The following is a 54,952-nucleotide window of genomic DNA, read 5'->3' as shown; positions in this document are numbered from 1 at the left end:
TGAGAGCTGATCATGCCCACTTTTTTAAAGGGGTTATTGCTCATCGCCGCTAAAGCTTGAGAAAGATTGGATTGCTGCTCTGGGTTGATTTGGTATTGGTGTTGATTCGCTGTAGAATCTTTAGGCGACATAACGATGTTTGTTACATTGACCTTATTATAGGGAAGTTTAGAAATCTCTTCGCTCAAATTCTTAGCGTTGTTATAGGCGGTTACGATTTCTGTTTGATTGGATTTTAAATTATAAACATCTCTAGCCACGCTTAAAGCCGAATCAATCCGATTGCCATAATTAGCTACATTGTTTTGAACCGCATTAATTTCTTTATTCAAATTCACATTCTGTCTGTAAGGGTTAGTAGGCGTTTTACCCAAATGCGGCACTTTCAAGTAAGCGTTCTCCAAATACTTAAGTTGGTCTTTAGGAATGGAATTAAAGAGATTGAATATATTTGAAGCGTTAGAAAGGATTTGCTTTTGGTTTTGAGCTAAAGCGTAAATGTCTTTAGCAAATTCACGATTTTTTTGAGATCCCATAGCTTGAGCTTGCAAGTTAGTAGATAGGGTGTGGTTGCTCTGAGTTAGTTTGAGCGCTTGTTGCAAGATAGGTAGCATCGCCTTGATGTTGTTAAACACCGCATAGTCGGTTACAGGACCAGTGGATGTGATAGCACCAGCACCACCGGCTCTGTTTGAAACACCTGCGATGATTATATTTTTCCACACCATAGAAACCTTGGCTTGTTCGATTAAATCCATAAGCTGTTGCGCGGTTTCAAGAGCTGTAGTCATGGAAGTTTTGTTTCCACTTGATTGATTGCTAGAGCATTCTGATAAGGCACAGAGATTGCCTTGAGCTTTTTGGAGGTTTTCGGCAAGCGCTTTCATTTTATCATAAGTTTCTTTGCTCATAAAACATTGTTGTAATCCTGTGCAGTTCCCATCTTTATGGATTCTTCCAAGAGGAGCATTAGATCCATCATTCAAATGGTTCACAAAAAAACTGAGAGCGTTCCCCGCATAAAGACTCCAAAAAGCCAATACTGAAGTGATAACGGCTTGCGTGGTGTTGTAGATGGGCGATGTTTCTTTGTTTGTGTGGTTGTTACTCGCAAAGCTTTTCAAATCGCTTAAAGCATTGTTGACAGCCTGAATGTTGTTCGCCGTTTGAATGCTTCGTTTTAACGAAGCCAGTTGATTTAAATACTGGCTTAATTGTTCGTATTTGTCGTTCAAGTTTTTCAATTCACCGGTGTTTTTGACCATTTGCACCGCTTCGCCGATTTGATAGCCGGCGCTCACAAAAAAGCCGTTGTCTTCAGCGTTTAAAAGCGATGAAGCGAGAGAGAGAGAGAGTAAAAATCGTTTTTTCATAAAATGTTCCTTAAAGTAATGTTTTTATTGTAAACATGAATAGAAATGAAAATTTATTTACAATATGTTTAACTTTACCATAAATTGATTGGATTTCAAAAAAAAAAAAAAGATTTTTGGGTGTTTTTTAACTATTTATCTTTGGAGTGTTAATTTTTGTAATAATGAAACCATCTTTTGAATCTTATAAGCAATATTTAATGAGAACAGAATTTTGATAACGCTTAACAGAACGCATTTACCCCAAACGCCACAGAGCGTTTAGGATTTCTGCTTAAAGAATTTGAAGCTTTGATAGAAAAAGTGGTGTGGTTTAAGCTTTAGTGCTTATCGCTGTGATCTTCATCATGGTGGTCATGGTCTTTATCGTCATGATCTTTGTCATGTTTTTTGCCATGCTTCTTGCCATGCTTATCGTGTTTGTGCTTTTTCCCATGCTTGCATGATCTCAACCCAAAATCATCATCCATGTCTTCCATATTGCCTTTTTTAAGCGCTTCTTTAATGGCTTTTTGGCGGGCTTCAAAATCCGCCACGGTCATTTTGTCTGTGTTTTTAGTCGCATATTCATGCAATTGTTTATGGAACGCCTTTCTCTTGTCTTCAGGCATCTTTTCCATGCGCTTTTTTAACTCTTTTGTGTAATCCACAATATCTTGCGGAGCGACAACGCCAGCCATTTTAGCCAAATCTTCATCGCTTGTTTTGCTGAAATCTTTAGCGTTTAACGCCACAAATAACAACGCACCAACAGAAAGTATTTTCAACGCTTTTTTCATTTTTTATCCTTTTAAATTAAATTTTATCTCACTTAGGAGAGCAATGTTCGTCTTTTTTCTTAACAGCCCTACACCAAACTTTTCTCGTATCGCCGCTGCAAACGCTCACATTAAGCCCTTTTGCCTTAATTTCTTCAGCACTTAGACCTTTGGTTTTTTCTTCTAATTCTTTACGCACTTCTTCACGCATTTTTTTGAAATCCTCTTCACTCATTTTGGAAAGATTCTTCCTAGCGATCCGGCTGAAATTCGCGCGGAATTTCTTAGCGTCTTCAGCTTTTAAAGCTTTAAGGCGTTTAGACACTTCCATGCGATAATCAATCGCCTCATTAGAAGGCAGAGTGCCTGCTAATTCTAAAAGCTCCTTATCTTTGAGTTGCGAAAAGTCTCTAGCGCCTAAAACCTGTAATCCAAGCAAAGCTGATAGGCAAAAAGCCAAACTCCTTCTCATTCCCAATTCCTTGTTGTCTAAATTTTTGCCGCATGACGACAGCAAATTTTGGCATTCTACCATGTTAATTTTAACTTATTCTCAAACGCCACTAAGAGCGGTAAAAAATAGGGTTTTTAAATTTCGTGTGATCATTGCGTATCATCATTTAACTTTTATTTATAAAGGTCGTTTTAAACCCTAAAATTTTAAAATATCGTTTTTGAATTTTTGATGGTAGCGTTATGGTTTTAGCTTATTTTGAGTGAAAGGATTTAAGCAAGATGTTTGTGGTTTTTATAGAAGGTTTTGGTTTAGCGATTTCTTTGTGCGCGGCTGTGGGGGCGCAATCCTTGTTTATTATAGAGCGAGGCATGGCTAGGAATTATGTGTTTTTGATTTGCGCTCTGTGTTTTATGTGCGATATTGTGTTGATGAGCATGGGCGTGTTTGGCGTGGGGGCTTATTTTGCGAAAAATCTTTATTTGAGTTTGTTTTTGAATTTATTTGGGGCGCTTTTTACCGGATTTTACGCTTTTTTAGCTTTAAAAACCCTTTTTCAAACCTTTAAAAAGAAGCAAGTCCAAACCCCTAAAAAACTATCCTTAAAAAAGACCTTATTATTCACTTTAGGCGTTACTTTACTCAACCCTCAAGTGTATTTGGAAATGGTGTTTTTGATTGGCGCGAGCGCTTTGTCTTTTAATTTAGCGCAAAAATTCGTCTTTTTAGCTGGCACTTTATCGGCTGCCCTTTCTTGGCTTTTATTGTTATGCACCCTATCTTTACGCTATGGCTCTAAACTCTTAAACAACCAAAAAATCTTTATGGGCGTGAATCTCTTTGTAACCGCTATCATGGGAACGCTTAGCGTTACTTTATTCAGGGATTTTTTAGCGCTATTGAGTAAAACCTAAAAAGGGGCTAGTTTTAAGTCATTTTGCATTACAATACTCCTAAATGAGTTTTAAGGATTACAATCAATATGCAAGTTTTAGCGTTAAAATACCGCCCCAAACATTTTAGCGAGCTAGTCGGTCAAGAGAGCGTGGCTAAAACGCTTTCTTTAGCCCTAGACAACCAGCGTTTGGCTAACGCTTATTTATTCAGCGGATTAAGAGGTTCAGGCAAAACCAGCTCTTCTAGGATTTTTGCTAGGGCTTTGATGTGTGAAGAAGGGCCAAAAGCCGTGCCTTGCGATACTTGCATCCAATGCCAGAGCGCTTTAAACAACCACCACATAGATATTATAGAAATGGATGGGGCGTCTAATAGGGGGATTGATGATGTCCGTAATCTCATAGAGCAAACGCGCTACAAACCAAGCTTTGGGCGCTATAAAATCTTTATCATTGATGAAGTGCATATGTTCACCACCGAAGCGTTTAACGCGCTTTTAAAGACTTTAGAAGAACCTCCTAGCCATGTGAAATTCCTTTTAGCGACAACGGACGCCTTGAAATTGCCCGCTACCATACTCAGCCGCACCCAGCATTTCAGGTTTAAAAAAATCCCTGAAAATTCCGTTATTTCTCATTTAAAAACCATTTTAGAAAAAGAACAGGTGAGTTATGAAAGTAGCGCGTTAGAAAAACTCGCTCACAGCGGGCAAGGGAGTTTGAGGGATACGATCACTCTTTTAGAGCAAGCCATCAATTATTGCGATAACGCTATCACAGAAAGCAAGGTGGCTGCAATGTTAGGAGCGATTGACCGAAGCGTTTTAGAAGATTTTTTCCAAAGCCTAATCAACCAAGATGAAGCACGATTGCAAGAGCGTTATGCCATTTTAGAAAATTATGAAACCGAGGGTGTTTTAGAAGAAATGATGCTTTTTTTGAAAGCGAAATTATTAAGCCCTGATACTTATTCCATTCTTTTAATAGAGCGCTTTTTTAAAATCATTATGAGCAGTTTGAGCCTTTTAAAAGAAGGGGCTAATGCCAGTTTTGTGCTGTTGTTATTGAAAATGAAATTCAAAGAAGCTTTAAAACTCAAAGCCCTAGACGATGCGATTGTAGAATTAGAGCAAACCCCTTTCAATCAAAGCCCTAGCATAAGCTATAACGCCCCTAAACAAGAATCTAAAGGCACAGAAAAAATAGAACAAGCAGAAAGGATAGAGGGAACAGAAAAAAGAGAAAAACTAGAAAAAAGAGAGAACGCAGAAGCCCCACAAACTCCCATGCTTTCAGCTAAAGATCGCATTTTTCACAACCTTTTCAAGAAAGTTCAAACATTGGTTTATGAGCGCAACTACGAATTAGGGGCGGTGTTTGAAAAAAATATCTGTTTCATTGATTTTGACAGCCAGACTAAAACCTTGACTTGGGAGTCTTTAGCCGCTGATAAGGATAAAGAGCTTTTAAGAGAGCGATTTAAAATCGTGAAAAGTATCGTTGATGGGGTTTTTGGTAAGGGCGAAAGTATCAAAATCGCTTTAAAAAATCATTTGGAAAATAAAAACGCTCCAGAAGAAACTAAAGAGTTTAAATTCCCCCCCTTAAAGCCCCAACCAACCACTGAAACGACGGCTGAAACGAAAGAAAATGAAAAAGAAGCGGTTGGAAAAGAAATTAAAGAAAAAGAGGTTCAAAAAAAAGAAACTAAAGAAAACGACACTAAAGAGGTTCAAGAAATCCAACCCAAAGAAGTCCCTACAGCGTTGCAAGAATTTATGGCTAACCACTCTGAGCTGATTGAAGAGATTAAGAGTGAGTTTGAAATCAAAAGCGTGGAATTGTTATGAGAGCGCGTTTAGACGAATTAGACAAAGTGGCGGCTGCAATTTTAAAAGATGATTTTAAGGGGGTGGTGCTTTTAAAAGGCGTTGTGGGGAGCGGTAAAACGACTTTAGTTCAAGCGTGCTTGAAACACTTGGGGTTAGACATTCAAGCGACTTCGCCCACCTTTAGCTTGATGCATGCTTATAGCGAGAGCGTGTTCCATTATGATTTTTACATGCGCGATTTAGAGGCTTGCTTGGAGCTTGGCATGTTGGAGTGTTTGTTAGAAAAGGGAATCCATTTTGTGGAATGGGGCGATGAAAAATTAGAAAAAATTTTAAAAAAATACGATTTAGCTATTAAGGTTGTGGAAATCAAAACCGAATCAACCAGCCGTTTTTATACGATAAGGATCGCTTGAATGGATATTTTAAAAGCAGAGCATTTAAACAAACAGATTAAAAAAACCAAAATCGTTTCAGACGTTTCTTTAGAAGTGAAAAGCGGCGAAGTGGTGGGGCTTTTAGGGCCTAATGGGGCGGGTAAAACCACCACCTTTTACATGATATGCGGGCTTTTAGAGCCTAGTGGGGGGAGCGTTTATTTAAACGATGTGAATTTAGCTAAATACCCCTTACACAAGCGCTCTAATTTAGGCATAGGCTACTTGCCCCAAGAATCCAGTATTTTTAAAGAATTGAGCGTGGAAGAGAATCTAGCCCTAGCAGGGGAGAGCACTTTTAAAAACTCTAAAGAGAGCGAAGAAAAAATGGAAAACTTGCTAGACGCTTTTAATATCCAAGCCATAAGAGAGCGCAAGGGCATGAGCTTGAGTGGGGGAGAAAGAAGGCGCGTAGAAATCGCTAGGGCTTTAATGAAAAACCCTAAATTCGTATTATTAGATGAGCCTTTTGCGGGCGTGGATCCGATTGCGGTGATTGACATTCAAAAAATCATTGAAAGCTTGATTGGATTAAACATCGGCGTGTTGATTACTGATCACAATGTGCGAGAGACTTTGAGCGTGTGCCATAGGGCGTATGTGATTAAAAGTGGCACGCTTTTAGCGAGCGGGAACGCTAATGAAATTTATGAAAACGCTTTGGTGCGCAAGTATTATTTAGGGGAAAATTTTAAGGTATAGACATGGCGATCTTACGCGCAAACCTTAGCCCCAAAAACAAATTAAACGCTACCTTAAAAGGGTGGCTCCCCATTTTACAAAGCGAGCTTGAAGATTTAGAAGAAGTGTTGAAACAAAACGCCCTAGATAATCCCTTAATCAAAATTGAAAACAAACGCATCAAAAATTTTAGCGATCGTTTTAGCGCTAAAAAGAGCAGCGATCATTTAGAAAATTTTATAATCGCATCTAAAAGCCTTTTTGAAACCTTAGAAGCTCAAATCATTCCCCCCCTCTTTCCTACTGAAACCTCTCAAAAAATCGCTATGGATATTATCAGCGGGCTGGATAGCGAAGGGTATTTTGAAGAAAACATTGAAGAAAGGGCTAAAATTTTAGGGGTAGAGAGCGAAGTTTATGAGAAAGTGCGCAAGCGTTTTAGTTACCTTAATCCCGCTGGCATTGGCGCTAAAGACGTGAAAGAGAGCTTTTTATTCCAGTTAGAGAGTAGGGAATTAGACAATAACGAGCTTTATGAAGAAGCGCGAAAGATCATTTTAAATTTAGAAAAACACCATGAATTTTCTAAAGATTTTTATTATGAAAAGGCTTTAAAGATTTTAAAATCCTTTAAAAACCCCCCAGCCATTGAATTTTTAGAAAAAGAAATAGAAGTCATTCCTGAGCTTTTTATTTTAGAAGTGGATAATGAAATCATCGTGCGTTTGAACGATGAGAGCTACCCAACGATCAGTTTAGAAGAAAATCGCTTTAAGGATAGCGATTATTTGAAAGACAAACTAAAAGAAGCCAAAGATTTGATTGACGCGTTAAATTTGAGAAAAGCCACGATTTATAAAATCGGTCTGATGCTTTTAGAGTATCAATACGATTTTTTTAAAGGCAAGGAATTACGCCCTTTAAAATTATTGGATTTAGCCAATGAGTTTAACCACTCTGTAAGCACGATTTCAAGGGCTATTTCTAATAAATATTTGGCATGCGAAAGGGGGGTTTTCCCCATTAAGCATTTCTTTAGCATCGCCTTAGACAATAGCGAGACTTCAAACGCTGTGATTAAAGACTATCTTTTAGAATTGATTAAAAATGAAGATAAAAAAGAGCCTTTGAGCGACGCTAAGATTTTAGAACTCATTGAAGAAAAATTCCATTTGAAAATGGTAAGAAGAACGATCACCAAATACCGCCAACTGCTCAACATCGCTTCTTCAAGCGAGAGGAAAAGGCTCTATTTGATGCGCGCTTGAAAAACATGATTTTAGGGCTTATTCTTATTGAGTACCGTTTGCCCTTGTATGCGTGTGAGTTCAAACTCTTGGGATACTTTGGCGAGTTGGTATAAGCTTTCTGTATTGCGCGTGTCTAAAGCCTTAATGTAAGTCTCTTTTTGCTCTTTGGTGATCACAAATGGTATTAAGTTTTGCTCTAAAGCGCTATAAAAGATTAGCATTCTGCCCACCCTACCATTACCATCGCTAAAAGGGTGTATCCTTTCAAACAAAATGTGTTGTTCTAAAATGGCTTTTAGTTTTTCTTCTTTATCTTGTAAGGTCTTCATCTTATAATTGAGACTATCGCACCATTCTTTCATAGCTATAGGCTCTTGAAAATGGGGGATCGTTTCAAAACTAGCTCCTAAAATGGTATTATCAGTCGTTTTGAAAGTCTCCTTATTAGGGAGTAAAAAATTCATTAAAATCCCATGCAACTCTCTTATAAAAAAGCTATCCATGCTTTGTCCTTTATTCAGGTTTTCTAACAGAAAGAAGAGCATGTTTTGATAGTTTTTCACTTCAAAGAAGGCTCTTTGGGGCATTTCTCTAGGAATGTATTCGGTGGTTAAAATACTTATAGTTTCAGCAAGGCTCAAAGGATTGTTTTCAATAGCGGTGCTATGATGAGCCATGCGAATAGTCAAATCCATAGCGTAATCGTTAAATTCTAGTAATTCTTTATAGTTCATTATCCCACTAGCGCGAAAAACTCCGTCCTTTAGGGTGCAAGATGTAAGCGTTTAGCCGTTAGGCTATTTGAATATCGTTTCACTTGGATCCATTCGCTTTTTAACGCATTCTATTAAAAATCAAAGTTAGCTAGTTAATGCGGTGTTTCTTGCTCTTGTATGTATTGCTTAATCATCTCTAAAGGCGCGCCCCCACAACTCCCAGCGAAATAACTAGGCGACCATAAATGCTTCCCCCACAAACTAGCTTCAACGCTTTTGAAATGGTGTTGTCTAGTCAAACGACTGCTAACGCCTTTTAAAGAATTGACTAACTTACTCACGCTCACTTTTGGAGGGTAGTTGATAAGCAAATGCACATGATCGCTTTCCCCATCAAATTCTACCAATTCGCTCTCAAAGTCCTTACACACTTTGGCAAACACCGATCCTAAAAAATCTATCACTTCCTTGTTGAACGCTTTACGCCTATATTTAGTAACAAATACCAAATGCGCATGCAACAAAAAAACACAATGCCTTCCGTGTCTCATACAATCAATTTTTTTCATAGACCTATTTTAACAAAAAGAGGTTAAAATACTTCTATGAAAGTCAATAAGGGTTTTAAATTCCGCTTGTATCCCACTAAAGAACAACAGGATAAATTGCAACACTGCTTTTTTGTCTATAATCAAGCTTATAATATTGGCTTGAATTTACTGCAAGAGCAATATGAAACCAATAAAGATTCACCTCCCAAAGAAAGAAAGTGGGAAAAATCAAGCGAGTTAGATCATGCGATTAAACACCACTTGAACGCTAGGGGGCTAAGCTTTAGTAGTGTGATAGCCCAACAATCACGCATGAATGTTGAAAGGGCTTTAAAAGATGCTTTTAAAGTTAAAAACAGGGGTTTTCCTAAATTCAAAAACTCTAAATTTGCTAAACAATCTTTTTCGTGGAACAATCAAGGTTTCTCTATCAAAGAGAGCGATGAGGAACGCTTTAAGATATTCACTTTAATGAAAATGCCCTTAATGATGCGCATGCATAGAAACTTCCCTCCTAATTCTAAAATCAAGCAAATTACAATCTCTTGCAGCCATAGAAAGTATTTCGTTAGCTTTAGCGTGGAATACGAACAAGACATTACTCCCATCAAAAACCCTAAAGATTGTGTGGGGCTAGATTTGAATATCCTTGATATAGCTTGTTCTTGTGGGGTGAATAATCACAGAAAACTAACGGATTTTAAGCGATACCCAATAGACATGAAAGAATTACTAGGGATAGAAATAGATGAAGAGTTGGATACTAAACGACTCATCCCTACTTATTCCAAATTGTATTCTTTAAAAAAATACTCTAAAAAATTTAAAAGATTGCAAAGAAAACAAAGCCGTAGGGTGTTAAAGTCTAAACAAAACAAAACCAAATTAGGAGGTAATTTTTACAAAACCCAAAAGAAATTAAACCAAGCCTTTGACAAGTCTAGTCATCAAAAAACAGACAGATACCATAAAATCACAAGCGAACTTTCAAAGCAATTTGAATGGATAGTAGTTGAAGATTTGCAAGTAAAAAACATGACTAAAAGAGCTAAACTCAAAAACGTTAAACAAAAGAGTGGGCTTAATCAATCTATTTTAAACGCTTCATTCTATCAAATCATCTCTTTTTTAGACTACAAACAACAGCATAATGGCAAATTGTTAGTGAAAGTTCCCCCACAATACACCAGCAAAACTTGCTGTAATTGTGGGAGCATCAACCCCAAGCTCAAATTGAATCACAGGCAGTATTTGTGTCCTGATTGTGGGTATAAAGAACACAGAGATATTAACGCTGCGAACAACATCTTGAATAAAGGGTTAAGTCTTTTTAGGGCAGGAAATGTCCTTGCAGACTTTAAAGAACAAAGCCTTTCGTGTTAGCATTCAATGGAATGCTTTAGTTAGGAAGCCCCTTTCTTTAGAAAGGGGTGGTTTCACTGATTCAAAAGGCAGCTTGTTATAGAGCTTAAAACACTCAGTGCTAGAAATACTAGGGATTATTTCTCTTACCAATTCACCATCTTTTGTTCTTTCTACTTCTTGGTAAATATCTTTAAGGTAGTCGTATTCTTTAGCGATTTCATTGCCATTTTCTAAGGTTTTTTGATGCGTTTCATTATGGTGGGTCAATTGGATTTCTAAACCTTGCTCTTTCAATTCTTCTAAGCTGTTTGTGTGGGTTAGAATTTCAATTTCTTTTGTAAAAAATTCTCTATTTCTTATAGTATCAATCAGATCGTATCTTTTAGTGATGTGCCTTTCAAACCCTTCCTTATTCGCTTCATAAATACGAGAACTTTCTTTTATCCCACCATTGGCAAAGAAAGCGACATCTTCTTTGCTGTTATCCTTATATATTCGTTTTTCAAAGCTTAAATACTTTGCCCATTCAATAGGATTTCTAGAAATCATGCTTGCTGTATTGATCTGAGTTTTCACGACATAAGGGAGTGGATCTTGTATTTCATTGGCCTTGTCTGATTCTTCAGCAGGATTGTTTATTGCAATATCGCCATTATCTAAGATACTGAATAAGTTGGGTTGCTCTCTTAATTCTTCTAACTTCTTTTTGTTAGGTTTGTAAGCCATTTGTTGCTCCTTTTAAAATTTAACTTTGGGTGCTTTGTGTAACTTCTTGTTCGCTTTCTTCATCGCCTTGTTGCATTTTCTTAAACAAGGCTCTTTTCTCTTCCATACTGATTTCACTCAGTGGCTTTTTTAAAATCTCATCAATTTCATTGTGATTTCCTTGCTCTATATTTTCATTAGCATTTTCTAAGGTAATGGGACTTTCACTGTCTTTCTCGCTTTCTTTTAAGTTTGAATTTTCAAGCTCTTGTGGTGTAGTGGGATTATTCTCGTTAGTGTTTCTCTCATTGCTCTCATTCTCTACTTTTTCCCCCTTATTACTTGGTTCTAAGTCAGCTTTGTTTTGATTAGGGGTTGTTTCAATCTCTGTAGTGGGTTGTATAGGCTCTTCAACTCTTTGTCTCTCTACTTCTAAATCAATAGGCAAATTAGCTCTTTTTAAAAGCTCTTTATCTTTGAACCAATAATTAGCTTTGAGTTTTAAGGGGGTAGCTTTAGCCCCTGTAACAATAACAATGACTTCATCTGAATTGATATTCATAATATCTTGGGCTGTGAGTAAGTTTCTACTCTCATGGCTATAAGAAGAGCTACCTCCAAAGACCAATTGACCTTTTTCAGTAGAATAATTTTTAGATTGTCTTGTAAATTCGCCCACTTCCTTAGAGACAATCTCAGCATCTTCAGCACTATTCATCTTAAAGACAATGTTATAATGCACCACGCCTTTTAAGATTTTCAAATCATCATCGCTATAGTATTTTCTAATCATCGCATAATCTTGCGTGATGAATAAGGGGACAACATTATAAGAGCGACAAAGTGCTGGCATTTCTAACAAGAAAGGCAACTTACCAAATCTAACAAATTCATCAGCAATGATAAAAATACGCTCTTCAGGTTTAGAGCTTTCTTTGATCATAAGGTTTTTAGCAATACTCTCTAAAAAGGCTCTTACTAAAGAAGAAAGTGTGCCTATATCAATTTGAGCGATTACAATGTAAATACTGATATTGCCCGTTCTTAATTCTTCATAATCAAAGCTCATTTTAGAAGTAGCTTCACGCACTTTTGGGTCTTTATAGACATACATAAAACGCTTAAAAGAAGACATAATGCTCCCAAATTCATCATCAGGAGTGTTTGCCCAACTCCTAGCATCTGTCCTTATAATCTCATCTAACGCCCCTTTTGTTCCATAAGGGGGTTCAGGTTCTCTTGGGTCATAGTTTTTTTCATCATTCACATCTATGTATTTTTGGTCAGCCACTTGATTTAAAAAGAGTTTTAAAACATTAGCTTGGGGATTTTTCATAGGGGCGTTAGTTTGTGGGTCTAAGATAACTTCGCCTGTCTTTTTATCGTGTTGGTAAAGTTGCTTGTAATAAGGGCTTTTAGGGTGTATTAAGGGGGCATAATCATTAGCTGGTGCGATAGAAACATCGTAAAAAGAGCTATGCCCTTTGGTTACTACTTGTAAAAGAGCAAAAAAGACAAAAAGCTCTTTAGCTTTAGATACCCAATGGTCTTCTTCATCTACAAAAATACCATCGCCTACTGCTTTAACATGCCTTAATTGCTCCGCAAAGGTCATCTTTTCAACAATCCTTTTATCAAAAGGATTGAAATAGCAAGTGTTATCATCACCATAAGGATTAAAAATTAAAATTCTATTGTTTAAGAATTTTTGTCTATAACCTGCGGTCTTATCTCTTAGTTCGCCTTTAATATCAGTGATAATACAGCTATTAGGCAAAGTCAATAAATTTGGCAAAGCCACACATGCAGTTTTTCCAGCACCAGGGGGTGCAACAATCATCGCTCCTAAGGGCTTGTCATAGCACACATTTCTAAGCTTTGGAAAACCAAATTTACCTAGAATAAAGCCATTATCAAATTGCACCCCTAATCTATGCACCACTTTACAAAAGCACTCTTTGCTAAAAATTTTAAAGCATTCTATATCTTCACCATTAGCCCATCTCGCATAGCCATGCGAAGTTTCTGTGGTTTTTGGGAAATTGATATAAATCGTAGCCACAAAGGGCATTAAAGAGATTAGCATAGTAAGATAGACTTCAAATTTTAAATCAAAGATGCTTGCCCCATGATAAAGCCCTACAAACACGCTTTGAGAAAAGAAATAAGCCTGTCTCAACGACTTTAAGGCATCAAAAGTGTAATAATTTGCCAAGATAAAAAATAAGGGGATAAGTAAAATGCTGAAAAGCACGCAAAAAGCCTTCACAAATTGCATTTTCATGCGTTGTCCTTTTTTGGCTCAGTAGTAGATTGTTTTTCATTAAGAGCGTTGAGAATTTTTGAAATGGCGTTAAATTCTGTTTGTCTTTTTTGTTCTTTGTAAATTTGAAGTAATAATTCCAAAGAGATTTTTTTACACTCTTCTACATTTTTATTAAGTGTATCAATAACCTTAAAAATCTCTTCTAAGAATGCTAAATTCTGCAAATAAAAGGGTTTGTTATACTTAATGGCAATGTTAGTGTTTTTAGTTAATTGATTGAGATTATTACTATTAGCAATGAGTTCTCTATAGACATGCTGATTGATACTAATGACTTTAAACAAGCTTTCATAAAATTCTTTTGTTTTTAGCGTTTCTTTGCTAGGGTCTAGCCCTAATACAAGATTTTCTACACACTGCGTAACACTAAGCTTTTTGACCTTTAAATAGTTTTCTAAAATATCTTTACACTCATTTGAAATAAAGCAATTGATACGCTTACCCAGCTTTCGTTTGTTTTGATATTTTTTCATAGGCTATCTCTTAAATCTTTTGCTGGTAAGATTTCTTGAATGTATCTGGTGTTAGTGGCTTTATCTAATACAATTTGAACGACAATATCCACACTGCTTTTAAAGAATTTTTTTGCTACATTGACATCTAAACCACTTTTATTCATTTGTAAATTTAAAGCAATCGCCTCTATAACCCCATGCACACTATCTGCATGTAAAGTAGAAACCATGCCTTTATGCCCAGTGTTTCCAAATCTTAAAAAGAGCATGGAATTTCGTGTGTCAATCTCGCCTACCATAAGCCTATCAGGAGACATTCTCATTGCCATATTCAAGGCGTTTTCATAGGTAAATTTAGAGCTTTCAGTTTTATCCACTAACAAGGATTTATGATTTTCAAACGCTCTTAAATCTAATTCTTCGCTATCTTCAACGCTTACTATTCGTGTGTGTTTGGGGATAAACTCAATTAGAGCGTTTAAAAAACTCGTTTTTCCACTGCCTGTGCCTCCACTAATGAGTAAGTTTTTGCCCTCAATCATTAAGTTTTGTAAATACTCATAATCGTATTGACAGATACTAGAAAGCTTGAAAGCTTTTAAATCAAACTTTTTATCACTTGGCACTCTAATATTCAAACTCAATTCATTATCCGCACTAATAGCAAAGTGGTTCATGCTCACTCTGTATCTAGAAGTAGGAATGGAAGTATTAAGGGTGGGGTAATTAGCATTAAAAAACAAATCTCTAAAACTCGCTAATTGTTCCCCAAACCCCAGAATAAAGGCTTTGTCTAAATTTTCATCAAAGACTTTTTCTCTTACTCCATTAAGCTTATAGAGCCAAATTTCTTTTTCTTTATTCATAATTAGCTCTGTAATACCGCTATCTAAATAGGGCAATAGCCTTAAAATAGCGTTTCTTAAAGCCCTATAATCTTTGAGTTTGTCTAAGTCCATAGAATTACTTTCTTTTTAATTCTTCAATATTGTTACTAAGCGTTTCAATCTTGTTATCCAAGTGCTTAATGCGTCTTTCAAACTCTCTTTGCAAGCTTTCACGCTTATTGATAACCTTATCTAACTCATCAGTGCGTCGAACAATTAAATTGGCGTTGTTTTTTAATTCCTTAGCTTTTTGAATATTATTCAATGGCATTTTTTCTACTTCCTTTGGCTCTTGGTTTTGATTATTGGAGTTAATTTCTAACTCGTTTTCTTGCGTGATTTCATCTGACATCATTGGCTCCTTAAAATTAAAATAAATAAGCGTAGTTGAACGCTATGTAGCTAGAATTAGTCGCTTTGGTAAGAAAATCAGAAAACAAGACCTCGCCCTTAAAATTCCCGTTTTGAGCGACAATTTTGCTAGGCACAACTGACTGATAGTTAATTGCTCCTCCAAAGCGATAATTCACTTCAAATTGATGATGGTTTAAGTAATAATGTAGTCCAATAGTGGGATAAAAACCATGATTAAAAATATCTTTAGGTTTATTAGTGATAAACTCACTATGGCTGGTTTTTATGGGGTCTATTTTTGCAAAATAATATTGCATACGCCAGCCAAAGCCCACACTTAATCCTAGTGTATGGCGGTTCTTTTTAATGACATTTAAAAAATCAAACACATCTATGCCAAAATTTAAAGGCGTGTAATTAGCGCTAACTTTAGATTGGTAAATTTTTATGTCTGTGCTTACATCACTAGGTGTGCCTCCATACAAATGGCTTGAGATTTTAATCCCATGCCTTTTACTAGCTCCAAAATAATGCTGATAACCTATTAATAGTCCCATATTAAAATTAGCGTTTTTAAAAGTCTTGCTATAAGTGAGTAAATCATCTGTAGCATTAGAAATAAGGCTTAAACTTTGTTTTAAACTTGTGCCTGTAATAGCAATTTCTGAGCCTAAGAAAAAGCCATTTTTAGTTTGCATAGCTACTAGGTGTTTTTGAGACTTTTTTTGCTCTTTAACTTCTCTTTTAACTTGACTTTGTAACAACTCAGCACTTTGTAAAGGAGCTGATTGTTGCTTTTTAAGGGTATTTTGTGGAGCAATTTTTTGCTCCATTTTGTGTTCTAATTTCTGTTCTTGAGAAATGTCTTCTTGTTTATTTTCATCAGGCATAATGGCTAAAAAGCCCTCATTAGCTTGCAAATAACCAAGAGTAGTTAAAAACAAGGCTTTCTTTAAATTAGTGTTCATTTTTTTCCTTTCTTAATTGTTTGGGACAACCCAATTGTTGTGCGAAGCGCATGAGTAATTAGCATTAGGCGTCTGCGCCCATGAGCAATATTTACCCTTAGTGCTAGATTTCCAAGCATTTCCAGAGCTAAAGTTATAACTCATACAAAGATTGCCATTCCCATTAGGGCGATAATAAGTCGCTTGCCAATTGGTAAATTCTTGTGTGTTAATGAGTTGTTTAACACCATTATTGAGATTAAGATTTTGGCTTAATACAGTGAGTTCAAAATTTTTGCGATACTCATCGCTTAAATTAGGGGTATTCACATAGATAGTGGATGGAAAGCGTTTGAGTGTTTTTTGAGCTTGTGAGACATAGTAATACTTATAGGTGTCATACACAGCATCACTATCGCCCTCATTTCTAGGGCGGATATATCCAATCGTAGTGCCTTGATTGATAGTCTGATATCGTGTAACCCACTTAGCTAGGGTGCGTAAATTACCTTGAGAATAGCCTGTATAGCTGTGTGTTTTAGTCCAAGACCCCCATCCATCATTACAATAAGAAGTGGTTATCCATTGACTGCTATTTAAAGACATTTCTTGAATTTCAAAAGTGGTATATTGTGGCAAATCATAATTTGAGCCACTAATAGTGTCTAAATCGCCTACATCTTCGCCTTTAACGCTACTTTCTACATTGATTTTGGTATAAGGTTGGATAATTTTAGGCACTTTACCCATATCAGAAGTGTAATCACAGCCTGTTACATTGTAGTATTGGTTAGACACCGTATCAAAGATACGAATTTGAGTGGGGCGATAAGCCTCTAATTTAGCGTTATCAAACTGCCATTTACCGCACGCATAAGTTTGGTAGCTAAATTTTAAAGGACTAACCACATCATGACTGATAAAGACTTTTTCTTTAGTAATGGGGTTAATATAGTATTGATCAATCACTCTTTGAACAGTGCGAGTGCTTGGGTCATTATCGTATTTAACTAATTGTTCTTGCACATTTGCAAAATCAGTGCAAGGTTTAGCTACATGGATTAAGTTATCAAGCTCACGAAATAAAATTTCTGTTTGAAAAAAACTTGCCATGCCACTTCCATAGCCTTTATTAGTGGTGGTATCTAGCTTGCATTTATTGGCATCTTCATACATAGGAAATTCAAATTGCTCCCCATATAAATCCACACAACCCCCAATGTTAATACTTTTGTTTTCTCTGTTGATAAAATAAAATTGTGTTTGCTTAATGGCTTTCATATTTTCAAAGTCGTAGTTGTATTGACAGACATTGTCATTTCTAAAAGCTTGCATTTTAAAGCAAGAGCCATTTCTATCCACAATGTCTATATTCATCGTATTGCCATTTCTAATAGGAGCGGTGCAAAATTCATTGGTATAATGGCTATCTGTACTAGCAGTGCCTCCATTAGCACTATTACTCCCATTAGCTCCGCTTGTGCCATCAATTCCATTAGTGCCATTAATTCCATTAGCACCACTACCATTTTGAAGTCCGGGGGAATAAGGGAAAGGAATAAAGCCCCCTCCCATGCCTCCTATACCTCCGTCTCCACTCATAAAGGGGGTATAGCCACTATTAGAACTCCCACTAGAGCCATTTCCACTCCCAGCAATTGGGGGGAATGGGTTAGAGCCTACGCCTTGATAACCACTTGTGCCATTAGCTCCATTTGCTCCACTACTTCCATTTTCCCCTTTAGCCCCATTATTACCAGAAGTGCCATTTACTCCATTTGCACTTGTGCCATTAGAGCCAGCGTTATTGCTTGTGCCTCCATAACCACTTGCATATCCCATGCCACTTGCCCCACTCCCACTAAAACCTTTGCCATTTTTACTAGAGACATACGCACTTTTACTCACCCCTATGGCATTAGACATCTCACTATCGTTTTCACCGCCTAAGACAATCCTTGTGCCTTTTTTAAGAACCAGTTTGCTTTTAATTTCTTTAATGGCGTTTGGGGGGCTTTGTAAGGTCTTATAATCATTGCCCTTTTTAATATGAGTTACACTAATAGAAAGATTAGCTCTGTTTTTAGAAACCTTGTAATTACCCATAGCAATGGTATTTTCTTGCACCTTATTACCCACAACAACTAAAGCCTTAAATTCGCTATTTTTTCTTAAATTCCAATCTTGCATAGTCTGAATGACAAGAGCATGGCTATTTGAAAGTGCTACACATAAACTCATTAAAATTTTAAACACATTAGATTTCTTCTTCATTGTTAATTTCCTCTTTTGTTTTGATTGGGGGTTTTTTCTCTTTAAAGAACTCCGCTAAAACCTCCCCATCTTTTGGTTTAGGGATAAAGATGTCTAAATTAGGGCTAATAAACACTCTGCTCCCCTCTCTAATGATGATAATGGGGTTTTGCGCTCCATATTGCCTTAGCATTTGATTGATAACTTGATTGATGCCCATGCCTGTATTTCTAGTGAGTTGCATAAGCAAGTAATCCCCAAAAAAAGGGTTGCCATCACCCTTTCTATTTTGCCTATTAGCTAAGGCTGAAGTAATTCCTATTAAAAGACCATTAGAGAGCGTGTTAGTGAGTAAGGGGATACCATAGCGTTGAAAGTTTCGGCTAATGTATTTGCCTACTAAGCCATTATAACCCTTCACATCAGCCCCCCTTGCGTTAGTGAGCATGATGTTTATGCCTTGAGGCGTAATAATTCTAGTCCAAGCAATGTTAAGGCGGTATTGTCCAATTTGATTGTTATTATTGTAATAGCCTATAACCTTAGAGCCTTTAGGGATTAGCACCGCTCTACCCATAGAAGCAAATATATCGCTCTCTACTTGGGCGGTTACTTTTCCAGCAATTTGAGAGCTAATAGGCGTGATTAAAAAGGCTGGTATCATTCTATCAGCGGTTATGGTTCTTAAAAGCTTATGCTCATTAGTGCCGATGTCTTTATATTTTAAATTAGTAAAACTATCCACACCATATTCCGTCTCAGGCTTAGTGGCTGGTTTAGTTGGTTATAAAGGTTTAAGGCGTGTGTTTAAAAACTCTAATTGTTCCTTAGTATGTTTTGGTTTAGGCTTTATTTTAGGGGGGCTTTGTAAAACTTGTTGTAAATGCGTAAGGGTGTTATGTTGCTTGTTTAGATTGTTGTTAAGATGACTATAATCTGTAATGATAGGATTAGTTGAAACATTAGCAGTAGTTGAAGCTGTAGGTTGTGGCGTGGTTGTTGTTTTGGGGCTTTCTTCTTTTTTAGGTTCTTCTTTGACTTCTTCAAAGAAATAATCACTTAGGGGGAATTTACTCTCGCTTACTTGAAAGATTTCTTCTTTATTGTTATTGTTTGAGTCTTTATTAGCAAGCAGTCCTAATGCCATTAAAACGCCAAAGCCCCCTATAACTAAGCCTATCTTTTTAAGCAAGGATTTATTCATTTTGCTCTCTTTGCTATCTTTTCTATGCAAAGATAGGCTTTACCAAGCTTTAAATTCCATTGATTTGAAACATCTTCAGCGATTAGATAATCGCCTACCACTCTGCTATTAACAGGATTATCATAGCCATCTACAACCTTATAAACCACAGGGAATTTACTTCTAGCATTAGAGCGGTTGAACTTAAAATAGGTGAATTGCTCATCATTAAAGATTTGAGTGGGTAAATCATCTTTGTATTTAGATTTAACAACCTTTTTACACATCCATAAGCAATACCATTTGCGTTTTTTCTTGTCTATAATGACATAGCCATATTCCATTTTTTTCTTGTTGATATAGATGTGATTGACATTGTCCCCAATTTTAATGAATTTGCCATCATCTTTGATTTTGGCGGAGTAATCCACATATTTCATTTCATCTTGGCTGTGTCTATGCTCTTTGAAAGTTTTAGTTTGATTGCTAATCACTTTAAAATTTTCTGAAGCCTTTCTAGAATTAGCTAAAGCGTTACTAGGTGGATAGCTAGGGGATTTGAAACGATTTAAAGAAATGGGAGCATTTGCTAACGCTATTTTAGTGGTAGTAGGGTTTTTAGATTTTGTAAGTGGGTTTTGCTCTTTAATATTTGGTGATTTTTTAGTTATCTTTTTAGGGACATTATGGCTTGTTTTAATGTCTTTGTTTTGGGTGCTATGAGTGGGTTTATTTTCTTTGTTGATTTCTTTCTTAGTGGTAGTGAAATTTTTAAAATACTCTTTAGAAGAAATATACACCATTAAGGCTGGGTTTTTAGAGCTAGTATATGTGGTTGAAAACATATAAAAGCTATAGACCTTACCGCTTTTTCCAATGATAGTTAAATTGCTATCTACGCCAATTTGCAAGGGCTTAACGAGTAAGATATTAGAAATTAAATGCTCTTTATCTTCGCCAAGCATTTTAGTAGAAAAGCCTATATCATCGCCTAGAACCACTTGTGCGATTGGCTCATCAAAAATAAAAGTGGTTGTCATAGCATATCTTAGGCGAATATTGAAAGTATCGCCTATGGTGTAGTGGATAAAGTGGGTGTTATCTTTGATAGAGCGATTTTTAGCAAAAAAATTGGCTTGGATGGCATTGAAGTTTGTCATAGGTTTTAAAGAATTATCTTCATCGCTATTATCATCGCTTAAAACTTCATCGCTCTTTTGAGTTTGTTTGGAGTTTTCTTTATTTGCATAAGGGCTATTAGCACTAAACGCACTAATAGGCGCATCATTAGGTTTTGGGGTGAGTTTATCATTAACATAATTAGTGGCGTTAGTGATAGTTTGCTTGGTTTTATTAAGAGCGTTATTAGTGAATTGCTTGGCGTTATTTAGCATTGTTTGAGTTTGTGTGTTATTTGGTTGGTTATTTTGTATAGGTGTAGTGGGTTGTGAATAAGGGTTTTGATTTGGCATAGGTGTTTGCATAGAATTGGGCTGTGTGTTGTAGTTAGTGCTAGGTTGTGTTTCTTGGTTAGTCTGGTTAGTGAATTACCCAATCGCTTTAGCGGTTGGGTAATTCACAACTCTCTAATTGCGTGTTTATGCTAGATGTGATACTTTCTTGCAACTTATGCGTAACAATGCGTTTTAACTTAGGCAAAACCCTTTCTTGAATTTTATTCTCCCATTTTTCAAAAGAGATTTTTTCTAACTCTTGGTTTTTAGCAATGCTTGTTTGAATGCTTTTAATTAGCTCTTCTTGATTTTCTTTGGTATCTTGTTCTAAAAACTCTTCTTGTTGGTTTTTTTCTTGTTCTTCTAAAAACATGCTTAAACTCATAAAAAAGCATTTAGCGTATTCTTTAATATTTTCTTTAGTAAAAGAGCCTATTTCAAAGGAATTTTCTAATTCTTTTAAATGCTCTCTAAGTTCTTGCAAATTAGACATGTGTCCCCCTTAAAAAAGAGTTGTTTAAGTCCTTTAACGCACAAGGGGATTTTTTCATTTCTATGAATTTCTCTGAGCATGCACATAGAAACATAGCCACTATCACAAAAACTAAACGCATGATGTTTTTCATTTAAGCACCTTTTCTAAGTGTTTTTTGTCATCAAAATTTTCGTGTTTGTTACTCACAAAGACTTCTCGCCAAGTTTTAGGGTAATGCTTAATGAGATTATCAATGTGTTCTACCATGCTAGAATTAGAGCTAAAGATTTGTAGGTAATTACCCAAAGAACTTAGGCTCACATCTATAATGTTAGATGAGCCATCATTCATGTTTTTGAGTAAGACTTTGTATTCATTAACGGCGGTGTTTTCTAAAAAATGTTTTTCTGTATCGCTTAGTCTAATGCCAAATTTATCGTTTAAATCTTTGGTATCAATATTTCTTTGGGGATACAAAATCAATTGCCCCATATTTTTTATAAAGCTTTGAGCGTTTCTCACTTCGCTTAGTTGGTTAATGTCTTGTAAGGCTAGAACAATCACCCCATTAGCCTTTCTAGCTTGAGTAATGATTTCATTGATTTTTTTATTCATCATTTCATTTTGAGCGTAAGACTTAAACTCATCAATAAAGCATAAAAACCCACGATTGATTTTTAAGGCTCTGTCAATCATCTTATGAAAGACATAGTAGGCTAAAAGCCCAGCGTCATCATCATTATGTAAAATGCTATCGGTATTTATGGTGCTAATACGAGTTTTAAAATCTAGACTATCCATTCGGCTAGAAAATAAGGAAGATTTTAAATAGTCTTCAAAACTACTATCTAAAATGTCTGTATTGGTTTTAACAATGGCATTGACAAACTCTTTTAAATCAAAAGGAAGGGGTAATTCTTGGTTGCTAAATTTGGCTTGTTTGACTTCATCGTTATAATTTCTATACATCGTATCAATAGCATTTAAAAGGGCTGTTCTATCTTCCACTTTATCCTTATGGTCATCATAACTATCCACTTTTGCCATTTGGGCATAAAAATGCAATAAAAAGGCTCTATTAGTTGCGCTATCTTCTAATGAAAAAGGGTTAATATGAAAGTTTTCGCCTTGATTATAAATCCCATCAAAATACTTGGTAAAGGAATACAAACCATTTAGTCTATCAAGAGCTAAAATATCAATGTTAGAATATTTTAAGGCACTCATCATCAAATAGCTAATGAGTGTGGTTTTACCAGCACCTGTTGCTCCTATAATCATGGTATGTCCCACTACTCGTGCAACATTATGGGCTAACACGCCTTTATGTTTGACTTCTTGGTTGTGGAAGTTAAACAAATAAGGGCTATGGTCTAGGTTCTTAAACACAGATAAAGGCATATCACCCCAAGAATTTGCCCTAAAACCTGTATTATTTTTTTCAAACAAGATTAAAGAGGCTATCACTTGGGAAGTTTGATTTCTCATTCTAGGGTTAATGTTTGCATTATTAGGAAAGAATGAAAAATAAGAAGGTTTTAGCCCTATGGTTTCTGTAACACTGCCTAGTCCAGCGTTATTAAGCAAGGATAAAATCTCTTTTAAAGACTTGTCTAATTTAGCTTTACTTTTAGCCCTTATAACTAAGTTTAAAGCACACTCTTGCATGCTCAAACGATTGGCTTGCACTAATTCTATATAATTATCAATATCAGCTTTTACTATTTTAGAAAGCGTGAGCTTTTTCTTAGTTTTTAAAAAATTCAGGCTTTCAAATTGCCCTAAAGAGCGGATATGAAAGATTAAATCTAGTTCAATTTGGGTGTGTAAAAGAGTAGATATAGGGAGCGAAGAAATTTCTTCGCTCTCATAAGCCTTAATCCCCACACACGCACAAAAGGTGTTTTGATTTTGAAATTCAATGACAAAGTAATCTTTCTTAAAATGCACATTAGATGCAATATAGCTATCTCTTAATCGCTTTAATTTAGGATTAAAGGCGATGTATTTGCCATTGATGTATTCTGCGTAGAAATTTAATACTTCTTTAGAATTTAGTAAAGTGGGTTTAAATTCTTTAAGAGCGTTTTTTACTCTTTCTATGGTTTGAATGAGTAAGGCTCTTTTACTTGTGGCGCTAAAGGTTATCTTTTTTTTTGAACTTGTTTTTCTTGTCTTTTTTAGAGCTTGTGTTTGAATGAGTTTCATTGGAGCTATTTTCATTCTCTTGTTTATCTTCTTTAGAGCTTTCTTCTAACTCTTCATTAATTGAAGTAGTCATTTCCAATTTCTTTTTTTCAAAGAAAGACTTGACATTAGAAGTGATAGTTTCAAACACTAAAAAATACTCTGTTTTATAGATTTCCTTGCTTTCAAATTGTGTGATAATAGCTTTGGCATAAATATTGTCAATATTTGGACTTTGATTGATAAATTCCTTACGCCTTTTAGCCACAATTCTTAATTGAATGTCTTTACTAATGGTGTTGAGAACATTTTGTCTAGTATCAAAATAGCCCTCTAAGTCTTTTTGCATTAAATTAGAATAGCTTAGTCCTTGTAAGGATATAATGCCTACTAGATTTTCTTGTTTGGTAATAATGAAAGTATCATCATACAAGCCTAAAATATTGCACTCCTGTGCCATAGAATAGGTTTTTGGCACAAACCCTGCTAAAAGGTCTATGGCTTTTTCCTTGCAATATTTAAGGGCGCTTTCTAACATTAAGAAGGCTTTCTTTTTCTTTTATGGGTGTTTTTATTGCTTTGATTAACTAAAACAACTTCTTTATGCAACTCATCTACAATATTTCTAATATTAGTAACAAGAATATAGGCATCTAAATGAGCTTCTTTTTTCATTAACGCATTCACACTTGATTTTAAGCTAGAGATAGCTTGTTTTAAGTTGTAAGAAATGGTTAATGGATTAGGTTTTTCTACTAAGACTTCTTTTTGCATATTTTTTCCTTTTAAGCATAAAATGAATTAGCTTTGGTTTTAATTTTGGAATGAGCGATTAAAATGTCACTTATATCTTCATCAAAGAACTCCGCTATGCTAAAAATTAAGAGAAAGCACACATAAAGCACAAAAGAGTTCAATATATCTAGCCAAGGCATCATAATAAAAGGCACAAATCCTGAGAGTAAAAAACTCTTAGCATTGAGCCAAAGAAATTTTTCTTTGGAGCTGATTTCTTTGAGATTAGAAACTGAAATACCAACTAATTGCATGGGGACTTCTTTTAAAAAATACTCATAAACCAGTTAGCTAAGGCTGGGGCTTTAAAAAAGATTGCAGCACCAATTGCAATAGCAAGCACGGTCATTAAAATTTCTTTCCATCTATCTAAGTTTTTCCATATAAAAATAGCAAGTCCTAAAAAAATAACCATTAAAATGCCTTTAGCCGTAGGGTTAGTGAGCTGTTGTTCAATGGAATTAAAAAAGGTAGTCATATCCGCTTGTAATAAAAGAGGTGAAAAACCTAAAAAGGCGATAAGCTTTCTAAAATGCCTTAATTTTTCCATGCAATGTTCCTTTCTTTTTTAATCACGCAAAATTTCGCTAACACTTTGTAAGTATTTTGATTGAGCTTAAAATCTAAGTGATAGATAACGAGTTCTTCATCAAACTCTAAATTTTCTTCATTGACAACTTGCGTTAAATGAATGATTTGATTTTTTAAGGCTTGTGTCATTTCATAGGTAATAACCTTTAAAACACCGATTTGTTTGATTTGAGCTAAATTCAAAGGCTCTTTGTCTTTTAGTAGGGCAAACTCACTCTCAAAAGTAAAATGCCCTAAGCTATTTTCTAAATGCTTTTCTAGCAATGAAAAATCTTTATCCCATAAATAACTGCAAGTAAGCTCTGTTTGGCTCTCTAAGGTTTTTGCGATTGTCTCTTGTTCTTTGTTTGAATAAAACTTTTCTAAATGCTCTTTTACATTCAGCAATGTTTCATCAATTTGTATGGACTTCTTGTGTAAGATTAGTTCAATCATTGTTTTCCTTTAGTAAATTTGAAGACTCTTCTCTTGTTAATTCATTCTTAGTTTCAGTTGTTGTTATCCAATAAGCTTGTAGATTTTTTGTAAAGCTTTTTCAAACAAATCCGCTAAAAACTTTTCTTGTGTTTCGGTATCCATTTGCGAAAAATCAATTTGTAAAATCAGTTTGCTGTTTTTCTTATTGAAACAAATATTTAAAGTTGTGCTTGGTGTCATTCTTAAGCACTCTCTTGAAAGTAGTTTGAAACTTTGGGTGAGTTGTTAATAGGTTCGCCTACACATTCTTTGTCTTTTAAAGCCTTTAAGAGATTTTTCTTCACAATGGCTGTTTGATAGAAACAAAGATTAGAAGGAATGTCTTTGTTTGTTAAGTCTTTGTAAGTTAGAGTGTAAGTGGTATTAGGATTAGAAATAGGCGTGAATTTTAAAACAACATTATTAACTCTTTGCATAAGCTCTTGGCTAGGAATATGCATAACACATTCTTTGTTGTTAATTTTTACTCTCTCAATTTCTTTGGCAAACTTTTCTAAGAAACGCATAATCTGTAAGAAAAAAGGCGATGGGATATTGTTCTTTTGATTAGCTCCTACGGAGTTATAGCCCTCTAATTCTCTGTAATCTTTAAGATACACATACAAGTATCTTTGTTTTCCTTTAATGACTTCAATAAAACCTTGCTCTTCTAATATATTGACATTCTTTCTTAGAGTTCTTGCTACAACTTGCAAAAACATTTTGGCGTAATGTCTATCTAGGGCAATCTTATTAGACTTAGCATTAAATGCGAGCTTGTAGAGTATGTCTAATAATCTTTTAGCTCCTTGTCCGCCTACAAAGCTTATAGAACCTTGCTCATGCATAATGCTAGGATTAAAGAGTTTGTAGTCTAAATCTTTTTTAAATTTGAAATAATGCTCATGCGTGTTTTTAGCATAAGCAAGATTTGCCTTATAAAGTGTGTTTAACTCATCTTTATCTAAATTAGGTTTTAATGTTTTTGCCATAGTTTTCAAGTCCCTTTCTATGAGACTTAGAGACAGAAACTAACATTCTAGTAAGAATGTAATTTATAAAAAATCAATAATAAGGAGCCTATTTATAAAAAAAGAATAAAATATATATATATATAATATAGTAATTGCAATTATATAAACATCTCTCCCCTATTAATAATAAAATTGTAAAGAAAAATTTTTCCGATTTTTATTCTATAAACAAAATTTCAAAATTTATGGTAGAATACAGAAATAGTTTTTAAAAAGTTAGCATTAGAAAATTAAGAAGCTTAGAGCTAGCTAAATAATTACATTCTTTTAATGATAATCAGTTGAGTGAAATCGTTATTAGAGAGCAACAATACGGCTCTAAAGTCCAAGCCATGCTGTATTTTTGCTTTTCTATTTTGGAGTTAAAAACCGCTACCCCTTTATTAAATAGAACCGCTGCACTCAAAGAACATGCCCTTTTAACTATCCATAAAACCAACGCTCTTATGTTTTTAGAAATACTTAAAATTTTTGGACTTTTAAGCCAAGCGCACCATAGCGATGTGTTAAAGATTTTAGAAAAAATACTTCAAAATTAACAATGATACAAATTGTTAGAAAGGGAATATCCAACGCTATAAGCTTTAGGCGAGGTAAACCCGTTTATGGGAAATAACCATGCATCAATAAAACGCGCTTCATAAAGCTATAAAAACAGGGCTAGGCTTTAAACTTGTATCGTTTTTCTTTAATGGCTTATGTTATACTAATAAAATACAGATTCAATTGAAGGCATTAAACAACTGCATGGTATTTTTTCATAAGAAAATTATTTTAAATTTTATCTATTCTTTAATGGTTGCTTTTTTATTCCCTTTATCCTATGGGGTTCTTTTAAAAGCCGATGGAATGGCTAAAAAGCAAACTTTATTGGTGGGCGAAAGGCTTGTGTGGGATAAGCTCACGCTGTTAGGGTTTTTAGAAAAAAACCATATCTCTCAAAAACTCTACTACAACCTGAGCTCTCAAGATAAAGAATTGAGCGCTGAAATCCAAAGCAATGTTACCTACTACACCTTAAGAGATGCTAACAACACGCTCATTCAAGCCCTTATCCCTATAAGCCAGGATTTACAAATCCATATTTACAAAAAAGGGGAGGATTATTTTTTAGACTTTATCCCCATTATTTTCACTCGTAAAGAAAAAACCCTCCTTCTTTCTTTACAAACTTCGCCCTATCAAGATATTATCAAAGCCACCAATGACCCCCTTTTAGCCAACCAATTGATGAACGCGTATAAAAAAAGCGTGCCTTTTAAACGCTTAGCAAAAAACGATAAAATCGCTATCATTTATACAAGAGATTATCGTGTGGGGCAAGCGTTTGGCCAACCAACCATTAAAATAGCCATGATTAGCTCTCGTTTGCACCAATACTATCTTTTTTCCCATTCAAACGGGCGTTATTACGATTCAAAAGCGCAAGAAGTGGCAGGGTTTTTATTAGAAACTCCGGTGAAATACACCCGCATTTCTTCGCCTTTTTCTTATGGGAGATTCCATCCTGTCTTAAAAGTCAAACGGCCTCATTACGGCGTGGATTATGCGGCTAAACATGGCAGTTTGATCCATTCTGCTTCAGATGGCCGTGTGGGTTTTATAGGGGTTAAGGTGGGGTATGGGAAAGTGGTTGAAGTCCATTTGAATGAATTGCGCTTGGTGTATGCTCACATGAGCATGTTTGCTAAGGGGTTGAAAAAAGGATCGTTCGTTAAAAAAGGGCAAATCATAGGAAGAGTGGGAAGCACGGGTTTAAGCACCGGGCCGCATTTGCATTTTGGCGTGTATAAAAACTCCCGCCCCATTAATCCTTTAGGCTATATCCGCACCGCTAAAAGCAAATTACACGGCAAACAAAGAGAGGTTTTTTTAGAAAAAGCTCATCATTCTAAGCAAAAATTAGAAGAACTTCTAAAAACCCATTCCTTTGAAAAAAATTCATTTTATCTTTTGGAGGGTTTTTAATGTCTTATTTTAAGAATGCTTTCAACCAAAAATCTTTAATAGATGATTCTAGTGTGTATTTAGAGCCTTGTTCTAGCTCTAATTTCATAGAATTAAAACGCATGCATTATAATGAAGAGAATACTAAGAAAACATGGGATATTATTAAGTCTTTAGATAGTGTGGCGGTTTTACTCTATGAAAAAGAATCCGATTGTTTTGTGATTGTGAAACAATTCCGCCCAGCCATTTATGCACGCCATTTTCATTTTAAGCGCGATCAAGATCAAAATATTGACGGATACACTTATGAATTGTGCGCGGGGCTTGTGGATAAAGCTAATAAGAGTTTAGAAGAAATCGCTTGCGAAGAAGCGCTAGAAGAATGCGGTTATCAAATTAGCCCTAAAAATTTAGAAACCATAGGCCAATTTTATAGCGCGACCGGGTTGAGCGGGAGTTTGCAAACGCTCTATTACGCTGAAGTGTGCGCGGATTTGAGGGTTTCAAAGGGTGGGGGGATTGATGCCGAAAAGATTGAAGTGCTGTTTTTAGAGCGATCAAAAGCTTTTGATTTTGTAATGGATTTTCAATACGCTAAAACCACCGGATTGTCTTTAGCCATTTTATGGCATTTAAAAAAGTTTAAAAATGTTTAAAAGGAATTTTATGTTAAGGCTTTTGATAGGACTTCTTCTAATGAGTTTTATAAGCTTGCAATCAGCCTCTTGGCAAGAACCCTTAAGAGTGAGTATAGAATTTGTGGATTTGCCTAAAAAAATCATTCGTTTTCCGGCTCATGATTTGCAAGTGGGGGAGTTTGGTTTTGTCGTTACTAAACTTTCAGATTATGAAATCGTTAATTCTGAAGTGGTCATTATTGCCGTTGAAAATGGAGTCGCAACGGCTAAATTCAGAGCGTTTGAGTCTATGAAACAAAGGCATTTACCCACTCCAAGAATGGTCGCTAGAAAGGGCGATTTAGTCTATTTTAGGCAATTCAACAACCAAGCGTTTTTAATCGCTCCTAATGATGAACTCTATGAGCAAATCAGAGCGACCAACACCGATATTAATTTTATTAGCTCTGATTTGTTGGTTACTTTTTTGAATGGGTTTGACCCAAAAATCGCTAATTTAAGAAAAGCGTGCAACGTTTATAGCGTGGGGGTGATTTATATTGTAACCACGAACACGCTCAATATTTTAAGCTGTGAGAGTTTTGAAATTTTAGAAAAAAGAGAGCTGGATACAAGCGGTGTTACTAAAACTTCTACGCCGTTTTTTTCTAGGGTTGAGGGCATTGATGCAGGCACGCTAGGGAAACTTTTTTCAGGCAGTCAGTCTAAAAATTACTTCGCTTACTATGACGCTTTAGTGAAAAAAGAAAAACGCAAAGAAGTGAGGATTAAAAAGCAAGAAGAAAGGATTGATTCTAGAGAAATTAAACGAGAAATCAAGCAAGAAGCCATTAAAGAGCCTAAAAAAGCCAATCAAAGCACAGAAAACGCTCCTACTTTAGAAGAGAAAAACTACCAAAAAGCAGAGCGAAAACTTGATTCTAAAGAAGAAAGGCGCTATTTAAGAGATGAAAGGAAAAAAGCCAAAGCCACCAAAAAGGCTATGGAATTGGAAGAAAGAGAAAAAGAGCATGATGAAAGAGACGAAAAAGAGACTGAAGGAAGAAGAAAAGCTTTAGAAATGGATAAAGGCAATGAAAAAGTCAATGCCAAAGAAAACGAGCGAGAAATCAATCAAGAATCCGCTAATGAGCCAAGTAGTGAAAACAACGCCACTCCAAAAGACACAGAAAACGCTTCTGTCTTAAAAGAGAGTGCCGCTAAAAAAGAAGCGTCAAAACCAAGCTCTAAGGAGGAAAAACGCCGCTTGAAAGAAGAAAAGAAAAAAGCCAAAGCCGAACAAAGGGCAAAAGAATTTGAACAAAGAGCGAGAGAACATCAAGAAAGAGATGAAAAAGAGCTTGAAGAAAGAAGAAAAGCTTTAGAAATGAATAAGAAGTAGGCCCATGTTAGAGAAGCAACACATCCAATACTTTAAAAACCTGGTAGGGGGAGAGGATTTTTTCACCGATTTAGCGCATTTGAACGCTTATTGTTATGACGCTACCAAAGAAAGGCATTTGCCTAGCGGCGTGATTTTCCCTAAAAACGAGCGAGAAATCAGCCAGATTTTAAAATACTGCAACGAGCATCGCCTTATCGTTGTGCCTAGGGGGGCTGGGAGCGGTTTTACAGGGGGGGCGTTGAGCGTGAGCGGGGGGCTAGTTTTAAGCGTAGAAAAGCATTTGGATAAGATTTTAGAGATTGACACTAAAAATTTAATCGCTAGAGTAGAACCGGGCGTGATTAACAAGCATTTCCAAAACGAAGTGGAAAAATTGGATTTATTCTACCCCCCAGATCCAGCGAGCGAGAATCAAAGCACTTTAGGGGGGAATGTCGCTGAAAATGCCGGTGGCATGCGCGCGGCTAAATACGGCATCACTAAAGATTATGTCATGGCTTTAAGGGTGGTTTTAGCGAATGGTGAAATCATAAGGGCGGGCAAAAAAACGATCAAAGATGTCGCCGGTTTTAATGTTGCAGGGCTGATGATCGCTAGTGAGGGGTGTTTGGGCGTGATTTCTGAAATCACTTTAAAGCTTTTAGCCAAACCGCCCCTAAAACAAAGCGCGATGGGGGTTTTTAACCATATTGAAGACGCCATGAACGCCGTTTATAAGGCAATGAGCAGCGGCGTTACGCCTGTGGCGATGGAATTTTTGGATAATTTGAGCATCAAAGCGGTTGAAGAACGATTTTCTAAAGGCTTACCCAAAGACGCTGGAGCGATACTCATCACTCAAGTGGATGGCGTGGTTAAAGAGCAGATTGCATGGCAACTCAATGAGATAGAAAAGCATTTCAAAGCCAATGGGTGCGTGGGTTTTAAGATCGCTCAAAACGAACAAGAAGAGCAGGATTTATGGTTTTCAAGGCGTAACGCTTCCCAAAGCATTAGCGTTTATGGTAAAAAGAAATTGAATGAAGACGTGACCGTTCCTAGGGCGAGCTTGCCGAGTTTGTTGCAAGAAGTCGCCAAAATCAGCCAAAAATACGGCTTTAAAATCCCTTGTTTTGGGCATACGGGCGATGGTAATGTGCATGTGAATATCATGCTAGAAGATCCTAAAAGGGATTTAGAAAAAGGCCATAAGGCTATGGAAGAGATTTTTCAGGCCGCTATTAGTTTGGAGGGGACTTTAAGCGGGGAGCATGGCATAGGCTTGTCTAAAGCCAAATTCATGCCTTTAGCGTTTAATCATAGTGAAATGGAGCTTTTTAGGAACATTAAAAAAGCCCTTGATCCTAACAATATTTTAAACCCTTTTAAAATGGGGTTGTAAGATTTAAAGCAAGGAAAGCACATGAAAATCGGTGTTTATGGAGCGAGCGGTCGTATAGGGAAACTGCTTTTAGAAGAATTAAAAGGGGGGTATAAGGGATTAGCGCTATCTAGCGTGTTTGTCAGACAAAAATGCGAAACGGATTTCAGTTCTTTTTCGCACGCCCCTTTAGTAACCAATGATTTAAAAGCGTTTGTAAGAGCTTGCGAATGCGTGATTGATTTTTCTTTGCCTAAAGGCGTGGATCATTTGCTAGAGACTCTTTTAGAATGCCCTAAAATTTTAGTTTCTGGAACGACCGGTTTAGAAAAAGAAACGCTAGAAAAAATGCAACAATTAGCCTTAAAAACGCCGCTTTTGCATGCGCACAACATGTCTATAGGGATTATGATGCTCAACCAATTAGCTTTTTTAGCTTCTTTGAAATTAAAAGATGCGGATATTGAAATTATAGAAACGCACCACAATCTCAAAAAAGACGCCCCGAGCGGCACGGCGTTGAGTTTGTATGAAACTTGCGCTAAGGCTAGGGGGTATGATGAAAAAAACGCTCTTACCACTCACAGAAAAGGTTTGCGCTCTAAAGAAAGCATTGGCATAGCCGCTTTAAGGGGGGGCGATGTCGCTGGGAAGCACACGATAGGGTTTTATTTAGAGGGCGAATACATAGAGCTTAGCCATACGGCGACTAACCGATCTATTTTTGCTAAAGGGGCTTTAGAAGTGGCTCTATGGCTTAAAGATAAGGCCGCTAAAAAATATGAAATCAGCGAAATGTTTGGTTGAACGCTTGAACCTTTTTTGTATAAATGGTTCATGCTTCTATAATGAAATACCGCTCTTTGTTAGCCTTATTAAAGGGCTTTTACTATACTATAAGGCTTGCATTAAAAGGGTTTGTTTTGTAAGGATTGATCTTGCCTTGGGTTAGTAACATATATAATATTTGGCATTTTTTCATTAATATTGAAAAAGTCCGATCGTTGCAAGCGTCTAAAGGCTAGGAACGATTCACATTTTTACCCATAATTAACAAAAACTTGCTAGAATAGACAAATTTTAACAAGAAAAGAAATTAAGAAATGAGCCTTTAAGAAGAAATAAATGCAATGCTAAAATATGGTTGGAAGCAAGGTGGGCGCATGAAGCGTTCTAAAAATAGTTTGGTTTGTGTGTGCCATACTTATTGTAGTATGTAAGTATGTATTTGTAATTAAGCGTTTGTGATCCGCATGGGAAACAAAATGGAAAACAAATCAATAGGACAGATTTTCAAAGACAGCTTCAAAAAAAGTTTCTTTAGTGGTCTATGGAGTTGCTTAAAATGGAGCTTTATTCTCACTCTGATCAGCTTGGGTTTGTTTCTGCTTGTTTTTAGGTTTCAACCTGAGACGATTAAAAAATACATCAAAGATCCTAAAGATCTACAATTCTACAACGACTTGAGAAAGAAAAATGGTTGGGACAAGTAGGTTTATTGTTCCTGAATGATGTCAGTTGCCAAACAAAAGCGTCGGTTTTGATTTAAATTATGAAGTAGCGCTTGTATGAATAGTATAAAAATACTTTTTTTTTGATATACTCAAACGATTGATTTCAATTTGAAAGGAAACGCATGAAATTTTTTACAAGAATCACTGACAGCCACAAGAAAGTTGTAGTAACTTTAGGGCTAGCGATGACAACCAATCCTTTAATGGCGGTCACCAGTCCTGCAACAGGCGTCACTGAGACTAAAACTTTGGTTATTCAGATCATTTCTGTTCTAGCGATCGTAGGGGGGTGCGCTTTAGGGGTCAAAGGCATAGCAGATATTTGGAAAATCTCTGATGACATCAAAAGAGGTCAGGCGACTGTTTTTGCTTACGCGCAGCCCATAGCTATGTTAGCAGTGGCAGGCGGTATTATCTATTTGAGCACTAAGTTTGGCTTCAATATTGGCGAAAGTGGAGGAGCTAGCTAAATTGATCAACAATAATAGTAATAAAAAACTAAGAGACTTTTTTTTGAAAGTTCTCTTAAGTCTCGTTGTTTTCAGTTCGTATGGGTCAGCAAATGACGATAATCAAGCCAAAAAAGAAGCACTAGAAAAAGAAAAAAACACTCCCAATGGGCTTGTTTATACGAATTTAGATTTTGATAGTTTCAAAGCGACTATCAAAAATTTGAAAGACAAGAAAGTAACTTTCAAAGAAGTCAATCCCGATATTATCAAAGATGAAGTTTTTGACTTCGTGATTGTCAATAGAGTCCTTAAAAAAATAAAGGATTTGAAGCATTACGATCCAATTATTGAAAAAATCTTTGATGAAAAGGGTAAAGAAATGGGATTGAATGTAGAATTACAGATCAATCCTGAAGTGAAAGACTTTTTTACTTTCAAAAGCATCAGCACGACCAACAAACAACGCTGCTTTCTGTCATTGCGCGGAGAAACAAGAGAAATTTTATGCGATGATAAGCTATATAATGTTTTATTGGCCGTATTCAATTCTTATGATCCTAATGATCTTTTGAAACATATTAGCACCGTAGAGTCTCTCAAAAAAATCTTTTATACGATTACATGTGAAGCGGTATATCTATAAAGAGAGAGGTGTTTGTGGCAAGCAAGCAGGCTGATGAACAAAAAAAGCTAATTATAGAGCAAGAGGTTCAAAAGCGGCAGTTTCAAAAAATAGAAGAGCTTAAAGCAGACATGCAAAAGGGTGTCAATCCCTTTTTTAAAGTCTTGTTTGATGGGGGGAATAGGTTGTTTGGTTTCCCTGAAACTTTTATTTATTCCTCTATATTTATATTGTTTGTAACAATTGTATTATCTGTTATTCTTTTTCAAGCCTATGAACCTGTTTTGATTGTGGCGATTGTTATTGTGCTTGTAGCTCTTGGATTCAAGAAAGATTATAGGCTTTATCAAAGAATGGAGCGAGCGATGAAATTTAAAAAACCTTTTTTGTTTAAGGGCGTGAAAAACAAAGCATTCATGAGCATTTTTTCCATGAAGCCTAGTAAAGAAATGGCTAATGACATCCACTTAAATCCAAACAGAGAAGACAGACTTGTGAGTGCTGCAAACTCCTATTTGGCGAATAACTATGAATGTTTTTTAGATGATGGGGTGATCCTTACTAACAACTATTCTCTTTTAGGCACAATCAAATTGGGGGGCATTGATTTTTTAACCACTTCCAAAAAAGATCTCATAGAGTTACACGCTTCTATTTATAGCGTTTTTAGGAATTTTGTTACCCCTGAATTCAAATTTTATTTTCACACTATTAAAAAGAAAATCGTTATTGATGAAACCAATAGGGATTATGGTCTTATTTTTTCTAATGATTTCATGCGAGCCTATAATGAGAAGCAAAAGAGAGAAAGTTTTTATGATATTAGTTTTTATCTCACCATAGAGCAAGATTTATTAGACACTCTCAATGAACCCGTTATGAATAAAAAGCATTTTGCAGACAATAATTTTGAAGAGTTTCAAAGGATTATTAGAGCCAAGCTTGAAAACTTCAAGGATAGGATAGAGCTCATAGAAGAGCTACTGAGTAAATACCACCCCATTAGATTAAAAGAATACACCAAAGATGGCATTATTTACTCCAAACAATGCGAATTTTACAATTTTCTTGTGGGAATGAATGAAGCCCCTTTTATTTGCAACCGAAAAGACTTGTATCTCAAAGAAAAAATGCATGGTGGGGTGAAAGAAGTTTATTTTGCTAATAAGCATGGAAAAATCTTAAACGATGATTTGAGTGAAAAATATTTTAGCGCTATTGAGATTAGTGAATACGCCCCTAAATCACAGAGCGATTTGTTTGATAAAATCAACGCTCTAGACAGCGAATTTATCTTTATGCATGCTTATTCGCCTAAAAACTCACAAGTTTTAAAGGACAAACTGGCTTTCACCTCTAGAAGAATTATTATTAGTGGAGGCTCTAAAGAGCAGGGCATGACTTTGGGTTGCTTGAGCGAATTAGTGGGTAATGGTGATATTACGCTAGGCAGTTATGGTAATTCTTTAGTGCTGTTTGCTGATAGCTTTGAAAAAATGAAACAAAGCGTTAAGGAATGCGTCTCTAGTCTTAACGCTAAAGGTTTTTTAGCCAACGCAGCGACTTTCTCTATGGAAAATTACTTTTTTGCCAAACATTGCTCTTTTATCACGCTTCCTTTTATTTTTGATGTAACTTCTAACAATTTTGCTGACTTCATAGCGATGAGAGCGATGAGTTTTGATGGCAAAGAAGAGAATAACGCTTGGGGTAATAGCGTGATAACGCTAAAAAGCGAGATCAATTCGCCTTTTTATTTGAACTTCCACATGCCCACTGATTTTGGTTCAGCTTCAGCAGGACACACTTTGATACTTGGCTCAACCGGTTCAGGTAAGACAGTGTTTATGTCCATGACCTTGAACGCTATGGGACAATTTGTTCACAATTTTCCTACTAATGTCAGTAAAGACAAGCAAAAGCTCACTATGGTCTATATGGATAAAGATTATGGCGCTTATGGGAATATTGTCGCAATGGGTGGGGAGTATGTCAAGATTGAGCTAGGGACAGATACAGGATTAAATCCTTTTGCTTGGGCGGCTTGCGTGCAAAAAACAGATGCAACAATGGAACAAAAACAAACGGCTATTTCTGTTGTCAAAGAGCTTGTGAAAAACCTAGCGACCAAAAGCGATGAAAAAGATGAAAATGGCAACAGCGTCTCTTTTAGCCTAGCCGATTCTAACACGCTTGCAGCGGCAGTAACCAACCTTATCACAGGAGATATGAACCTAGATTATCCCATCACTCAACTTATTAACGCTTTTGGAAAAGACCATAATGATCCTAATGGGCTTGTCGCGCGATTAGCGCCTTTTTGCAAATCAACCAATGGTGAATTTCAATGGCTTTTTGATAATAAAGCAACAGATCGCTTAGATTTTTCAAAAACGATTATTGGCGTTGATGGGTCAAGTTTCTTAGACAATAATGATGTTTCGCCCTTTATTTGTTTTTACCTTTTCGCTCGTATCCAAGAGGCAATGGATGGGCGTAGATTTGTCTTAGATATTGATGAAGCTTGGAAATATTTAGGCGATCCAAAGGTCGCTTATTTTGTAAGAGACATGTTAAAAACTGCAAGGAAAAGAAACGCTATTGTTAGACTTGCGACTCAAAGCATCACTGATCTTTTGGCTTGCCCTATTGCTGATACGATTAGAGAACAATGCCCTACAAAGATTTTTTTGAGAAACGATGGGGGTAATCTTTCTGATTACCAAAGATTAGCTAATGTTACAGAAAAAGAATTTGAAATCATCACTAAGGGGCTGGATAGGAAAATCCTCTACAAACAGGATGGAAGCCCTAGCGTTATCGCTAGTTTTAATTTGAGAGGCATTCCTAAAGAATATTTGAAAATTTTATCCACAGATACTGTATTTGTCAAAGAAATTGACAAGATTATCCAAAACCATAGTATCATAGATAAATATCAGGCCTTGAGGCAAATGTATCAACAAATAAAGGAGTATTAAAATGAAACAAAGTTTGCGCGAACAAAAATTATTGAAAATTTTGGAAAATGATGTCTTGACGATTTTGGATAGTTTTTCTAATTACCTTTTTGAACTGAGAGAGGAATTGGACTTCATAGAAGAAGAAATGGAAGGTGAAATCACTGAACAAAACCTTACCGCTCTTTATGATTTTTCTAATTTCTTAGAAGACCATGTCAATGTATTTTATGAGAATGTTTTGAATATAGATGATGTCAAAACAGAACACCTTTATTCAGGTCTCATAGATAGTCTTAACGCTAATCTTCACTTTGTCAAGTCATTTCTCAGTAATCAGGATTTAGACTTCCGCTTTTTTAAAGAAATAAACGATGGGCAAGATCCCCAAAAAACATTATCAAGATTGATTCCTCTTCAAAGTGGGAAAAATGATGCAAGCTCGTTTAAAGCCAATAATTCTTTTGTTTCATTAGTTTATGTTTATGCTTACTTCATGCTAGAAACTATCAGGCAGTCGTATAGGATTCTCAGATTACTAGAAAAACCTATCAATAACAACATAAGCGAGGATATGCAGAACGATATAGAGAATTTTTTTGTTCAAGCAAATTTTTTAGAATACTATGTTCAGAACAAAATATACCCAACCAATCATGCCTATGACTTCACGCATTTGATCATGGACTCCATTATTCCTAATTGGATTCAAACTGATATGAGCGTTGAAGCTAAAAAGAAAGAGCTTTTTGAAAAATATTTTCAAAACATTGATGAAGTAACAAACAAAATGCTCGATCAAGAAAATCAAAACAAAAACAGCGATTGAGTGGTGTTAATGCGCTAGAATAATGCTAAAAATAAGAATAAAGGAGTCAAAAATATGAAAACGAACTTTTATAAAATTAAATTACTATTTGCTTGGTGTCTTATCATTGGCATGTTTAACGCTCCGCTTAACGCTGACCAAAACACGGATATAAAAGATATTAGTCCTGAAGATATGGCGCTAAATAGCGTGGGGCTTGTTTCTAGAGATCAGCTAAAAATAGAGATCCCTAAAGAAACCCTAGAGCAAAAAGTGGCCATACTCAATGACTATAATGATAAGAATGTTAATATCAAGTTTGACGACATAAGTTTAGGGAGTTTTCAACCTAATGATAATCTAGGTATCAATGCGATGTGGGGCATTCAAAATCTTCTCATGAGCCAAATGATGGGCGATTACGGTCCAAACAATCCTTTCATGTATGGTTATGCACCAACATACTCAGATTCATCGTTTTTACCACCGATCTTAGGGTATTAACTAGGAGGGTATTAACATGGCAGGTACACAAGCTATATATGAATCATCTTCTGCAGGGTTCTTATCGCAAGTCTCCTCAATCATCTCAAGCACAAGTGGTGTTGCAGGGCCATTTGCAGGAATAGTAGCGGGTGCTATGACAGCAGCGATTATTCCTATTGTTGTGGGATTTACTAATCCACAAATGACCGCTATCATGACCCAATACAATCAAAGCATCGCTGAAGCTGTAAGCGTGCCTATGAAAGCTGCTAACCAACAATACAACCAATTGTATCAAGGTTTTAACGATCAAAGCATGGCTGTGGGGAACAATATCTTAAATATCAGCAAATTAACAGGGGAATTTAACGCACAAGGCAACACGCAAGGCGCGCAAATTGGTGCTGTTAATAGTCAGATTGCGAGCATTTTAGCGAGTAACACTACCCCTAAAAATCCTAGCGCTATTGAAGCTTATGCGACGAATCAAATTGCTGTTCCTAGCGTGCCAACAACGGTTGAAATGATGAGCGGTATATTAGGCAATATTACAAGCGCAGCGCCAAAATACGCCCTAGCTCTACAAGAGCAACTGCGTTCTCAAGCAAGCAACAGCTCAATGAATGATACAGCCGATTCCCTTGATAGCTGTACCGCTTTAGGCGCGCTTGTTGGCTCATCAAAAGTGTTTTTCAGTTGCATGCAAATTTCTATGACTCCTATGAGTGTTTCTATGCCCACTGTTTATGCTAAATACCAAGCGTTAGCCACTAATGCCCTAACTTCAGGCGTTAATCCTATGACCACCCCTGCATGCCCTATTGGGGACAAAGTTCTTGCCGTCTATTGCTATGCTGAGAAAGTAGCAGAAATTTTGAGAGAATACTATATAGAATTTGTGAAAAACAATACCAATTTGTTGCAGAACGCTTCTCAAATGATACTCGGTCAATCAGGATTAGCTACTAGCACCTATGACACTCAAGCGATTTCTAACATAAGCTCGCTATATAATTACAATATAGTAGCGAATAAATCTTTTTTGAAATCGCATTTGACTTACCTTGATTACATCAAAGACAAGCTTAAGGGGCAAAAAGATAGCTACTTAACAGAAAGGGTGCAAACTAAAATAATCGTGAAGTGAGGAAAGAGATGTGAAATGTTTTTTAAGCATATTTTCTTTCTTGACTTTTTGTGGTTTGTCTCTGAATGGTGCAGAGGTAGTAATGACGCTTGAACCTGCCTTAAAAGCCATTCAGGCGGACGCACAAGCCAAACAAAAAACCGCTCAAGCCGAATTAAAAGCCATAGAGGCTCAATCTAGTGCCAAAGAAAAAGCCATTCAAGCGCAAATAGAGGGAGAATTGAGAACTCAGCTTGCAACCATGAGTGCTATGTTAAAAGGGGCTAATGGCGTTATTAATGGTGTCAATGGCATGACAGGGGGGTTTTTTGCAGGTTCAGACATCTTGCTTGGCGTCATGGAAGGGTATTCAAGCGCGCTTAGTGCATTGGGGGGGAATGTCAAAATGATCGTGGAAAAACAAAAAATTAATACCCAAACAGAAATCCAAAACATGCAAATCGCGCTCCAAAAAAATAACGAAATAATCAAGCTCAAAATGAACCAGCAAAACGCTCTCTTAGAAGCGTTAAAAAACAGCTTTGAACCGAGCGTTACCCTAAAAACACAAATGGAAATGCTTTCTCAAGCTCTAGGAAGTTCTTCTGACAACGCTCAATACATCGCTTACAATACGATTGGTATCAAGGCGTTTGAAGAAACCTTAGAAGGTTTTGAAACATGGTTGAAAGAGGCTATGCAAAAAGCGACCCTTATTGACTATAATTCCTTAACAGGTCAGGCTTTGTTTCAAAGTGCCATCTATGCACCTGCTCTTAGTTTTTTTTCAAGCATGGGCGCACCATTTGGAATCATTGAAACATTCACTCTAGCGCCCACAAAATGCCCCTATCTTGATGGGCTAAAAATTTCAGCATGCCTTATGGAACAGGTTATTCAGAATTACAGAATGATTGTAGCCCTTATTCAAAATAAACTGAGTAATGCAGATTTTCAAAATATCGCTTATTTGAATGGGATCAATGGAGAAATCAAAACCTTAAAAGGATCAGTAGATTTGAACGCACTCATAGAAGCTGCTATCTTAAACGCAGAAAATCATTTAAACTATATAGAAAATCTTGAAAAAAAAGCCGATCTTTGGGAAGAACAACTGAAATTAGAGAGAGAAACGACAGCAAGAAACATTGCTAACTCTAAAGTTATTGTCAAATGAAAACACTCGTGAAAAATACCCTATTTTCTTTTTTGCTATTGTCTGTTTTGATGGCAGAAGATATAACAAGCGGCTTAAAGCAACTGGATAGCACCTACCAAGAGACCAACCAACAAGTGCTCAAAAACTTAGATGAGATTTTTTCAACCACTAGCCCTAGCGCTAATGATAAAATGGGTGAAGAAGATGCTCTAAACATCAAAAAAGCGGCCATGGCTTTGAGAGGAGATTTAGCGTTATTGAAAGCCAATTTTGAAGCGAATGAGTTATTTTTCATCTCAGAAGATGTGATTTTTAAGACTTATATGTCTAGCCCTGAACTTTTATTAACCTATATGAAAATCAATCCCTTAGACCAAAAGACTGCTGAGCAGCAATGCGGAATATCCGATAAAATTTTAGTTCTTTATTGTGAGGGGAAGCTGAAAATCGAGCAAGAAAAACAAAATATAAGAGAGCGTTTAGAAACTTCCCTAAAGACGTATCAGAGCAACATTGGAGGTACAGCTTCTTTAATCACTGCTTCACAGACGCTTGTAGAAAGCCTAAAGAATAAAAATTTCATCAAAGGAATCAGAAAGCTTATGTTAGCTCACAACAAGGTCTTTTTAAATTATTTAGAGGAGTTGGACGCATTAGAAAGATCCCTAGAACAAAGCAAGCGACAATACCTACAAGAAAGGCAATCAAGTAAGATCATTGTCAAATGATTTTCTGAGATGACAAGCTATGATTTCTCATTTTTGGAATTTGTTTCTCTAGTTGTTTTTTGAGCTAATAATTTGGATCGCTATTTTTTTCCATGAGCGATGCTTTGTTCTATTTGATTAATGACGCTATTGGGCAGTTCGGATTTAGAGTGATTGTTTGAGGATGTTGCATCTTTTGCTTCATCTTCTTTTGTATCAGTAGTACCAAACTCACTTGCATTTGTAGTATCTTGGTAGTTATTTTCTTGCTCCATTTCTTTTTTTCTCTTCTCACAAATAGCACACGAAGCTATAAGAAAGGTTCTATTGTTGCTGTTATTAAGAGCGAGTTTTAAACCACTCAAGTGTTGTCTAGAAAACTTGTTATTTTCTGTCTCTATTTCTTGAATTTTTTCTAATAAGGGGGCAAGAATTTTTTGATCCTTGATGTCTTTGATCAAACACTTTCTTAACCCATCATAATCGTTGCTTGAAATAATACACTTATTGATAATGATTTCAATTTCAGGCGTTCTCCACTCATCAGGCACAAGCGGAGCAGCAGGTTTCACAAAAGCTTCATTCACCTTATTGATCATCTCATCAAAATTATCATCTTTATTAGATTTGGTTTCAGTGGAAGAATTGCCATTAGGGTTGTCATTCAAAGGGTTAGCGTTAGTTTCGTTTAATTCTTGCAATCCTCTGTGCTTAGCCGCTTTTTTTTGAACAGAAGAGTTGTTCTTTTTTTCAAACGCTTCAATATTCTTTTGAATTTGCTCTGCTCTCGCCCTATCATTCCGTAATTTTTCTCTCAAAGCGTTAGTGGCGAATTCTTTTTCCTCTTTTGTAATTTCTTTGTCGTCATGTCTTTGATAGAGTGTTTTGATTTTTTTAAAGCCTAAAGCCACCAATTCTTTGTATTCACTCGGTAATAATGCCGTATTGATAGCGTTTAAGCCCCCATAAACAACCAAAGAATAAAGAGCGACAGAACCTAATTTTTTGAAGATACTTTTCAAGAGCGTCTCCTTTCCTATTCAAAGGGGTTATTCTTGGCAACATTGTTTCGGTATGCAGAAACTACTGTTTTGAAGAAATTAAATATCTTGTAGTGTTCTTTTTGCATAGTTGTTTTGTCGCTCATCATAGGATCGCTATCTACGAAGATATTGTATTCATTAGTCTTTTTTAATATAGATTTTTTGGATTGGGTATCAAAATTGAAGCTGTCTAAAACCAACAAACACAATTTTTGTTTTTGTGCGAAACTCAATTTTTGGTTGGTGAAGTTTTTAGTCAAAGTATTCAATTCCACATCATCTTTGACATTTTTCAACAAGTTAGAAAAAGCTTCATAGCCCCTTAAGTATTTCTCATTGATCTTATCAATCGCCATGCTAAACGCCAAGCGTTCCGAGTTAAAAATAAGCGTGTTGGTGGCTTTTTGGGCAATATCTTTTGCTTTGGAGTCAAATTTGTTTCTTTCAAGCTGCAAGTAATAATCTATATTATCCAATTCTTTTCTGCTCAATAAATTAGAAATATTATTGGAATATTCTTCAATCGCTTGCTTGTAAGATAGAGCTAATCGGCTCGCTTTTTTGTTTTGCTCTTCATCTAAAGAAAACACACCCATTTGAAGCAAAGCCTGAGCCTTATCTTTAGTGGTAGCGGTAGTTTTTTTAAAAATACTGCTCGTTTTCACTTGGGGGTAGTAATAACTCAAACGCTCCTTATCCTCTTGCGTGAATGTTTCTTGGTTTAAAACATAGGCATAAGGGTTAGGAAGAAGTTTCTTATAAAGAGGGTTATCTTTTAAGGCTTGCTCTAGATCACCATAAGCCTTTGACTTAGCAGTAAGGATTTTACCTCTTGTCTCTTTCTCTAGAGCCTCTTTTTCTTTTTTGTATTTGTTTTCTAAATCTAAAAGAACTTTAGCTCTGTAATCCACAAGCTCTTTGATTTTTTGTTTTCTAAAAACCAAGTCTTCTAAGAAATCATGCGTATTATTTAAGAGCTTTTTGCGAGCCTTAAGAGCGTCTTCTTTTGCAGCCACTTCTTCTTGTTCTTTTTTTATCTCGTTGAAAAATGAACCAAACTGCTCCACATTAGCCGACAAAACTCCAAACGCAACCAATGAGCTAAAAACGATTTTTGCAAGCATCTTATAGTTTTTGTAACCTTAAAATTTCAAAAAATATCAATACATTTTACCACAATTTTTACAAAACTATGAATCAAAATTTTTCCATATCCAAAAGGTAAGTAAAATCTAGGTCTTATAGTATTATGTTTTGCTTGCTTGTATGCGGCTTGTTGGTATTTTTTAAGTTTCTCTTAAGGTTATTTTTATACAATGGATTGGTGTTTTTTGGATAGAAACTCCTTTGTTCTTTAGTTATTCTTTAGATAGATGTTTTCTATTCTTTGTTTGACATAAATAAACAAATCGTTGGTTTGTGTTATATCACATGTTAGTATCAGCATAGTAGGGTATTCTTTGGGATTTTGAGCTAGATTAAGGTGGTTTTGTAAAATACTTATTATTTCCTATGCTCCTTTGCTCCTTTATAGGTTCACCACCTTGAACTAGTTCTTTCAAAACCAAAATGAAACGACCGGTTAGCAAATTGAAACAAAACTTTTTACAATTCAAACATTCTTTCAACAAACATTTAGATAAGTACAGCCTTTATTACAGGCTGTTCAATATCAGCTCTATCGTTATAGGTTTTTTAATAGCGCTTTTTTCTTATGGGGCAGGGGTGATTTTAGTTTATCCAATATTATTCTTGTTTGCTCTTATAATAAAACCTAGCTTTTTTTATTACACTACTTATCTTTTGCTACTCGTTTCTCTCAGCATAATAAGCAAATACTATCTCTTAAGCCACGCAAATTTCACAATGAAGCTAATCATGCTTATGACTCAATGGCAAAATTGGTTCTTATGATTCGTTCAAAAATTTCTCAAGACTTGATTTAGAGAAATTTCTTTATTTCCAAACATTAGCATAAAACCTTACTGACTAAAAACTAAAATCTTTTTAAGCACATACCCAAATCTAGCTTATTTGAAAAAACCAATCGATTTTTGGTATTCAAATCCTAAAACCCCATGATTTTAAATTTAAAGGAGCGTTTTTTAAAAATAATTCTGCATCTAGTGTGTTAGTAATTTGTTTTTGATATGGTGGTGGTTTTCCAAATTAATATTGAGAAAAATTTGCTATAATTAGGAGATAAAAACAAAAAGGATATGGCTTGTTTGGTGGCAGAATATTTGATTTGTTTGCGATTGGTGGTTGCTTATCGCTTGATTTCATGAGTAATCTTAGATTCAAGAATTTTCTTAGTAGCTTTAGGTATGCTATTGTGAAATGCTTCCTACTAAAACACGCATTAGAGATCCGAACAAGCAAGAACTTACACAACCAAAAATAAAAGGACTGAGTATGGGAAAAATTTTAGCTTCTTTGTTGGGTGGCGGAATAAATCTTTTTACAGGTTTATCCAATGATTTGTTTTCTATGATATTAAATTTTTTGTTCTTTCTGATGTTAGTGATGGGACTTAATGAAATATTAGGGAAAAAATTCAACTTGCCTATGGACAATATCAAGAATTTTATGGCAGAAGTGCTGAAGAATGGATTCGATAGTATCAAAAACATGGGATCTGCTTTGGTTGGTAATGGTTTTGGTAGCAACAAATCAGACAAAACCACTAATAAAATGAGTGTCTCTCAAGTAAGACTCTAGTGGTGTATTAACTATCTAAAGATGAAATTTTTTCATCTTTCATGCAGAGCTTTGTTTGATCAACGAGGCAATAGATTACTAGCTGAACATTATGATTTTATTACTTAAGGCTTCTTTTTGAAAATGAGTTATCTTGACTCTTTATTTTAGTTGTAACGATTCTTACAACCGATCTTGCTTTTTAAAAATAATTATAATATTAGAACTTTTTTAAATCGGTTTAGGGCTATTTGTGAAAGCGTTTTTTGTAGGTTTTGAAAAATAGATATGAGAGTGATTGAAGCAATATTTTATGGTTAAAAAAATAGTTTCTTGCTCTTTGAATTATGACCGCTCTGAAATTTTCACGCAACAGATATTGTATAATTTCAATATAAACCTTTACGATTTAAACAATCTGAAGAGAAACAAAAATCCATTGAAGGGATCAAGAGCGATATGAGTAATAACATGCGAAAACTCTTCTTAATGATTGCCAACTCAAAAGATAAGAAAGAAAAACTTATTAAGAGCTTGCAAGAGAACGAACTTTTAGGCACTGATGAAAAAAAGAAAATCATGGATCAAATAAAAACCATGCATGATTTTTTTAAACAGATGCATACAAACAAGGGAGCGTTAGATAAGGTTCTAAGAAATTACATGAAAGATTATCGCGCTGTTATCAAAAGCATTGGTGTTGATAAATTTAAAAAGGTTTATCGTTTGCTTGAGAATGAGACTATGGAACTGTTGCATGCGATTGCAGAAAATCCTAATTTCTTATTCTCCAAATTTGATCGATCAATTCTTGGAATATTTCTGCCTTTCTTCAGCAAGCCCATCATGTTTAAGATGAGTATTAGAGAAATGGACTCGCAAATAGAATTGTATGATACTAAGCTCCCACTATTGAAATTGTTTGTGATGACAGATGAAGAAGTGAATTTCTACGCTAATCTAAAAACCATTGAACAATATAACGACTATGTTAGGGATTTGCTGATGAAATTTGATCTTGAAAAATACATGGAAGAAAAAGGAGTGCAAAATGCTTGATGTGGAAAACGAACAAAAAATCTCGGTGTAACTAACAAAATTCAGTTTGAAAAATATTCGTCTTGGGCAGAAACAGAATTAAAAAATGATGAGTGCTTTAAAAAGATTACCTACCTGATCGCCTTACCTATCAAGTAAAGCTAACGCCCGTTGGCGTTGCTCTCTACCCTTAGAAAAATCTATTCTCTCCTTTTCTTTCAATCACTTACCACTGAGCAAACTTCTGATTTGATTGCGTAAGTATTCATTCTCTCTTTCTTCTTGCAACTTCTCCCTAACTTCTTCCTCTCTGGCTTGCATGTTCAAGTTGCCATTCTTAAAAATCTCAGAACTAATCACATTTTGCCTCATTTGATAACCTGCACGATTACTCAAGGTTTCTAAAATTTCTCGTTGGTTATTTTTCCTAGTGGTATATTCTTGTTCCTTGTCTTGCAAGAGAGTTTTGTAATACTGATTGATTTTTTCCAGCTGGGCTTTTTCTCTTGCCACTTCATTGATCACTTGCTTGTTGTTTGCTCCACTCACATCATAGCCATGCAAGTTTTTTGTGTTAGCTCCTAGCATTGGCTGACTCCCTTGCAACACATCAAAGGTCTGTGGTTTTTCTTTGCTGTTAGGATTATCATTGTAGTTACTCGCTATCATCACCACACCCTTTTGATTCAAAGTGGGTTGCAAGTAAAAATCAATGTCGGATCTCGCTCCATTAGCTTGGAAGTAATTCTTGTATTGAAGGATCTTATTGGCATCGCCTATGAGCGTAATCTTTTTAGAATGATGAACAAGTTTGAAAGTTAGTACAACTTGTTTATTATCCAACAAATAGTCCTTGTAATTTGGCAACTTCACTTGCACCATGAATGGTGTGTCTTTGAGTTTGTCATTTAAGGGGATCTCACTATACTTTTCTATCAGTTCATTATACACAGGCGTATAAACATGGTTCTTTTGTTTCACCACTTTTTTCGCATAATTACTGCACGCACTTAAAGCTAAGCACAGAATTGTCGCACCGATTAAAACACTTGCTCTCAGTTTCATTAGTTGTTTCTCCTTATTGCTCTTGTTTCTTTGAAGTGAAAAGACCATTGATAAAATTTTTTATACCAATAACTTTAATAACTTTATAGATCAAATAGCCCATACCTATGAAGCAAATGTTTTTCAAAACAAAGAGCACCTTGTCGTTAGTGCTACCAATTCCTAAGATATATAGTTCATAAATCGATCTAATTGTTTCTAATCCAAAAAATAAAACCGCACCCACACCAAAGGCATAGTAAAAATACTGAAGTTTTAGTTTTGTTTTTAGACTTTCCACTAGCTCTGTGTTTTTGCTAGTTCTTAAAAATACAAAATAGACTGCAAACAAAACAAATATCCCACCCATACACAATCCTAACAGATGCTCTAGTCCCCCTATATATCCTAAGAATGAATGAGCGTATGCTTCCATTATTCTCTGTTTGGCTTGTCCTATCTGCATCAGAAGTTCATACCTTTTTTCTTGCGGTAGCTTTTCTATTTCTATTAGGATATTTTTCAACTCTTCTTGATTTTTTAAAGCTTCGTGAAATCTTTGCTCTCCTAAACTCCCTTTAGGATATAATGAGTCTAGCAAATTTAAGAGATCATTGCTCTGTGAGTTGCTAGGTGGTGGGGCGTTTAGCGGATTGGATCCATGATGCTCTGTTGTATCGTTCATGAAATTCCTTTTCAAGAATTAAATTAAGAAATTGTTTTGATATTATACCATTCTCTTCTTTCTATGAGTTGCGATTGTCTTATCTCTTTGAATTAGGCGCTTCTAAAATTTCATTACTGATTACGGCTGCTTACTCATTACTCTTACTTTTTGAGTTGCATCGTGTTTCATCTTGCTTCTTGTTTGAAACAAGTCGCTGCTTACATTACTTATCAAGGAATCTTTGCTCAACGCCTTATCCAAAAAGGTTTTTGTTAAAGGTTTTTCAAATACATATTTTTACAGAAATTTTGCTATAATTAGGATTATTTTAAGGAGTTTTTAATGAAAAAATCTCTCAAATTTTACAACCAACAAACCAATAATTAAACAATAAAGCTGTCGCATGTTAGGGAAAAAAAACGAAGAAGTCTTGATTGATGAAAATTTGGTTGGGGGTGTAATAGCCCTTGATAGATTGGCTAAACTCAATAAGGCCAATAGGACTTTCAAAAGGGCTTTTTATCTCTCTATGGTGCTCAATGTCGCCGCTATAACGAGTATTGTGATGATGATGCCTTTGAAGAAAACGGATATATTTGTTTATGGCATTGATCGATACACAGGAGAATTTAAAATTGTCAAACGATCCGATGCTAGGCAAATTGTCAATTCTGAAGCTGTTGTGGATAGTGCAACTTCAAAATTTGTCTCATTGCTGTTTGGTTATAGCAAAAATTCTTTGAGGGATCGCAAGGATCAACTAATGCAATATTGCGATGTGAGTTTCCAAACCCAAGCAATGAGAATGTTCAATGAAAATATCAGACAATTCGTAGATAAAGTCCGAGCAGAAGCTATCATTAGCTCTAACATACAAAGAGAAAAAGTCAAAAATAGTCCCTTAACGAGATTAACATTTTTCATTACCATCAAAATCACACCTGATACAATGGAAAATTATGAATATATCACTAAAAAACAAGTAACTATTTATTATGATTTTGCTAGAGGCAACTCTTCTCAAGAAAATCTTATCATCAATCCTTTTGGCTTCAAAGTGTTTGACATTCAAATCACAGATTTGCAAAACGAACAGACGGTAAGCGAAATTTTGAGAAAGATTAAAGAAGTGGAATCAAAAAATAAGGCATTAAATAAATAAGAACATGTTTAATCTTAAAAGGACTTTTTTAGTAACGATCATAAGTTTTTTTCTCATTGTTCCTAATTGGTTGAAAGCTATTGATTTGCCCATTGTTTCAAATCTCAAAATTTACCAAACAGTTTATTGCATGCTGATACCGAGTTATGTTTTAACCAACAAAAGTTTTGCAGATATTTTGACAGGCTATACATCTATTGGTGCATCAGGGAGTGGAAAGAGTTCAGGGCAGGGTGTGATCGAAGCGCTTAGCACACCATTAGCCACAAGTTTAGCCGCTAGCAATCTGGTGAAATATTTGAATACTTTAGGTCCTTTATGGGGATCGGCGTGGGCAAGTGTTGCTACAGCTATACAAGGTTTTGCTCTAACGCCATCAAGTGGCTGTAATTTTGGTTGGAACGCATTGATAAATAAAAACATAGATGTATCCATGGATAGCGTGCTAGACAATTTGAGCAACAAGATTCAGAATTTTACCAAAGGCGGTGTTGAGGACAATGTGAAAGGTAATATTCTTTTACAAATAATTGGCTCAATAACTGCTCAAGCTTCTACGAATATTACAGCTGATGGTTTAATTTGGCTGATTGGTAAAGAATTCACTGCAAATAAACTGCAAAACAACACTACAGCCATGCTTGCTTTTGCCGCATTAGAATCTGTTGTCAAAGGAGCGGACGCTGCTGTTCTTCCTGCATATGGTGTAGTCAATCTGCCTGATATTATCATAGGGCAAGGGTCATATCTTGATTTTGTTTCTTACCTGATTTATATTGTTTTTGGGATTTTTGTTTTTATTTCTTTTATGAAATTGAGGGATATTTCAAGTAACATTCAGATTAACATAGGTTTTGAATACATGCGATTTGTTGGGGGGACATTATTCAAAATGGCGATGGTCTCTTTTATCGCCTATGCAGGTTTTGGTTATCTTTATAAAATCTCTTATTCTATTTATTTTGGTTTAGCAGGCGCTTTTGGGCTGAATCAAGTTCTTTTTTGGGCTTTAGATTTAGTGCTGAATTACACTGTTAATTCAATTTTACCTGCGGTAAGAGCTGTTTTTTCTAATGTTGGCAACAACGCTCCTAGTTTGTTACAAGGCTTGCAAGTGGCAGGTATTTCTTTATTCGCCATTTTTATGCAAGTAACTATCATTATGAGAATAAGCACTGTGGTTGTGAAACCTTTGATAGCGGGGGCTTTTAGCGGTATTGTGTTCCCTATTGCAGTATGTTTGATCGTGCTAGATTGGTTCAAAGATTCTATGAAAAACATACTGATATGGTTCATTAATAATTTGTTTATCTTGGTTCTAGCTATTCCTATTTTGCTCTTTGGTGTTTTGGCATTATTGGCATTCAATTTGACCATAACGCCCTCTGTTGCTATACAAAACATCAATCAAGGGGGATTGGGTATCGATTCAACTATTGCGAGTTTGATCACCCTATTTATTTTAAAAGGTTTCATAGAGACGATTATTGAGAGTGTCAATGCGATCGTTAATACCATTTTCAGCTCTGTTTCTATGGATGGTAGCAGAATGGATAGAGAAAGAGATGCCTTAATGGTGGGAAGAGTTGGTGGATCTATGTTTAAAGGCTAGCCGCTATATTCTTGTGTTACAATTACAAATATTTTTTAAGAGGAATTGTTGATGGAGCAGGCATTTTTTAAAAAAATTGTTGGCTGTTTCTGTCTTGGTTATTTATTTTTATCTAGCGTAATAGAAGCAGCAGCACCTGACATTAAAAATTTTAATCGTGGCAGGGTGAAAGTGGTGAATAAGAAGATTGCTTATTTGGGAGATGAAAAACCTATTACGATTTGGACTTCATTAGACAATGTTACCGTGATCCAACTTGAAAAAGATGAAACTATTTCTTACATCACAACAGGTTTCAATAAAGGTTGGAGTATTGTGCCTAATTCTAATCACATATTCATTCAACCTAAATCGGTAAAAAGTAATCTCATGTTTGAAAAAGAAGCAGTGAATTTTGCCCTAATGACAAGAGATTACCAAGAATTTTTAAAAACAAAAAAACTTATCGTAGATGCGCCTGACCCTAAAGAATTAGAAGAACAAAAAAAAGCTCTAGAAAAAGAAAAAGAAGCTAAAGAACAGGCACAAAAGGCACAAAAAGATAAAAGAGAAAAAAGAAAGGAGGAGCGTGCAAAAAATAGAGCCAATTTAGAAAATCTCACTAACGCTATGAGTAACCCACAAAATTTGAGCAATAACAAAAATCTTAGCGAATTGATCAAGCAACAACGAGAAAATGAATTAGACCAAATGGAACGACTAGAGGACATGCAAGAGCAGGCTCAAGCTAATGCGCTCAAACAAATTGAAGAACTCAACAAGAAACAAGCTGAAGAGACAATCAAGCAAAGAGCCAAAGATAAAATCAGTATTAAGACAGATAAATCTCAAAAAAGCCCTGAGGATAACTCCATAGAATTATCTCCTAGCGATAGCGCTTGGAGAACCAATCTTGTTGTGCGGACCAATAAAGCCTTGTATCAATTCATTTTGAGAATAGCTCAAAAAGACAATTTTGCTTCAGCGTATCTAACAGTCAAATTAGAATACCCACAAAGACACGAAGTCTCTAGCGTTATTGAAGAGGAATTAAAAAAGAGAGAAGAAGCAAAGAGACAGAGAGAATTGATCAAGCAAGAAAATCTCAACACCACAGCCTACATTAATAGAGTAATGATGGCGAGCAATGAACAGATTATCAACAAAGAAAAAATAAGAGAAGAAAAACAAAAAATTATACTAGATCAAGCAAAGGCGCTAGAGACCCAATATGTGCATAATGCGTTAAAAAGAAACCCTGTGCCTAGAAACTACAATTACTACCAAGCACCTGAAAAACGCTCTAAACATATTATGCCCTCTGAAATTTTTGATGATGGCACATTCACTTATTTTGGTTTCAAAAACATCACTCTCCAACCTGCTATTTTTGTGGTTCAACCTGATGGGAAATTGAGCATGACTGATGCCGCCATTGATCCTAACATGACTAATTCAGGATTGAGATGGTATAGAGTCAATGAAATTGCAGAGAAGTTTAAGCTCATTAAAGACAAAGCCCTTGTAACAGTGATCAATAAAGGCTATGGGAAAAATCCATTGACAAAAAATTACAATATCAAAAACTATGGTGAATTGGAGCGTGTGATTAAAAAGCTCCCTCTTGTCAGAGATAAATAAAAAGGCGTTAAGACATGAATGAAGAAAACGATAAACTTGAAACTTCTAAAAAAACCCAACAAGATTCACCCCAAGATCTATCTAATGAAGAAGCAACGGAAGCCAATCATTTTGAAGATCTTTTAAAAGAATCCAAAGAAAGTTCAGACAATCATCTTGACAATTCCACAGAAACTAAAACCCATTTTGATGAAGACAAGCCAGAAGAAACCCAAACTCAAATGGATTCTGGAGGTAATGAAACTTCAGAATCTAGCAATGGCAGTCTGGCAGATAAGTTATTCAAGAAAGCCAGAAAATTAGTTGATGATAAAAGACCTTTCACTCAGCAAAAGAGTTTAGATGAAGAAACCCAAAAACTGAACGAAGAAGACGATCAAGAAAATAATTGGCATCAAGAAGAAACTCAAACGGACTTAATTGATGATGAAACTTCTGAAAAAACCCAACAAGATTCACCCCAAGATCTATCTAATGAAGAAGCAACAGAAGCCAATCATTTTGAAGATCTTTTAAAAGAAGAAAGTTCAGATAATCATCTTGACAACCCCACAGAAGCTAAAACCCATTTTGATGAAGACAAGCTAGAAGAAATAACTAACGACTCTAACGATCAAGAGATTATCAAAGGAAGCAAAAAAAAATACATTATTGGTGGCATTGTAGTCGCTGTTCTTATCGTGATTATTTTATTTTCTAGAAGCATTTTTCACTACTTTATACCTTTGGAAGATAAAAGCTCTCGTTTTAGCAAAGACAGGAATCTTTATGTCAATGATGAAATCCAAATAAGGCAAGAGTATAACCGATTACTGAAAGAACGGAATGAAAAAGGCAATATGATCGATAAGAATCTTTTCTTCAATGATGATCCCAATAGAACCTTATACAACTATTTGAATATTGCAGAAATTGAGGACAAAAACCCATTGAGAGCCTTTTATGAGTGTATTGGTAATGGTGGCAACTATGAAGAATGTTTGAAGCTTATCAAAGACAAAAAACTTCAAGATCAAATGAAAAAGACTCTAGAGGCTTATAACGACTGCATCAAAAATGCCAAAACTGAAGAAGAAAGGATCAAGTGTTTAGATTTAATCAAAGATGAAAACCTGAAAAAAAGCTTACTGAACCAACAAAAAGTTCAAGTGGCTCTAGATTGTTTGAAAAACGCTAAAACCGATGAAGAACGGAAAGAGTGCCTAAAACTCATAAATGACCCTGAGATTAGAGAGAAATTCCGCAAGGAATTAGAGCTTCAAAAAGAGCTTCAAGAGTATAAGGATTGTATCAAGAACGCCAAAACAGAAGCTGAGAAAAACGAATGCTTGAAAGGCTTGTCTAAAGAAGCTATAGAAAGATTGAAACAACAAGCCCTAGATTGTTTGAAAAACGCTAAAACCGATGAAGAACGGAAAGAGTGCTTGAAAAATATTCCCCAAGACTTGCAAAAAGAACTACTAGCTGATATGAGCGTCAAGGCTTACAAGGACTGCGTTTCAAGAGCTAGGAATGAAAAAGAGAAAAAAGAATGCGAGAAATTACTCACGCCTGAAGCGAAAAAAAAGTTAGAACAACAAGTGCTAGATTGTTTGAAAAACGCTAAGACCAATGAAGAACGAAAAAAGTGTTTAAAAGATCTCCCTAAAGACTTACAAAGCGATATTTTAGCTAAAGAGAGCCTGAAAGCTTATAAAGACTGCGCATCTCAGGCCAAAACTGAAGCTGAGAAACAAGAATGCGAGAAATTACTCACGCCTGAAGCGAAAAGACTTTTAGAAGAAGAAGCCAAAGAGAGCGTTAAGGCTTATTTGGATTGCGTATCTCAAGCCAAAACTGAAGCTGAGAAACAAGAATGCGAGAAATTACTCACGCCTGAAGCGAAAAAAAAGTTAGAAGAAGCCAAAAAGAGCGTTAGAGCTTATTTGGATTGTGCATCAAAAGCCAAAAACGAAGCTGAAAAAAAAGAATGCGAGAAATTGCTCACGCCTGAAGCGAAAAAACTATTAGAGAATCAAGCGCTAGATTGTTTGAAAAACGCTAAAACCGATGAAGAACGGAAAGAGTGCTTGAAAGATCTCCCTAAAGACTTACAGAAAAAGGTTTTAGCCAAAGAGAGTGTTAGGGTTTATTTGGATTGCGTATCAAAAGCCAAAAACGAAGCTGAAAGAAAAGAATGCGAGAAATTACTCACCCCTGAAGCGAGAAAACTATTAGAAGAAGCTAAAGAGAGCGTTAAGGCTTACAAGGACTGCGTATCAAGAGCTAGGAATGAAAAAGAGAAACAAGAATGCGAGAAATTGCTCACGCCTGAAGCTAGGAAACTATTAGAAGAATCTAAAAAGAGCGTTAAGGCTTATTTAGACTGCGTATCTCAAGCTAAAACTGAAGCTGAAAGAAAAGAATGCGAGAAACTACTCACCCCTGAAGCGAGGAAACTATTAGAAGAAGTTAAAAAAAGCGTTAAGGCTTATAAGGACTGCGT

The 54,952-nt window shown here is 35.7% G+C and carries 51 protein-coding genes and 6 pseudogenes; 29 read left to right on the top strand and 28 right to left on the bottom strand.

The features are described from left to right. The 3 genes from sabA to EXS92_RS05270 all read right to left on the bottom strand — a co-directional run. Nucleotides 1-1,373, bottom strand: a 1,373-nt coding sequence (sabA, locus tag EXS92_RS05280) for a Hop family adhesin SabA/HopD (RefSeq protein WP_165515779.1), incomplete at its 3' end; no start/stop codon positions are given. 320 nt (nt 1,374-1,693) lie between these two features. Then, a complete protein-coding gene (locus tag EXS92_RS05275; RefSeq protein WP_000709583.1) occupies nt 1,694-2,152 on the bottom strand; it encodes a sialic acid-binding protein in 459 nt (152 codons plus the stop codon). Nucleotides 2,153-2,180: 28 nt separating this feature from the next. After that, nucleotides 2,181-2,603, bottom strand: coding sequence for a DUF1104 domain-containing protein (locus EXS92_RS05270; protein ID WP_001254651.1), 423 nt, complete (start codon nt 2,601-2,603; stop codon nt 2,181-2,183). A 263-nt stretch (nt 2,604-2,866) separates the two neighbouring features. Here EXS92_RS05270 and EXS92_RS05265 point away from each other — a divergent pair, with 263 nt between their 5' ends. The 5 genes from EXS92_RS05265 to EXS92_RS05245 all read left to right on the top strand — a co-directional run bounded on the left by EXS92_RS05265 (nt 2,867) and on the right by EXS92_RS05245 (nt 7,699). Beyond that, nucleotides 2,867-3,499: a LysE family transporter gene (locus EXS92_RS05265; protein WP_165515778.1), complete on the top strand. Its 633-nt coding sequence runs from the start codon at nt 2,867-2,869 to the stop codon at nt 3,497-3,499. Nucleotides 3,500-3,567: 68 nt separating this feature from the next. After that, the gene (locus tag EXS92_RS05260) at nt 3,568-5,331 is read left to right on the top strand and encodes a DNA polymerase III subunit gamma/tau (protein ID WP_165515777.1); all 1,764 of its coding nucleotides are present in this window, start codon (nt 3,568-3,570) and stop codon (nt 5,329-5,331) included. Beyond that, nucleotides 5,328-5,729 (top strand): tRNA (adenosine(37)-N6)-threonylcarbamoyltransferase complex ATPase subunit type 1 TsaE, encoded by a 402-nt coding sequence (gene tsaE, locus EXS92_RS05255; protein ID WP_033612944.1) that lies wholly within the window; start codon nt 5,328-5,330, stop codon nt 5,727-5,729. The genes EXS92_RS05260 and tsaE overlap by 4 nt, the downstream gene beginning before the upstream one ends. Beyond that, the gene (gene lptB, locus EXS92_RS05250) at nt 5,730-6,452 is read left to right on the top strand and encodes an LPS export ABC transporter ATP-binding protein (RefSeq protein WP_128034175.1); all 723 of its coding nucleotides are present in this window, start codon (nt 5,730-5,732) and stop codon (nt 6,450-6,452) included. Nucleotides 6,453-6,454: 2 nt separating this feature from the next. Then, complete coding sequence (locus tag EXS92_RS05245; RefSeq protein WP_165515776.1) at nt 6,455-7,699, top strand: RNA polymerase factor sigma-54; 1,245 nt, start codon at nt 6,455-6,457, stop codon at nt 7,697-7,699. A gap of 11 nt (nt 7,700-7,710) precedes the next feature. On the opposite strand, the gene EXS92_RS05240 is transcribed toward EXS92_RS05245, so the two are convergent. Next, complete coding sequence (locus EXS92_RS05240; RefSeq protein ID WP_165515775.1) at nt 7,711-8,415, bottom strand: Fic family protein; 705 nt, start codon at nt 8,413-8,415, stop codon at nt 7,711-7,713. Nucleotides 8,416-8,549: 134 nt separating this feature from the next. Beyond that, nucleotides 8,550-8,966, bottom strand: a complete 417-nt coding sequence (tnpA, locus tag EXS92_RS05235; protein ID WP_165515774.1) for an IS200/IS605 family transposase — start codon at nt 8,964-8,966, stop codon at nt 8,550-8,552. A 36-nt stretch (nt 8,967-9,002) separates the two neighbouring features. On the opposite strand from tnpA, the gene EXS92_RS05230 reads away from it, so the two are divergent. Next, a complete protein-coding gene (locus EXS92_RS05230) occupies nt 9,003-10,331 on the top strand; it encodes an RNA-guided endonuclease InsQ/TnpB family protein (RefSeq protein ID WP_165515773.1) in 1,329 nt (442 codons plus the stop codon). 54 nt (nt 10,332-10,385) lie between these two features. Here EXS92_RS05230 and EXS92_RS05225 read toward each other — a convergent pair. From EXS92_RS05225 to EXS92_RS05145, 18 genes and pseudogenes are all read right to left on the bottom strand, one after another. Next, nucleotides 10,386-11,039: pseudogene (locus EXS92_RS05225) on the bottom strand (hypothetical protein); the annotation flags it as partial. Nucleotides 11,040-11,058: 19 nt separating this feature from the next. Then, nucleotides 11,059-13,302: a type IV secretory system conjugative DNA transfer family protein gene (locus EXS92_RS05220; RefSeq protein ID WP_165515771.1), complete on the bottom strand. Its 2,244-nt coding sequence runs from the start codon at nt 13,300-13,302 to the stop codon at nt 11,059-11,061. After that, complete coding sequence (locus EXS92_RS05215) at nt 13,299-13,817, bottom strand: hypothetical protein (RefSeq protein ID WP_041051072.1); 519 nt, start codon at nt 13,815-13,817, stop codon at nt 13,299-13,301. Before EXS92_RS05215 ends, EXS92_RS05220 begins: the two co-directional genes overlap by 4 nt. Continuing rightward, entirely contained in the window at nt 13,814-14,758 is a 945-nt protein-coding gene (locus EXS92_RS05210; protein WP_000362459.1) for a CpaF/VirB11 family protein, read from the bottom strand. The genes EXS92_RS05215 and EXS92_RS05210 overlap by 4 nt, the downstream gene beginning before the upstream one ends. A 4-nt stretch (nt 14,759-14,762) precedes the next feature. Further along, complete coding sequence (locus EXS92_RS05205) at nt 14,763-15,038, bottom strand: hypothetical protein (RefSeq protein WP_001278753.1); 276 nt, start codon at nt 15,036-15,038, stop codon at nt 14,763-14,765. A gap of 16 nt (nt 15,039-15,054) precedes the next feature. Beyond that, entirely contained in the window at nt 15,055-16,008 is a 954-nt protein-coding gene (locus EXS92_RS05200; RefSeq protein ID WP_165515770.1) for a hypothetical protein, read from the bottom strand. A gap of 12 nt (nt 16,009-16,020) precedes the next feature. Further along, nucleotides 16,021-18,261 carry a collagen-like protein gene (locus EXS92_RS05195; protein ID WP_165515769.1) on the bottom strand — a complete coding sequence of 747 codons (2,241 nt, stop codon included), beginning with the start codon at nt 18,259-18,261 and terminating at the stop codon, nt 16,021-16,023. Beyond that, nucleotides 18,245-19,444 (bottom strand): annotated as a pseudogene (locus EXS92_RS05190) (DNA type IV secretion system protein ComB10). The gene EXS92_RS05195 and the pseudogene EXS92_RS05190 overlap by 17 nt, the downstream one beginning before the upstream one ends. Further along, nucleotides 19,441-20,970 (bottom strand): annotated as a pseudogene (locus tag EXS92_RS05185) (TrbG/VirB9 family P-type conjugative transfer protein); the annotation flags it as partial. The pseudogenes EXS92_RS05185 and EXS92_RS05190, both read right to left, overlap by 4 nt. Before the next feature lie 34 nt (nt 20,971-21,004). After that, nucleotides 21,005-21,370, bottom strand: a pseudogene (locus EXS92_RS05180) (hypothetical protein); the annotation flags it as partial. Further along, a complete protein-coding gene (locus tag EXS92_RS08025; RefSeq protein WP_000789926.1) occupies nt 21,363-21,503 on the bottom strand; it encodes a hypothetical protein in 141 nt (46 codons plus the stop codon). The pseudogene EXS92_RS05180 and the gene EXS92_RS08025, both read right to left, overlap by 8 nt. Then, nucleotides 21,500-24,077: pseudogene (locus tag EXS92_RS05175) on the bottom strand (VirB4 family type IV secretion/conjugal transfer ATPase). The gene EXS92_RS08025 and the pseudogene EXS92_RS05175 overlap by 4 nt, the downstream one beginning before the upstream one ends. Then, nucleotides 24,077-24,313, bottom strand: coding sequence for a hypothetical protein (locus tag EXS92_RS05170; protein WP_120946701.1), 237 nt, complete (start codon nt 24,311-24,313; stop codon nt 24,077-24,079). The pseudogene EXS92_RS05175 and the gene EXS92_RS05170 overlap by 1 nt, the downstream one beginning before the upstream one ends. An 11-nt stretch (nt 24,314-24,324) precedes the next feature. Then, nucleotides 24,325-24,588: a hypothetical protein gene (locus EXS92_RS05165; protein WP_001177718.1), complete on the bottom strand. Its 264-nt coding sequence runs from the start codon at nt 24,586-24,588 to the stop codon at nt 24,325-24,327. Nucleotides 24,589-24,599: 11 nt separating this feature from the next. Next, nucleotides 24,600-24,884 (bottom strand): TrbC/VirB2 family protein, encoded by a 285-nt coding sequence (locus EXS92_RS05160; protein ID WP_165515768.1) that lies wholly within the window; start codon nt 24,882-24,884, stop codon nt 24,600-24,602. After that, on the bottom strand, nt 24,872-25,360 hold the full coding sequence (locus EXS92_RS05155; protein WP_000571135.1) for a hypothetical protein: 489 nt from the start codon (nt 25,358-25,360) through the stop codon (nt 24,872-24,874). Before EXS92_RS05155 ends, EXS92_RS05160 begins: the two co-directional genes overlap by 13 nt. 63 nt (nt 25,361-25,423) lie before the next feature. Further along, nucleotides 25,424-25,582 (bottom strand): hypothetical protein, encoded by a 159-nt coding sequence (locus EXS92_RS05150; protein WP_227624785.1) that lies wholly within the window; start codon nt 25,580-25,582, stop codon nt 25,424-25,426. Nucleotides 25,583-25,584: 2 nt separating this feature from the next. Beyond that, nucleotides 25,585-26,373, bottom strand: a complete 789-nt coding sequence (locus EXS92_RS05145; protein ID WP_207633383.1) for an integrase — start codon at nt 26,371-26,373, stop codon at nt 25,585-25,587. Nucleotides 26,374-26,672: 299 nt separating this feature from the next. Here EXS92_RS05145 and EXS92_RS05140 point away from each other — a divergent pair. The 12 genes and pseudogenes from EXS92_RS05140 to cagG all read left to right on the top strand — a co-directional run. Then, nucleotides 26,673-26,954 (top strand): annotated as a pseudogene (locus EXS92_RS05140) (R.Pab1 family restriction endonuclease); the annotation flags it as partial. 208 nt (nt 26,955-27,162) lie between these two features. Then, nucleotides 27,163-28,383 carry a peptidoglycan DD-metalloendopeptidase Csd3 gene (gene csd3, locus EXS92_RS05135; protein ID WP_165515767.1) on the top strand — a complete coding sequence of 407 codons (1,221 nt, stop codon included), beginning with the start codon at nt 27,163-27,165 and terminating at the stop codon, nt 28,381-28,383. Next, nucleotides 28,383-29,021, top strand: a complete 639-nt coding sequence (locus EXS92_RS05130; protein WP_078289194.1) for an NUDIX hydrolase — start codon at nt 28,383-28,385, stop codon at nt 29,019-29,021. Before csd3 ends, EXS92_RS05130 begins: the two co-directional genes overlap by 1 nt. A 10-nt stretch (nt 29,022-29,031) precedes the next feature. Further along, nucleotides 29,032-30,384 carry a plasminogen-binding protein PgbA gene (gene pgbA / locus EXS92_RS05125; protein ID WP_165515766.1) on the top strand — a complete coding sequence of 451 codons (1,353 nt, stop codon included), beginning with the start codon at nt 29,032-29,034 and terminating at the stop codon, nt 30,382-30,384. Nucleotides 30,385-30,388: 4 nt separating this feature from the next. Next, nucleotides 30,389-31,768, top strand: coding sequence for a glycolate oxidase subunit GlcD (glcD, locus tag EXS92_RS05120; protein ID WP_165515765.1), 1,380 nt, complete (start codon nt 30,389-30,391; stop codon nt 31,766-31,768). Nucleotides 31,769-31,789: 21 nt separating this feature from the next. Further along, nucleotides 31,790-32,554 carry a 4-hydroxy-tetrahydrodipicolinate reductase gene (dapB, locus tag EXS92_RS05115; RefSeq protein WP_165515764.1) on the top strand — a complete coding sequence of 255 codons (765 nt, stop codon included), beginning with the start codon at nt 31,790-31,792 and terminating at the stop codon, nt 32,552-32,554. 458 nt (nt 32,555-33,012) lie between these two features. After that, nucleotides 33,013-33,240, top strand: a complete 228-nt coding sequence (gene cagB / locus EXS92_RS05110) for a cag pathogenicity island protein B (protein WP_000428886.1) — start codon at nt 33,013-33,015, stop codon at nt 33,238-33,240. 143 nt (nt 33,241-33,383) lie between these two features. After that, nucleotides 33,384-33,731, top strand: a complete 348-nt coding sequence (gene cagC, locus EXS92_RS05105) for a cag pathogenicity island type IV secretion system protein CagC (protein ID WP_165515763.1) — start codon at nt 33,384-33,386, stop codon at nt 33,729-33,731. Nucleotide 33,732: 1 nt separating this feature from the next. Then, nucleotides 33,733-34,356, top strand: a complete 624-nt coding sequence (gene cagD, locus EXS92_RS05100) for a cag pathogenicity island type IV secretion system protein CagD (RefSeq protein ID WP_077648116.1) — start codon at nt 33,733-33,735, stop codon at nt 34,354-34,356. 8 nt (nt 34,357-34,364) lie between these two features. Beyond that, nucleotides 34,365-37,316, top strand: a complete 2,952-nt coding sequence (cagE, locus tag EXS92_RS05095) for a cag pathogenicity island type IV secretion system ATPase CagE (protein WP_165515762.1) — start codon at nt 34,365-34,367, stop codon at nt 37,314-37,316. Nucleotide 37,317: 1 nt separating this feature from the next. Then, the gene (gene cagF / locus EXS92_RS05090) at nt 37,318-38,124 is read left to right on the top strand and encodes a type IV secretion system chaperone CagF (protein ID WP_079375799.1); all 807 of its coding nucleotides are present in this window, start codon (nt 37,318-37,320) and stop codon (nt 38,122-38,124) included. Between the two features lie 54 nt (nt 38,125-38,178). Then, nucleotides 38,179-38,607 carry a cag pathogenicity island type IV secretion system translocation protein CagG gene (cagG, locus tag EXS92_RS05085; RefSeq protein WP_000855883.1) on the top strand — a complete coding sequence of 143 codons (429 nt, stop codon included), beginning with the start codon at nt 38,179-38,181 and terminating at the stop codon, nt 38,605-38,607. Here cagG and EXS92_RS08020 read toward each other — a convergent pair whose 3' ends face one another. Continuing rightward, the gene (locus EXS92_RS08020; RefSeq protein WP_000562366.1) at nt 38,608-38,805 is read right to left on the bottom strand and encodes a hypothetical protein; all 198 of its coding nucleotides are present in this window, start codon (nt 38,803-38,805) and stop codon (nt 38,608-38,610) included. Between EXS92_RS08020 and EXS92_RS05080 the strand changes: the two genes are divergently transcribed. From EXS92_RS05080 to cagL, 3 genes are read left to right on the top strand one after another with little or no spacing between them, the layout of a single operon-like run. After that, a complete protein-coding gene (locus EXS92_RS05080; protein ID WP_001920864.1) occupies nt 38,792-39,736 on the top strand; it encodes a hypothetical protein in 945 nt (314 codons plus the stop codon). The genes EXS92_RS08020 and EXS92_RS05080 overlap by 14 nt on opposite strands. Before the next feature lie 10 nt (nt 39,737-39,746). Beyond that, nucleotides 39,747-40,892: a cag pathogenicity island type IV secretion system translocation protein CagI gene (cagI, locus tag EXS92_RS05075; RefSeq protein ID WP_022576763.1), complete on the top strand. Its 1,146-nt coding sequence runs from the start codon at nt 39,747-39,749 to the stop codon at nt 40,890-40,892. Next, entirely contained in the window at nt 40,889-41,602 is a 714-nt protein-coding gene (gene cagL, locus EXS92_RS05070) for a cag pathogenicity island VirB5 family T4SS-associated adhesin CagL (protein ID WP_165507994.1), read from the top strand. The genes cagI and cagL overlap by 4 nt, the downstream gene beginning before the upstream one ends. Before the next feature lie 80 nt (nt 41,603-41,682). On the opposite strand, the gene cagN is transcribed toward cagL, so the two are convergent. Together cagN and cagM are read right to left on the bottom strand one after the other, a co-directional pair. Then, on the bottom strand, nt 41,683-42,603 hold the full coding sequence (gene cagN, locus EXS92_RS05065) for a cag pathogenicity island type IV secretion system protein CagN (RefSeq protein ID WP_165515761.1): 921 nt from the start codon (nt 42,601-42,603) through the stop codon (nt 41,683-41,685). A 14-nt stretch (nt 42,604-42,617) separates the two neighbouring features. Continuing rightward, nucleotides 42,618-43,748: a type IV secretion system apparatus protein CagM gene (cagM, locus tag EXS92_RS05060; protein ID WP_000879927.1), complete on the bottom strand. Its 1,131-nt coding sequence runs from the start codon at nt 43,746-43,748 to the stop codon at nt 42,618-42,620. Nucleotides 43,749-44,193: 445 nt separating this feature from the next. Here cagM and cagP point away from each other — a divergent pair, with 445 nt between their 5' ends. From cagP to cagS, 4 genes are all read left to right on the top strand, one after another. Then, nucleotides 44,194-44,538 carry a cag pathogenicity island protein CagP gene (cagP, locus tag EXS92_RS05055; protein WP_041051112.1) on the top strand — a complete coding sequence of 115 codons (345 nt, stop codon included), beginning with the start codon at nt 44,194-44,196 and terminating at the stop codon, nt 44,536-44,538. Between the two features lie 310 nt (nt 44,539-44,848). Then, entirely contained in the window at nt 44,849-45,028 is a 180-nt protein-coding gene (locus EXS92_RS08015; RefSeq protein WP_079371885.1) for a hypothetical protein, read from the top strand. Next, entirely contained in the window at nt 44,965-45,345 is a 381-nt protein-coding gene (cagQ, locus tag EXS92_RS05050) for a cag pathogenicity island type IV secretion system protein CagQ (protein WP_097551712.1), read from the top strand. Before EXS92_RS08015 ends, cagQ begins: the two co-directional genes overlap by 64 nt. A 438-nt stretch (nt 45,346-45,783) precedes the next feature. After that, nucleotides 45,784-46,383, top strand: a complete 600-nt coding sequence (gene cagS / locus EXS92_RS05045; protein ID WP_165515760.1) for a cag pathogenicity island protein CagS — start codon at nt 45,784-45,786, stop codon at nt 46,381-46,383. 201 nt (nt 46,384-46,584) lie between these two features. Here cagS and cagT read toward each other — a convergent pair whose 3' ends face one another. Both cagT and cagU read right to left on the bottom strand, forming a co-directional pair. Next, nucleotides 46,585-47,427 (bottom strand): type IV secretion system apparatus protein CagT, encoded by an 843-nt coding sequence (gene cagT / locus EXS92_RS05040; RefSeq protein ID WP_077654815.1) that lies wholly within the window; start codon nt 47,425-47,427, stop codon nt 46,585-46,587. 13 nt (nt 47,428-47,440) lie between these two features. Further along, nucleotides 47,441-48,091 carry a cag pathogenicity island translocation protein CagU gene (gene cagU, locus EXS92_RS05035; RefSeq protein WP_077654814.1) on the bottom strand — a complete coding sequence of 217 codons (651 nt, stop codon included), beginning with the start codon at nt 48,089-48,091 and terminating at the stop codon, nt 47,441-47,443. Between the two features lie 385 nt (nt 48,092-48,476). Between cagU and cagV the strand changes: the two genes are divergently transcribed. The 4 genes from cagV to EXS92_RS05015 all read left to right on the top strand — a co-directional run. Beyond that, a complete protein-coding gene (gene cagV / locus EXS92_RS05030; RefSeq protein ID WP_079370131.1) occupies nt 48,477-49,235 on the top strand; it encodes a cag pathogenicity island type IV secretion system protein CagV in 759 nt (252 codons plus the stop codon). Between the two features lie 4 nt (nt 49,236-49,239). Further along, a complete protein-coding gene (gene cagW, locus EXS92_RS05025) occupies nt 49,240-50,847 on the top strand; it encodes a cag pathogenicity island VirB6 family T4SS protein CagW (RefSeq protein WP_165515759.1) in 1,608 nt (535 codons plus the stop codon). 51 nt (nt 50,848-50,898) lie between these two features. Beyond that, nucleotides 50,899-52,467 carry a type IV secretion system apparatus protein CagX gene (cagX, locus tag EXS92_RS05020; RefSeq protein ID WP_078302882.1) on the top strand — a complete coding sequence of 523 codons (1,569 nt, stop codon included), beginning with the start codon at nt 50,899-50,901 and terminating at the stop codon, nt 52,465-52,467. A gap of 14 nt (nt 52,468-52,481) precedes the next feature. Then, the coding region (locus EXS92_RS05015; protein ID WP_278248647.1) for a CagY family CD-EC repeat-containing protein at nt 52,482-54,952 on the top strand (2,471 nt) is incomplete at its 3' end.

This window comes from Helicobacter pylori, assembly GCF_011175115.1.
GTDB classification, from domain to species: domain Bacteria; phylum Campylobacterota; class Campylobacteria; order Campylobacterales; family Helicobacteraceae; genus Helicobacter; species Helicobacter pylori_DF.
Note: the sequence above shows the minus strand (reverse complement) of the source record. Positions and strands in the feature narration are given on the sequence as shown.

Coding starts and splice junctions, on each gene's coding strand:
- EXS92_RS08020 (WP_000562366.1), bottom strand. CDS start 38,805: ATGATAGCGGTCATTTGTGGATTAGTAAATCCCACAACAATAGGAATA.
- EXS92_RS05275 (WP_000709583.1), bottom strand. CDS start 2,152: ATGAAAAAAGCGTTGAAAATACTTTCTGTTGGTGCGTTGTTATTTGTG.
- EXS92_RS05230 (WP_165515773.1), top strand. CDS start 9,003: ATGAAAGTCAATAAGGGTTTTAAATTCCGCTTGTATCCCACTAAAGAA.
- EXS92_RS05195 (WP_165515769.1), bottom strand. CDS start 18,261: ATGAAGAAGAAATCTAATGTGTTTAAAATTTTAATGAGTTTATGTGTA.
- EXS92_RS05160 (WP_165515768.1), bottom strand. CDS start 24,884: ATGGAAAAATTAAGGCATTTTAGAAAGCTTATCGCCTTTTTAGGTTTT.
- cagG (WP_000855883.1), top strand. CDS start 38,179: ATGAAAACGAACTTTTATAAAATTAAATTACTATTTGCTTGGTGTCTT.
- cagV (WP_079370131.1), top strand. CDS start 48,477: ATGTTAGGGAAAAAAAACGAAGAAGTCTTGATTGATGAAAATTTGGTT.
- EXS92_RS05150 (WP_227624785.1), bottom strand. CDS start 25,582: ATGACACCAAGCACAACTTTAAATATTTGTTTCAATAAGAAAAACAGC.
- tsaE (WP_033612944.1), top strand. CDS start 5,328: ATGAGAGCGCGTTTAGACGAATTAGACAAAGTGGCGGCTGCAATTTTA.
- EXS92_RS05200 (WP_165515770.1), bottom strand. CDS start 16,008: ATGAACACTAATTTAAAGAAAGCCTTGTTTTTAACTACTCTTGGTTAT.
- EXS92_RS05155 (WP_000571135.1), bottom strand. CDS start 25,360: ATGATTGAACTAATCTTACACAAGAAGTCCATACAAATTGATGAAACA.
- cagT (WP_077654815.1), bottom strand. CDS start 47,427: ATGAAACTGAGAGCAAGTGTTTTAATCGGTGCGACAATTCTGTGCTTA.
- EXS92_RS05080 (WP_001920864.1), top strand. CDS start 38,792: ATGACCGCTATCATGACCCAATACAATCAAAGCATCGCTGAAGCTGTA.
- cagL (WP_165507994.1), top strand. CDS start 40,889: ATGAAAACACTCGTGAAAAATACCCTATTTTCTTTTTTGCTATTGTCT.
- EXS92_RS05220 (WP_165515771.1), bottom strand. CDS start 13,302: ATGAAAATGCAATTTGTGAAGGCTTTTTGCGTGCTTTTCAGCATTTTA.
- EXS92_RS05270 (WP_001254651.1), bottom strand. CDS start 2,603: ATGAGAAGGAGTTTGGCTTTTTGCCTATCAGCTTTGCTTGGATTACAG.
- cagP (WP_041051112.1), top strand. CDS start 44,194: ATGAAACGACCGGTTAGCAAATTGAAACAAAACTTTTTACAATTCAAA.
- cagM (WP_000879927.1), bottom strand. CDS start 43,748: ATGCTTGCAAAAATCGTTTTTAGCTCATTGGTTGCGTTTGGAGTTTTG.
- EXS92_RS05240 (WP_165515775.1), bottom strand. CDS start 8,415: ATGAACTATAAAGAATTACTAGAATTTAACGATTACGCTATGGATTTG.
- EXS92_RS05130 (WP_078289194.1), top strand. CDS start 28,383: ATGTCTTATTTTAAGAATGCTTTCAACCAAAAATCTTTAATAGATGAT.
- cagU (WP_077654814.1), bottom strand. CDS start 48,091: ATGAACGATACAACAGAGCATCATGGATCCAATCCGCTAAACGCCCCA.
- csd3 (WP_165515767.1), top strand. CDS start 27,163: ATGGTATTTTTTCATAAGAAAATTATTTTAAATTTTATCTATTCTTTA.
- cagX (WP_078302882.1), top strand. CDS start 50,899: ATGGAGCAGGCATTTTTTAAAAAAATTGTTGGCTGTTTCTGTCTTGGT.
- cagC (WP_165515763.1), top strand. CDS start 33,384: ATGAAATTTTTTACAAGAATCACTGACAGCCACAAGAAAGTTGTAGTA.
- EXS92_RS05245 (WP_165515776.1), top strand. CDS start 6,455: ATGGCGATCTTACGCGCAAACCTTAGCCCCAAAAACAAATTAAACGCT.
- tnpA (WP_165515774.1), bottom strand. CDS start 8,966: ATGAAAAAAATTGATTGTATGAGACACGGAAGGCATTGTGTTTTTTTG.
- lptB (WP_128034175.1), top strand. CDS start 5,730: ATGGATATTTTAAAAGCAGAGCATTTAAACAAACAGATTAAAAAAACC.
- pgbA (WP_165515766.1), top strand. CDS start 29,032: ATGTTAAGGCTTTTGATAGGACTTCTTCTAATGAGTTTTATAAGCTTG.
- EXS92_RS05170 (WP_120946701.1), bottom strand. CDS start 24,313: ATGCAAAAAGAAGTCTTAGTAGAAAAACCTAATCCATTAACCATTTCT.
- EXS92_RS05210 (WP_000362459.1), bottom strand. CDS start 14,758: ATGGACTTAGACAAACTCAAAGATTATAGGGCTTTAAGAAACGCTATT.
- cagS (WP_165515760.1), top strand. CDS start 45,784: ATGAGTAATAACATGCGAAAACTCTTCTTAATGATTGCCAACTCAAAA.
- cagB (WP_000428886.1), top strand. CDS start 33,013: ATGGAAAACAAATCAATAGGACAGATTTTCAAAGACAGCTTCAAAAAA.
- EXS92_RS05215 (WP_041051072.1), bottom strand. CDS start 13,817: ATGAAAAAATATCAAAACAAACGAAAGCTGGGTAAGCGTATCAATTGC.
- EXS92_RS05260 (WP_165515777.1), top strand. CDS start 3,568: ATGCAAGTTTTAGCGTTAAAATACCGCCCCAAACATTTTAGCGAGCTA.
- EXS92_RS05265 (WP_165515778.1), top strand. CDS start 2,867: ATGTTTGTGGTTTTTATAGAAGGTTTTGGTTTAGCGATTTCTTTGTGC.
- cagQ (WP_097551712.1), top strand. CDS start 44,965: ATGCTTCCTACTAAAACACGCATTAGAGATCCGAACAAGCAAGAACTT.
- cagW (WP_165515759.1), top strand. CDS start 49,240: ATGTTTAATCTTAAAAGGACTTTTTTAGTAACGATCATAAGTTTTTTT.
- EXS92_RS05205 (WP_001278753.1), bottom strand. CDS start 15,038: ATGTCAGATGAAATCACGCAAGAAAACGAGTTAGAAATTAACTCCAAT.
- dapB (WP_165515764.1), top strand. CDS start 31,790: ATGAAAATCGGTGTTTATGGAGCGAGCGGTCGTATAGGGAAACTGCTT.
- EXS92_RS05165 (WP_001177718.1), bottom strand. CDS start 24,588: ATGCAATTAGTTGGTATTTCAGTTTCTAATCTCAAAGAAATCAGCTCC.
- cagF (WP_079375799.1), top strand. CDS start 37,318: ATGAAACAAAGTTTGCGCGAACAAAAATTATTGAAAATTTTGGAAAAT.
- EXS92_RS08025 (WP_000789926.1), bottom strand. CDS start 21,503: ATGAAAAACATCATGCGTTTAGTTTTTGTGATAGTGGCTATGTTTCTA.
- EXS92_RS05145 (WP_207633383.1), bottom strand. CDS start 26,373: ATGGCAAAAACATTAAAACCTAATTTAGATAAAGATGAGTTAAACACA.
- glcD (WP_165515765.1), top strand. CDS start 30,389: ATGTTAGAGAAGCAACACATCCAATACTTTAAAAACCTGGTAGGGGGA.